We start from the raw sequence: 54,672 nt of genomic DNA, 5'->3' as shown, positions 1-54,672 counted from the left end.
GCACGATCAGCAGTGCCAGCGGGGTCGGGATACCCCACCCGACGCTGAGCTGCCAGTAGAAGAACGCACCGAGCATCGCCTGCGCGCCGTGAGCGAAGTTGAAGATGCCGGAGGTGTTGTAGGTGAGCACCAGCCCGGATGCTGCGATCGCGTACACGGACCCGAGCACCAGGCCCAGGATCGTGAACGTCACGAATGTGTCCATGTGAAGAACCCTCTGTCTTGAGAGATGCGGCGGTGCCGCAGTGGTGCGCTCCCGGAGTCCTGGGACTCCGCAACCGCACCACTGCGGCGGGCCGCGTTACGCCTTGGGCTTGATCACGTTCGGGTTCATGTACTTCGACGAGATGCGGTCGGGGCCGAGGGCCGTTCCCCAGGTCCCCGGGTCCGTCTTGATCAGGTACTTGTCGTTGCACTCGAACTCGCCGGCGGTGGACGGGAACGCCTGGGTGAACTTGTCACCCTTCAGCGAGACCATCAGGCCGCACTTGGCCGGAATGTTTGCACCGGGATCGGTGACCGCGTGCAGTCCGCCTGCGTCCCACTTGTGGATCTTGGAGAGCTCGTCGACCATGCACTGACGGGTCAGGTCCGATCCGCATTCCTTCGCCGCGGTCGCCCACAGCAGGAACGAAGAGGTGGACTGCATGCCCAGCAGCGCGGTCTTACCGCCCTTGGCGGAGACCAGATCCTGGTACTTCTTGACCGCCGGCACCTTGTCGGCGTTCTCCAGCATCTGGAAGGTCATGTCTGCGTTCAGGTTGTCGAGGACGCCGCTGTCCTTGTTGAACTGCTGCGCGGCGTTTCCGTACCAGGTGGCCTCACCGAAGATGATCGGGTCGATGCCGACCTGCTGGACGGCCTTGAAGAAGTTGAACTCGGCCGGCACCGGCGAACGCGAGGTCCACAGACCCTTGACGCCGCACTGCTTGTACTTCTCCGCGAACGGCACGTAGCTGGGTTCACCCTGGTAGTTGAGGGTGACGCCGCAGTCCTTGAGCTTGAACCCAGCGGCCTCCGCCATCGACCGGGTCTTGGCCAGCGACGTAACGATCGTCGGCATGGTGGAGCCGACCAGATCGAAGTCGTTCTTCAGGTCCGGGTGCATCTGCCCCATCTGGAACCAGGCCGCCGCGTTCGCGTAGTCCACAGGGAAGGGCACGCCCTGGTAGGTCATCGGGCCGTTCGCCGCATCGGGCGAGACGGTGAAACCGGGGACGGCGGCCAGGTTGCACGCGACCCGCGTCTGCTCGGCGGTCTGGTCCATCGCGAAGCCGTTCCCGACCATCATGAACTGGGACCCGCAGGCCTCCTGCATGACCGTGTTGGCGTTGGTCATCGCGGCGTCGTAGTCGGTGCCGACGACCTTGCGGCCGTTGATGCCGCCCTGCTGGTTACACCAGTCGATCATCGCGGAGACAGCGTCGGACATCTCCTTGTTCAGTCCGGGGCTCTGCGCGAAACCGCGGTCGTCGCCGTACCCGATCTTGATCTCGGTGTCGCTGACGCCCTGATCGGTGGAGCCCTTCGCGTCACCCTTGCCGCACGGCGAGTCCAGAGTGCCGAACTTCGCGTCCGAGGCCGAAGCCGAGGCGGAGCCACCCGATCCGCTGCCCGAGGACGGAACGCCGGCGTCGCCGCCGCGATCCGACGCGCAGGCCGAGACCAATGCTGCCGAGAGAGCGAGGGCCGCCACAAGCTTGGCGGTCTTCTTTGGTTTCACGTTCGGTGTCTCCATTTCTTCGTGCGGTCGAGAGACGTGTTCTGCGTCACTCGATGCGGGGAAACTAGTCAGCGCGGCCGAGTCCGCATTCGACATGTCCCGCTCAGTGAGACCTCGCGGTGACGGTCGCCACACCGATCTCAGCCTGTGACGATCCGCACCGGATCGGAGGGGGTAACGGACCTGCGCACCGGATATCGGGGCGAGCCCGGACGCTGACGCGCGGCATGTGCCGGAAAGCACGCCCGAACAGCGGGGACTGACTCGACTTTTACGCCGCCGTAACGGAAGATCAAGGCTTGTGAACGCGGAACTCATCGTTCTTCTCGTCGTGGTCGTCACAGCCCTCGGGTTCGACTTCACCAACGGCTTCCACGACACCGGCAACGCGATGGCAACGTCCATCGCGACCGGGGCTCTTCGACCGAAGGTCGCGGTGGCGCTGTCCGCAACGCTGAACCTGGTCGGCGCGTTCCTGTCAGTCGAGGTCGCCGCCACCGTCGCCAAGGGCGTGGTGAACCTCGGCACCGTCAGCGGTGAAGCCTTGCTGTTCATCGTGTTCGCCGGACTCGTCGGCGGCATCATCTGGAACCTGGCGACGTGGCTGTTCGGCATCCCGTCGAGTTCCTCGCACGCACTGTTCGGTGGGCTGATCGGCGCGGCCATCGCCGCGCTCGGCATGAACGGCGTCGAGTGGTCGGGCGTACTGAGCAAGGTGATCGTCCCCGCGGTCCTCGCGCCGGTGGTCGCCGGACTGGTCGCGGCCAGCGGCACCTGGCTGATCTACCGCATCACCTCCGGGGTGCGTGAGGACACGAAGGAGTCCGGGTTCCGGCTCGGCCAGATCGGTTCCGCCTCCCTGGTCTCGCTCGCCCACGGCACCAACGACGCCCAGAAGACGATGGGCGTGATCTTCCTGGCGCTCGTCGCGCACGGCACCATCACGGCGGACTCGGAGATGCCGTTCTGGGTCAAGCTCAGCTGCGCGGTCGCCATCGCACTCGGCACCTACCTCGGCGGGTGGCGGGTGATCCGCACGCTCGGCAAGGGGCTGGTCGAGATCGCAGCCCCGCAGGGCATGGCCGCCGAGGCCTCCTCGGCCGCGATCATCCTCACCTCGAGCCACCTCGGCCTGCCGCTGTCGACCACCCACGTCGCGACCGGCTCGATCATGGGCACCGGGCTCGGCCGTCGCGGCGCCGAGGTGCGCTGGGGTGTGGCCGGACGGATGGCGGTCGCCTGGCTGATCACCCTGCCGTCGGCGGCGCTCGTCGGGGCGATCTGCTGGGGCATCGCCCACCTGATCGGCGGACTACCCGGCGTGCTGGTGGTGTTCGCGATCCTGCTGGTCCTGGCCGGCCTGATGTACGTCCGCTCGCGGCGTCAACCGATCGATCCGAGCAACGTCAACGCCGACTGGGCCGGTGGGCTCGAGCCCGCCGACGTCGCCGCCGAGATCCCCGCTCCCCCCGCCGCCCCGGCCCCCGCTCCCGCACCGGCCCCGGCCGCGGCGCGGGTCGAGCGGTCCAGCAACGTGAAGGCCTGAGTATGGATCTGCTGACGAAAACACTCGATTCGCTGTGGCAGGTGGTCCTGGTCGGCCTCCTCCTCGGCGCCGGACTTCCCGCCCTGTTCGCCTTCGGACTGCGACTGCTCGGGTCGGGCACGACCGCGACCACCGAGGCGGGCAGCGCAACCACCACCCGCAGTCCGCTCGCCGTGGCCGGAGCGGTGACCTGCTTCGCCGTCGTGGTGATCGCCATCGTGACCGGCATCCTGTTCATCATGTCGGACTTCCTCGGCAACACTTTCGGCATCGAACTGTTCTAACGTTCGAACCGTTCCACCCGTCGAACTGTTCTGACATCGGCCCCGGAGTCGAGAGGCAACGTTTGTGACCAGCGCCAAACCGTCGTTTCCACTGTCGGTCATCAAGTGGCTGCGCGCCGGCTACCCCCAGGGCGTCCCACCCAAGGACCGGATCCCGCTCGTCGCCCTGCTGCACCGGAAGCTGAGCGCCGAGCAGATCAAGGACGTCGCCGTTGCGCTCGCCGAGGCCCGCGGCGAGGGCCAGGACCCCGTGATCACCCGGAACGAGATCGGCGAGCTGATCGAGCAGACGACCCGCAGTGCGCCGTCGGACGGCGACATCGCGCGGGTGGCCTCGGTGCTCGCCGCCGCCGGCTGGCCGCTCGCGGACCCGTCCCCGCTGGTCGACCCCGAACCGCCGACCGATTCCGACCCGGCGAAGTAGAAGGGACAGCACCCGTGGCCCTTCCTCCGCTTCTCACCTCGATACTCGGCTGGTTGCGCGCCGGGTATCCCAACGGTGTGCCCGAACAGGACTACATTCCGCTGATCGCGCTGCTGCGACGCCGGCTCTCCGACGACGAGGTCCGCACCGTCACCGATGCACTGATGAACCAGGCCTCCTCGCACATCGACAGGATCGACATCGGCGTGCTGATCACCAAGGTGACCGACGAGATGCCGCTCGAGTCCGACGTGGAACGGGTCCGGGCTCACCTCGCGGCGGGTGGTTGGCCGCTCGACGATCCGACGAACCCGACGTAGCGTCACCCGCCCCCTCGACACTGATACCCCCGCCGCCGCAGCTGTGCCGGGGGTATCAGTGTCAGCGGGGAGCGGGTCACATCGAGAGGATGCGCAGCACCAGCGCGGCGACTGCGATCAGGCCGAGCATCGCCGGCGGCGCGATCGCGTGGTCACCCGCCCGCAGGTGCGCGGCGACGGCGCTGACGAAGTACAGGATCAGGCCGATCGCCGCCGCGATACCGATCGCCGGGATCGCGAGTCCGACGAGCAGTCCGAGCGCACCGGCCAACTTGACCACGCCGAGGCGCGGGATCCATGCCTCGGGGACGCCGAGTCCGGTCAGACCCTCGACCAGTTTCTGGTTGCGCGTGATGTCGGCGTAGGCGGAACCGCTGACCGCGAGGGCCAGGATCACGGCGACGACGGCGTAGGCAATGAACATGTCTTGACTCCAATGATATGTGCGAAACAATCGTTGAAAGCTATCAACGATTCTTTCACTTCCACAATTCTTCCGCTGATACGGTGGTGGGATGCGAGCAGTACCTGACCCCGGCGCCCCCACCGACCGCCTCGGGTTCCTGCTCGCCCTGCGCGGCGAGGCCACCAGCGCCCGGATCCGCGGCGCCCTCGCAGTCGCCGGCTTGTCCCCGCGCCACGCCCTGACGTTGCTGCATCTCGGCTCCGGACCGATGAGTCAGCGTGGGCTCGCCGACACCCTCGAGGTCGACCCCAGCCAGCTCGTCGCGATCCTCAACGATCTCGAGCGCGACGGACAACTCGAACGCCGGCGCGATCCGGCCGACCGGCGCCGCCACATCGTGGAACTCACCGAGTCCGGCACGGCGACGCTCCGGGCGATGGACACGGCGCTCGACGAGGCGGAACGTGAACTGTTCTCCGCCCTCTCCGGGCCCGACCGGGCCGCGCTGCGCAACCTGCTCGAGCGGGTCTCGGCCACCGACCGTCGCGAGTGCACGGAGGACTGAGGCGGTGCCCGGCCTACTGCAGACCCTGCCCGTCCCGTCCGGTCCGGCGGCCGCCGAGGCTCTCCCGATGCTCGATCGCGCACTGTCCGGCGGTGGCGAGGCCCTGCTGCCCGTGCCCGCGGGCGACGGCCGCGAGATCGCCCGACTGACCGACGCGCTGCGCCCCGGCGAACCGATCGACGACTCGATCGCACTGGTCGTCGCGACGTCCGGAACCACCGGAATCCCCAAGGGCGCCATGCTCACCGCTGCCGCGCTGCGAGCCAGCGGCGAGGCCACCCACGCCCGGGTCGGCGGACCCGGATCGTGGCTGTTGGCGCTGCCGCCGCATCACATCGCCGGGCTGCAGGTCCTGCTGCGCGGCCTCCTCGCGGGCACCGAACCGGTAATCGTCGACGTGGCACGGGGTTTCGATCCAGCCGCACTGCCCGCGGCGGTCGCGACGATGACCGGACCGCGGCGGTACACCTCGCTGGTGCCAACCCAGCTGGTCAAGGCCCTCGACCATCCCGGTGCGACCGCGGCGCTCGCCGAACTCGACGCCGTCCTGCTCGGCGGGGCCGCCACGCCCGCACCGGTGCTCGCCCGCGCCGTCGCCGCGGGCATCACGGTGGTGCGCACCTACGGGATGAGTGAAACGTGCGGCGGCTGCGTGTACGACGGCGTGCCCCTGGACGGGGTGCGGGTGCGGATCGCGGAGGACGCCAGGGTGCTGCTCGGCGGTCCGGTGCTGGCCTCGGGATACCGCAGGCTCCCCGACCATCCTGCGTTCGCGGAGCCTGGCTGGTTCCGCACCGACGACTCCGGCACCGTGACCGACGGGGTGCTGCGCGTCCTGGGCCGGCTCGACGAGGCGATCTCCACCGGCGGGCTGACCGTGGTCCCGCAGGTGGTCGAGGCTGCGCTGGCCGGTCATCCCGCGGTCGCGGAGTGCGCGGTGGTCGGACTACCGGACCCCCGGTTGGGCCAGAGGGTGGTCGTGGCGGTGGTGCCCACGCCGGGCGCCACGCCGACACTTGCCGAACTGCGCGCACACGTCGAGGCCACCCTCGACCCGACCGCGGCACCGCGCGAGCTGCACCTGCTCGACGCGCTGCCGGTGCGCGGGCCCGGCAAGGTGGACCGCCGAGCACTGGCCGCGAGGTTGTCCGCGCCCCGATGACCAAGGGCTGAGCGGGAACTGACGGTTCGCCGTCGATCCTGGGACGAGCCGCGGGTTCCCGTTCGATCTGTCAGCGGGGCCCGATACCGCGCAGCACCGTGGTCACCAGCGCGCCGACCTGCTCGTCGCCCGGTTCCTCGGGCAGGGGCTGCTCACCGCGCAGCAGGCCGCGCAGGACGAGGTCGTGCCACGCACCGCTGATCATCGCCACCGCGGCGTCGACGTCGGCGCCGCGGTCCACCCTCCCGAGCTCGCGCTCGCCGCGCAGGTAGTCGGCAAGGACCACCCGCAACGACGGCACGTCGCCTTCGCCGGATGCATACGCGGACAACACCTTCGGCTGAGCCAGCGCCCCGGCGAAGGCGGGCAGGATCGCGCGGTGCAGGGCGAAGCCGCGACGCACCAGCGTCCGCAGGTTCTCCGCGACGACGCCGGCTCCGGCCGTGGGCACCGCACCCACGAGGCCCGCCTCGACCGCGCGCACGTGCGCGCCGAGTCCGAGCGCGAGGAGCTCCTCCTTGTTCGCGAAGTGGTTGTAGAGCACCCCGTCCGCGACCTCGGCCTCCCGGGCGATGTCGCGGACCGTCACGCCGGCGGTGCCGCGCCGCGCGATCAATCGCTCGGCGGCCGCGATCAGGTGTTCGCGCAGGCTCGCGTCGCCGGGTACGGCGGCCGCTCTTCTCGGTGACATCGCGGTCAATCGTAGGCTGCGCCTCGGGCTGCCTACGTCGGAGTCAGGGCCGCACCGCCTGCACCAGCCAGGCGGTGCCGCGCAGCCGGACCGCGTCGTCACGCTCGAACGGCCGCAGCGCAGCGGTGAGCGCGCGGCGCAGCCGGTCGGTCGCGGCGGCGTCGGCCTCGCGCAGCGCGAACCGGACCGGCCCCCAGTTGCCGAGGAACTCGGCGGCGTCGACGGCGTCGCGACCCCACACCTGCTCGGCCGACGCCGGGGTCACCCGCACGGAGTCGAACCCGGCCGCGGCGAGCACCTCCTCGATACGCGCGGGGTCGGCCAGCGAGGTCGGTCCGGTGTGCGACTCGTCCGGCCGCCAGGGCAGGAGGTCCGCAACCGCGCCGAGCACGGTGCCGAGGTCGTCGCGCAGGCCGCGCATGCTCAGGAAAGCGATCCGGCCGCCCGGCCGCAGCGCACGTCGGATGTTCGCGAACGCGGCGACCGGATCGGCGAAGAACATGATGCCGAACCGGCTGAGGGCGACGTCGAACTCGGCGTCGACGAAGGGGTACACCTGCGCATCCCCGCGGACGAACGAGACGTTCCCGATCCCCTCCGCCTGCGCGGTTGCGCGCGCCCGCGCCAGCATCGGCTCCGACAGGTCCAGACCGGTCGTGTGACCGCCCGCCGCAGCCCGGGCGGCGAGCCGGGCGGTCTGCCCGTTTCCGCAGCCGACATCGAGGACGCGGTCGCGCTCCCCGGGCGCGGCCGCGGCCAGCAAGGCGTCGTTGAAACCGATGTTGACCTGGTCGTACCGGTCCTGATTGGCGGCCCAGTGGTCACCCTCGTAGCCATTCCAGGCCTCGGCCTGTGCGGTGTTGACGATCGCGTCCATCGAACCCTCCTCATTATGAATGACCATTCATGAACACATGTTCATAATGTGGCTCGCCTCTCGCCCTGTCAACAGCGCGCATGCACGGCGCAAGGGGCATGCAAGTGGCGGGCCGCAAGGTGGTGACAACACCGATCCGAGAGGACACACACATGAACCTCACCGCTCCCCCCGCCATCGAGGCGGTCGGGCTGGTCAAGCGCTTCGGCGACAGCGTCGCCGTCGACGGCGTCAGCCTCACCGTCCCGACCGGCACCGTCTACGGCGTCCTCGGCCCCAACGGCGCCGGCAAGACCACCACCGTCCGGATGCTCGCCACCCTGCTGCGGCCGGACGCCGGGCAGGCCCGGATCTTCGGCCACGACGTGGTCCGCGAGTCGACGGCCGTGCGGTCGCTGGTCGGGGTCACCGGCCAGTACGCCTCCGTCGACGAGGACCTGTCCGCCACCGAGAACCTGGTGATCTTCTCCAGGCTGCTCGGACTCTCCCGCACCGAAGCCAAGCGCAAGGCCACCGAACTGCTCGAGGAGTTCGACCTCGTGGAGGCCGCGAGCAAGCCGCTGAAGAACTTCTCCGGCGGCATGCGCAGGCGCCTCGACCTCGCTGCCAGCCTGATCTCGCACCCGCCGCTGCTGTTCCTCGACGAACCGACGACCGGACTCGACCCGCGTACCCGCGCCCAGATGTGGGAGACCATCCGCAGGCTCGTCGCGGAGGGCTCCACGGTGCTGCTCACCACCCAGTACCTCGACGAGGCCGACCAACTCGCCGACCGGATCGCGGTCATCGACCGCGGCAAGGTCATCGCCGACGGCACCGCCGACGAACTGAAGGCCTCCGTCGGGGTGTCCTCACTGCAACTCAAACTCGTCGACAAGACGCGGGTCGACCAGACCCGGTCGCTGCTCGTCGAGTCGCTCGGCGTCGAGGTCGCGATCACGCCGGAGGCGGGCCGGCTCACCGCTCCGATGACCGATCCGTCGGTCACGCCCGAACTGCTGATCCGGTTGCGCGAGCACGGGATCGACGTGGACGAGATCACCGTCAGCAAGCCGAGTCTCGACGAGGTCTTCCTCACCATCACCGGCCACGGAGCCGACGAATCCGATTCCACCGCAGCCGAATCCGACACCGAACGGAGCGTGGCATGACCACCACCACCCTCGCACCCGAGACCAGGGCCGCACACCCCAGCTCGCCGCCCTTCATGCGCTCGATCAGCCTGAGCCAGTCCGTCTCGAACTCGCTGACCATGGCGTACCGCGGACTGCTCAAGCTCAAGTACAACCCCGAGCAACTGTTCGACGTGGTGATCCAGCCGCTGATCTTCACGGTGATGTTCACCTACATCTTCGGCGGCGCGGTCTCCGGCGACGTCAAGTCGTACCTGCCTATCATCATCCCCGGCATTCTCGTGCAGACCGTCGTCACCGCCTCCATCGTCACGGGCACCCAGTTGCGGGAGGACATGGACAAGGGCGTGTTCGACCGCTTCAGATCCCTTCCCATCGCACGCATCTCACCGCTCGCGGGGGCGCTGCTGTCCGACGTGGTTCGCTACGCCATCGCCACCACCATCACCTTCGCGATGGGCATGGCGATCGGTTACCGCCCGCAGGGCGGCGTGGTCGGCATCGTCGCGGCCGGCCTGCTGGTGATGGTGTGCGCCTTCGCGATCAGCTGGATCTTCGCGTTGATGGGTGTGCTGATGAACAAGGCCTCTGCGGTACAGGGCATCTCGATGCTGGTCCTGTTCCCGCTCACCTTCATGTCCAACGCCTTCGTCCCCGCCGACACCATGCCCGGCTGGATGCAGGCCTTCGTCAAGGTCAACCCGGTCTCGCACCTGGTGACCGCGGTCCGTGAACTCGTCAACGACGGTCACTTCGGCATCCACGTGGTGTGGTCACTGCTCGGCGCCGCCGTCATCATCGCCGTGATGGCGCCGCTGACTGTCCGCGCCTACATGCGCGAGGCGTAGTCGCGGCTGCGCCGCCCGTGCGCGCGTTTCACCCCGGTTGGGGTGAAACGCGCGCACAGTGGCGTCAGCCACCACCGGTCCCGTCAGCCTCGCACGCGTCAGCGTGAGTGGAGCGCGGCGAAAATCTCGTCGCGCGCCACGCGTCGGGGCATCCGCGCGACCGAGGCGAGTGCGGCCTCCACCCGCTCCGCGCCGAGCGCCGCTTCCGCCGCATCCAGGTGCCGCGACCACTGCATCGACGGAAAATCCTGGCGGGCAGCCACTCTGGTCGCCAGCACCACCAGCCGCAACCCGCCGTCCGGGTCCCGGCCGGTCGCAATGTCGAAGCTGCCCACCGCGCACGCGACGCCGCCGGTCTGCGGCAGGTCCGCATAACCGTCGGCTCCGAGTCGCAACACGGCGGTCCGCACGAACGCATCCACCCGGTCGACGATCCCGCCGATGCGACCGGCGAGCACGTGCGCCGCCACCGCAGCTGCCGCCAGGATCAAGCCGAACGGATCGGGGTTGTCCCCTGCGTTCTCCCACCCGAGGAGCTCGACGGCATGGTTGTAGCCGCGCAGGCCCGCCTCGACGTCCCCGACCGCCAGTGCCACCTCGGCCGCGGCCGCGGCGAGGGCGGCGGTGCTCTGGTTGGCATCGCCGATCCCGAAGCTCACGCGCTCACCCCCGACGGTCAGCGCCACCTCGTCGGCCGCCGATCCACCCGCGTCCAGTTCCCGCCGGGCCTCGTCCACCCGTCCCGCACCGACCAGGGCAGCCCCGATGTAGCTGCGCAGGGTCGTGCTCTCCTCGTAGGCGTGCAGATCCCACAGCAGTTCGGCTGCGCGCCGGTAGTACCCGACCGCCTCGTCGTAGCGCGCGGACTGTCCGGCCAGGCTGCCGAGATGCTGCAGCACCATCGCCAGACCCCAGACGTCCCCGGTCGCCTCCGCGAGGGCCAGCGCCTGTCTGCCGTCCGACCCCGAACCGTACAAATCGCCGCTGTTCTCCCGCAGATTCGCCCGCGCCATGTACGCGGCGCTACGCGCACCCGGATCGGGCGACCGGACGCCGCGAGCGAGCGTGCGGGCCAGCCCCTTACCCGAAACCGGCATGACCATCAATGACGCAGCCATGCGCAACGTCTGATCGATGTCGGTGTGCGACGCCAAGATCGCCCGCAGCCGGATCCGCATCACCGCCAGCGCCCTGCTGACCCCGGCGAACGCGGTGTGCCCACAGATCACCAGGTACGTCAGCGTCAGGAAGTTCCCGGGCAGTTCGGGTCCGAACCGACGGGGGTCGACCTCGAGCATTCGCGGTGCGAAGGCGATGACCTCGGAGTGTGCACCGCGGATCGTCCAGGTGGTACCCAGCACCGGGAACACGGTCAGCGCCGCGCGCCCCTCGCCCGTGGAGAGCGCGTGGCGCAGCACCGCCAGCAGGTTGTCGTGCTCGGCCTCGACCCGCAGCGACGTCGCGACCTGATCGCCGCTCAGGAAGTCGCGCACGGCATCTCGGCAGAACGCCTCGGCCCAGGCGAGGGTGCGAGCGCCCACCTCGTCGGCCTCCCCGGCCGCCGCCAACTGCTCCTCGCCGAACTCCCGGACCGTCTCGAGCATGTGGTAGCGCAGACCGGGCGAGTCCGACCCCTCCACGACGGCCAGCAACGACTGGTTCACCAGCCCGTCGAGCGCGGCGTCGATGTCGGTGACCTGACCCCACTGCGCCACCTCGGCGGCCGCGGCGAGCGTGAAACCTGCTGGGAAACGGCACAATCGACGCAAGGCGGCCTGCTGCGCCGGCTCGAGCAGGTTCCAGCTCCACTCGATCACGGCGCGCAGTGTGCGGTGCCGCTCCGGTGAGGTGCGGTCACCCGACCGCAACAACGAGAACCGGTCGGTCAGTCTGGCGTTGATCTCCTGGACGCTCATCGTGCGCACCCGCGCGGCCGCCAGCTCGATGGCCAGTGGCAGTCCGTCGAGTGTCCGGCACAGCCGGGCGACCTCACCCGGGTCGAGTTGGGCCGCCGGACGGACCGCCAGCGCGCGGGTCCGGAACAGCTCGGTCGCGGGTGAACCCGCCTCGTCGATCACCAACGGCGGCAACGGGTACACCGCCTCCGCGGTGATCGCCATCGGGGCGCGACTGGTGGCCAGCACGGTCAGGTTCTCGCTCGCCGCCACCAGGTCGGCCACCACCTCCGCGACGTCGTCGACCAGGTGCTCGCAGTTGTCCAGGATCAGCAACGAGCGCCGGGCCGACAGCGCCTCACGCAGGCGATCGCGCGCGTCGTGCAGCCGCGCCCGAGTCAACCCGGACCCCGGTGTCAGCTCCGCTTCGCTGAGGCCGAGGGTGCCGCTGATCGCCGCCACCACGTCGCCGCCACTGCGGAGCGACGCCAGCTCCACGAGGACGACCGGGATACGTTCGGCGACACGGGAACCGAGCGCATGGGCGACCCTCGTCTTGCCGGTTCCACCCGGACCCAGGACGGTGACCGCCCGGCTGGTCGTCAACAGCTCCTCGATCGCGTCGAGGTCGCCGTCCCGGCCGAGCAGCGCGTTCGGCGCCGCCCGCAGGCCCAGCGCCGACGGCAGTGGCCTGGTCCCGGGGCGGTCTGGCCCCGCGGCGCCGTGATCGAGTTGTCCGGGAACGGGATTCACGACGGTCGCCGCGTCCGACCGGGGCGCACCTCCCGTCAGCACCGCGGCATTGAGCTCCACCAGCCGCGGCGACGGGTCGGTGCCGAGCCGGTCCGCCAGTCGCGCTCGCAGTCCCGCGAACACCTCGAGCGCCTCGTTGGACCGGCCGAGCCCGTGCAGCACGACCATCAGCTGCCCGTGCGACTGCTCGTCGAGCGGCGCCCGTTCGACCGAAGACCGGGCCAGCGGCAATGCCAGGCGCAGTTCGCCGGCGGCCACCAGCGCGGCGAGCTCGACCGCGTCCAGCCCGGCCAGACGTGCCGACGCCTCGTCCGCCAACTCTCGCGCGGGCTCGCCGGGTGGCAGGTCCGCGCCGGGTTCGCCGCGCCACAGCGCGCGCGCCTGCTGGGCTTTCACGACCGCGCCCCGATGGTCCCCCTCGGCGTGCAGCTGCGCGGCCTGCTGCTCGAGCATCCGGGCGAATGTGAGGTCGACCTGGCCCCGACCGAGATCGAGACGGTAGCCGGCCGGACCCATCTCGATCGTGCCCTCGGGCAACGCCGCCCGCAGCCGGGAGATCTGCGTGTGCAGGGCGTTGAGTGGCGAGCGCGGCGGATTCTCGCCCCACACGTCCTCGATCAGTGCCTGGGCGCTGCGGGAGCCACCGGGCCTGCGGGCGAGGGCGACCAGCAGGCTGCGCGCCCGCGCGCCCGGCAACGGCACCAGCACGCCCTCGCGGCGCGTCGAGACCTCGCCCAGCAGGGCGACCTCGATCGGCGGTCCCGCGGGCGCAGTCGCTGCGGAGACACTCGTGACTGGATGCACCGGCGACAATGCTAGTGCCTCGCGGCGACTCGATTCCGTACTGGTGAAAGGATCGCCCCATGGCTTCTGTCTCCGAATGGATCGAGGGTGCCCGTCCGCGCACCCTGCCGAACGCGATCGCCCCCGTGCTGGTCGGTACCGGCGCGGCCGCCTCGATCGGCGGCGCGGTGTGGTGGAAGGCAGTACTCGCACTGGTCGTCTCGATGTCGTTGATCATCGGGGTGAACTTCGCCAACGACTACTCGGACGGTATCCGCGGTACCGACGACGAGCGGGTCGGCCCGCTGCGCCTGGTCGGATCGAAGCTGGCCTCGCCGGCCGCGGTCAAGACCGCCGCGTTCACCTGCTTCGGTCTGGCCGCGGTGGTCGGGGTGGTGCTCGCGCTCACCTCTGCGTGGTGGCTGATCCTCGTCGGCGCGGTGTGCATCGCGGGCGCCTGGTACTACACCGGCGGCAGGAACCCTTACGGCTACAGCGGTTTCGGTGAGGTCGCGGTGTTCGTGTTCTTCGGGCTGGTCGCGGTGTGCGGCACCCAGTTCGTGCAGGCCGAGCGGGTGGACTGGGTGGGCGTGGTCGCCGCGATCGCCGTCGGTTCCTTCTCGAGCGCGGTCCTCGTCGCGAACAACCTGCGGGACATCCCGACGGACGCCGAGTCCGGCAAGAACACCCTGGCGGTGCGGCTCGGCGACGCGGGCACCCGGACCCTGCACCTGGTCCTGCTGGTGGCGCCGTTCGTGGTGACACTGATCCTTGTCGCCCGCACGCCGTGGGCGCTGGCCGGACTGGTGGCAGTTCCGTTGGCGGTCAAGGCCAATGCGCCGGTGCGGTCCGGCGGGAAGGGACTGGCCCTGATTCCTGCGCTCGCCGGCACCGGTGCCGCCATGCTGGTGTGGGGCGTCGCGACCGGGCTCGGCCTCGGACTGGGCTGAGCCGACCCGCTTCCCGGGTGGGTCAGTTCTTCGAGGACGGCACCACTGCGCTGAGCACGAAGTTCACCAGCGAGATGATCAGCGCGCCCCAGACCGCGGTCCAGAAGCCGTCGACCGAGATGCCGAATTCGGTCGAGTCCGTGATCCACGAGGTCAGCAGCAGCATCAGCGCGTTGATCACCAGCGTGAACAGCCCGAGGGTGAGGATCAGCAGCGGCAGCGACAACAGCTGCACGAACGGCTTGATGAAGGCGTTCACCACGGTGAACACCAGCGCGATGAACAGGACAACCAGGATGTCGTAGCCGGTGCCCTTGTCGGAACTGGCGATCTCGATGCCGTTCACCCAGGCGGCGGCCAGCCAGATCGCGATCGCGTTGATCACCAGACGTACCAGAAAGCTCATGGGTGCATGCTGGCACATCGGCTGCGACGACGCGCCGCACTACGCCTGCCGGACGGCCTGAATCAGTCGGGGACCGGCCACACCCGGTGCCTCCGCCGCCTCGATCCGGCCTGCCTCGACCAGCAGTTCGCGCGGGTAGGACACCTCGACCCGCCAGCCGTGCGCAGCCAGTCGGTCGACGACGTCGACGGGCCCCGGGCGCTTCCACAGGCCACGGATGTCGGCGAACGGATCGGTCGCGGTCGGCGCGACGGTAACCTCCCCCTCGATCCGCAACGCGGTGACGGCCACCCGCGACCCGGGCGCCGAGGCCGCGGTGACCGCGCCCAGCAGTCGCTCCACCTGGTCCGCCTCCAGATAGGCGAGCAGTCCCTCCGCGATCCACAATGTCGGAGTGGTCGGGTCGAATCCGGCCTCGGCGAGCGCGGGGACCCACTCGTCACGAAGGTCGACGACGACCGTCCGTCTGCGGCAGGTGGGCTCGGCACCCACCGCGCACAGTGCGGACTCCTTGAACGAGAACACATCCGAGCGGTCGACCTCGAACAGCGCGAGGGTCGCCGGCCACCCCAACCGGAAGCCGCGGGTGTCGAGGCCTGCGCCGAGGACGACGACCTGTCCGATGCCGTCGCGCACGGCAGTCGAAGCGACGGCGTCGAGGAACAACGTGCGCGCGACGATCCAGTGGTACATCGCGACGACAGCCCGGACTGCGTCGGGGTCCATCGTGGTGCGGTCGCGCGTGTCCGTGGTTCCCGCCGCGTCGAGGAAGACTGCTGCGAGTGGGTCCGCGAACAGTCGGTCGGGACGCGCGGTCTCGGCCGCGCGGGCCCTGGCCACCGCCAGTGCGGTGCCGCCGACCCCCTCGGGCGCGCTCATGGCTTCCACTCGACCAACCCTAGTGACGGCGCGCTAGAAAGGAGGGATGATCCGCGTCGCCACCCCTGCCGACCTACCCCGACTGGCGGGGATCGAGGTCGCGGCCGGCGCGATGTTCGCCACGCTGGGTATGGCGCTCGTCGCCGACGACGACCCGTTCACCGTCGAGGAACTCGCGCAGTACCAACGCGCCGGCCGGGCCTGGGTCGCCGTCGACGCGGGCGATGCGCCGGTCGGGTACGCACTGGCGCTCGAGGTGGACGGGGGCGCGCATCTCGAGCAGGTGTCGGTGCACCCCGACTTCGCCGGCCGGCGACTCGGCGCCGCGCTGGTCGAGGAGGTGTCCGCGTGGGCCGCCGACCGCGGTCTGCCCTGGCTGACCCTGACGACGTTCGCCGCCGTGCCGTGGAACGCACCGTACTACGAGCGGCTCGGATTCGAGATCCTGCCGGACGCCGACCTGGGCCGCGGGTTGGTCGCGATCCGGGCGGACGAGGCAGCGCACGGACTCGACACGTGGCCCCGCGTGACGATGCGGCGACGCACCGGGGCCTGAGCCCTTCCACCGGTGACGACTGCGGGTCGACAATGGGATGGCCCGGATTCCTGTCCGGGCGCACGCCAATCGGGGGCGAAGGAGATCGTCATGAGCGTCGTCGTGATAGCCCGATTCCCGGTCGCCGATGTGGCCGCGGCCAAGCAGTCGCTCGCCGACAACGGTGCCCTGCTCGAGGAGATCACCACCGAGGCACTGGCCTCGGGTGCCCACCATCACCGGTTCGCCGAGGGCGGCGGGGATCTGCTGGCTATCGACGAATGGGAGAGCGCCGAGGCGTTCCGGGGTTTCTTCACCGACAACGCGAAGATCGCCAAGATCACCGAGGCCTCCGGGGTCCAGGGTCCTCCTGTGGTCGAGTTCTTCGCGACGGTCGAGGCGGCAGGCACCTTCTGACCGGGCGTCGTCAGGCAGCCCGGTCCAGCAGGGCGACGACCCGGCGACGCAGCTCCGCGGTCGTCAGATGCTCCTCGATCAGACCGCACGCCACGCCGTCACCACCGCGAACGAGGCCGAGCACCAAGTGCTCGGCCGAGATTCCGGTGTCCTTGCGCGCCAGCGCTTCCCGCAGGCCCAGCTCGATCACCTTCTTGGCCTCCGGCGCGAACGGAGTGTGCCCGATCCTGCGACCGAGCCACCCGCGCCGCTCGTCGGCGCCGAGGTCGGGGCGGTCGAGCGCGTCCTCCCCGAAGCTCGCCTCGAGGCTCTCGCGCACCGCGTCGAGGTCGATGCCGATGGACCGGAGCGCCTCCGCGTCCTCGGCCCCGAGTGCCTGACCGCCGCGCAGTTCCGTCAGTCGGGCCCGGACCGCCTCGGCGGTCAGACCCGCTTCGTCGAGGAGCGCGCCCAGCTCGGTGGCGTGCGCGGCGACGAGCACGCCGAGCAACAGGTGCTCCGGTCCGATTCGCGGCGCCCGCAGTGCTCTCGCCTCGTCTTGCGCGACGACGACGGTCGCGCGTGCCTCGGTGGTGAACCGTTCGAACATCGCGACTACCGCCCTCTCCGGTTGTGTTTCTGGTGGACTGCCTGCCGACTCACCTCGAGCGCGTCCGCAATGGCCTGCCAGGACCAACCCTGGTCGCGGGCACTGCGGACCTGAATGGCCTCGAGCCTCTCGAGCAGCCTGCGGAGCGCGAGTACGGCCCGCAGTCCGACCGAGGGGTCGGGACTACCTGCGGCTGCCGCAAGATTCGTCGCTTCGGTCATGATGTCAACGTAGATTGACGACGGGCGGGCGTCAAGGGACGTTGACATACAGGTGCGGCCCGCCCAGATCACTGGACGGGCCGCACTCTGCGAAGGTGTGGAGCTGCGCGGTACTACTTCTTGGCCGGCGGGGCGTTGAGCAGGGTGATGAACTGCTGTGCGTTGGCGGCGGCGCCACCGAGACCGCCGATGGCAGTGCCGGCGAGCGAGGCACCGGAGCCCAGCAGCAGCGCGCCACCGATGCAACCCGCGATCGGGCCGGCACCGAACAGCATCGCGGCCGGAGCGGACACGACGCCCGCCGCGACGGCACCGAGCAGGCAGCCGCCGACCAGGCCGGTCGCGGCACCCATGAAGCCGCCGACGGCGCCGGTCAGGGTGATCGGGTCCTTGACCGCCGCGACCGCGGCGGGCATGTCGATGTCCTTGACCGGCAGGGCGACCGGGGTCGCGGCAGCCGGGGCGGTGTCGGCGGTCAGGGTGGCGGTGTGGCCGTCGATCTGCGCGGCGATCGGATGCGCGACACCGTCGTACGCGATCGACAGCGGCACCGACTCGACCGTGGCGCCGCTGGCATCACGGACGACGAGATGGTTGTCCTCGTTGCTCAGGGATCCGCCCGGGGTGTCGACGATCACCTTGTCGCCACTGCGGGTGACATTCCACCCGACGCCAGGCGAGGCGGCGGGCGCGGGATCCGCGTACGCGGTGCCGGCAACGACACCCATGGACGCGATGGTCATGGCCGCGACGGCCACCATTTTGGTCATCTTCATGGTCGGTGAGATTCCTTTTTCGCCATTCCACAGCCCCGGAGGTGCTGCGGGTGTGCCGGTCGTAGCCAGCCGGTGACGCCCCCGTCGGTTGACGGGGACGAACGCGCTGAAGTGCTGTCGCGACGATGGGACTGCAAGCGCGGGTTGGAGACGTGCACGACCGTAAGGAGGAAATGCTTCCCCACGATTGACGAAAGGTGACCGCCGAGTAGCGAGAGATGTACAGACACTTACAAATTGCTCACCCGAAACTAAACTCGAAGGAAAGAAACACGAAATCTTCTCGTGACAAATCCCGGTTGCAACACTGCGGCTACGCCACTGCCAGCTATTTTCCCAACCCGCTACCGTTTCGCAAATTTGCAACCGCATGCGAGAAATAGGACGAGTGGCGCATATCCTACAAAACCGACTTGGGTCGGATGTGTGCGACGACGGCACGAATGGCGCCGTCCGAGATCTCGAATGTCTCGGCGATCTGGACCGTCATCAGCCGCGTCCGCCCGATCCCCGCGTCGAGCAGGTACCGGGTGGACACGACGTCGCCCGATTCCGACATCTCCAGGTCACGGATGCCCTGGATGACGCGGTACTGCGGCCCCCGCCGCAGGTCGCGGGTCATCTGCGGGCCCGAGAAGCCGGTCTTGAGTCCGGCCTCGACCCGGGTCGCATCGGGCGCGAAACGCACCGCGGAGGGATCGTGCGAGATCAGGGCATCGATGTACGCCCGCGCGAGCGCCTCCCCCGCGCTGTCGGGTCGGGTCGGGTCGGCCGAGACGGCGGCACCAGCGGTGGGGCGCGCACCGCCACGCAGCGTCGTCACCACAGCCGCGGCGACGATTCCGAGGGCGGACAGGGCAAGGATTCGGCGGGCTCGCATGGCGGCAGCGTAGCCGAACGAGACTGCCGGTCTCGCGCGTTCGCCAGTCACCCGACGTCGACCCGCCCCACTCACGGTGGCCGAGCTGTGATCGGCATTCGACCACGCACGGCCGCCCCGCTGCGTCACCATCGAGGGTGGAGAGCGCCTCGCCACGCGGCCGCGACCCGCGGCGCCCGAGGATCTCCGGACCGAACGGACCCGGACATGCGAACCGTGACCACACTGACCCAGCTCGCCGCATCCACCGCCGTCGCCGCCCTGGTCGTGCTCACCCCGGCGCTGGTCGGCGCCGCCGCTCCCGCGCACGCGACGCCGTCGCAGGGTGTCACCACCGAGACCCTCGGCCAAGTCCCGCTCAGTGGGTCCGTGCTGCCCGAGCCGGCGGGCCACTCCGCGCTGCCCGCGCAGGTGACCGCGACGCTGCGGCGGATCGTCATCGCGCCGGGCGGCACGACCGGCTGGCACCACCACCTCGGCCACGTCGCGGGCGTCGTGGTCTCGGGCACGCTGACCCGGCAGCTCGACGACTGCTCGTGGCAGACCTCGCCGGCAGGCTCGATGGTCTCCGAGACGCCGGACAGCGACCACGTCGGACTCAACCTCGGCCCCGAACCGGTGGTGCTGGAGGTCCTGTACCTGCTGCCGGAGGGGGCCCCCTTCTCGACTGACGCTCCCGCGCATTGCTCTTAGCTTGACCTCGAGTGCACTTCAGGTTTTACCGTCGGAAAGGCACGCGAGGCGGGCATGTCCCACCCCCGCCGTAGCGTTGCACCGGTCAGAACCCGACACTGAGAGGCCCCACTCCTATGAGCATGGAATCGGTCGCCTGGTCCTCGATGCACCAGATGATGACCGCGCAGGACGAGAAGCGACCCTTTTCGCGAGCGACCTTGCGCCGGATCCTCGGCTTCGCGCAACCGCACCGGCGGCGTCTGATCCTGTTCCTCGTCGTCAGCGTCGCGACCGCTGCCCTGGCCGTGGCGACCCCGGTGCTGGCGGGCCGCGTCGTCGACGCGATCGTCCAGGGCTCGGACGCGAACGTCGTCGTGCGACTCGCCCTGCTGATCGCGGCGATCGCCGTCATGGAGGCGGCACTGGGGCTCTACAACCGATTCCTCTCGTCGAGCATCGGCGAGAGCCTGATCCTGGACCTGCGCACGGCCGTCTTCGACCACGTCCAGAAGATGCCGATCGCCTTCTTCACCCGCACCCGCACCGGCGCGCTGGTCAGCAGGCTCAACAACGACGTCATCGGCGCGCAGCGCGCATTCAGCAACACCCTCTCCGGGGTGGTCGCGAACGTGGTGACGCTGACCCTGACCCTCGTGGTGATGCTGGGCATCTCCTGGCAGATCACCGTGCTCTCTCTGGTGCTGCTGCCGGTGTTCGTCCTGCCCGCACGGCGGATCGGCCGCAAGATGGCCGGGCTTCAGCGCGAGGCAGCCAACCTGAACTCCTCGATGAGCACCCAGATGACCGAGCGTTTCTCGGCGCCGGGCGCCACCCTGGTCAAATTGTTCGGCCGGCCCGCCGACGAGTCCACCCAGTTCGAGGTCCGGGCCCTGCGGGTCCGCGACATCGGCGTCCGCACCGCGATGACTCAGTCCGCATTCGTGACGGCACTGACACTGGTCTCGGCGCTCGCGCTGGCGCTGGTGTACGGCCTCGGCGGCTGGTTCGCGCTGCGCGGCTCCCTGGAGGCCGGTTCGGTGGTGTCCCTCGCACTGCTACTCACCCGGCTGTACGCACCCCTGACCTCTCTGGCCAGCGCCCGCGTCGACGTGATGAGCGCGCTGGTCAGCTTCGAGCGGGTATTCGAGGTGCTCGACCTCGAGCCTCTGATCGCCGAGCCGGCGAACCCGCGACCGATGCCCGAGGGCCCCCTGTCGGTCGAGTTCGACAGGGTGCGCTTCGCCTACCCGTCCGCAGACAAGGTCTCCCTGGCCTCGCTCGAGGAGGTGTCGACCCTCGATTCGCGCGGCGGCGTCGAGGTACTGCACGAGGTCAGCTTTCGCGCCGAACCCGGGCAGATGATCGCCCTCGTCGGCTCGTCGGGCGCGGGCAAATCGACCATCGCACAACTGGTTCCGCGGCTCTACGACTCCGACAGCGGTTCGGTGCGACTCGGCGGGGTGGACGTGCGCGACCTCACCGCCGACTCGATCCGGCGGAGTGTCGGGATGGTCACCCAGGACGGGCACCTGTTCCACGAGTCGGTGCGCGCGAACCTCCTGCTTGCCCGCCCCACCGCGACCGAGGAGGAACTGTGGGACGTCCTCGGCCGGGCCCGCCTGACGGAACTGATCGACTCGCTGCCCGACGGACTGGACACGGTGGTCGGTGAACGCGGCTACCGGCTCTCCGGCGGCGAACGCCAGCGCCTGACCATCGCCCGGTTGCTGCTCGCCCACCCGCGGGTGGTGATCCTCGACGAGGCCACCGCACACCTGGACTCCACTTCCGAGGCGGCGGTCCAGGCTGCGCTCGGCGAGGCCCTGACCGGCCGCACCTCAGTGGTCATCGCGCACCGGCTGTCGACGATCCGCGCCGCCGACGCCATCCTGGTGGTCGAGGCGGGCCGGGTGGTCGAGCGCGGCACCCACACCGAACTGCTGGCGGCGGGCGGACGCTACGAGGAGCTCTACCGCACCCAGTTCGCGGACGCCGAGACGAAGGCCGTCGCGCGCTGACGGATCAGACCTGCCAGCGGCCGGTCGCGGCGAACTCGTCGAGCGCCGCGGTCGGCCCGGTCAGGTCGAGTCCCTCGCCGCGCACCCAGTCGTCATCGAAATAGGTTCCCGCGTACCGCTCGCCGCCGTCGCAGAGCAGGGTCACCACGCTGCCGCTGCTGCCGGCCGCGAGCATCTCCGCGATCACCCCGAACGCGCCCCACAGATTGGTCCCCGTGGAACCGCCGACCCGCCTGCCGAGCGCACCGCTGGCGTGCCGGGCCGCCGCGATGGAGCCGGCGTCCGGCACCGCGACCATCCGGTCCACGACCTGCCCGACGAACGAGGGCTCGATGCGGGGCCTGCCGATTCCCTCGATCCGTGACGGCATGCCGGTCGTGTAGTCCGCGGACCCGGTCTCGTACCCGCCGATGAACGCGGAGTTCTCCGGGTCCACCACGAGCAGTCGGGTGGCGTGCCTGCGATAACGGATGTAGCGACCGATGGTCGCGCTGGTGCCGCCGGTGCCCGCGCCGACCACCACCCAGTCCGGGACGGGGTGCTGCTCGAGCCGCATCTGCTGGAAGATCGACTCCGCGATGTTGTTGTTGCCACGCCAGTCGGTTGCCCGCTCGGCGTGGGTGAACTGGTCCATGTAGTGCCCGTTGCACTCGGCGGCCAGCCGGTTCGCCTCGGTGTAGATCTCCGACGGGCGGTCGATGAAGTGGCAGCGGCCGCCCTGCGCCTCGATCAGCGCGACCTTCGCCGGGCTGGTGCTGCGCGGCATCACGGCCACGAAGTCGAGGCCGAGCAGCTTCGCGAAGTACGCCTCGCTGACCGCGGTCGACCCGGACGAGGCCTCGATGACCGTCGTGTCCTGGGTGACCCATCCGTTGCAGATCGAGTACAGGAACAGTGAGCGCGCCAGCCGGTGCTTGAGGCTGCCGGTGATGTGTGTGGACTCGTCCTTGAGGTAGAGCTGGACGTTCCACTCGGTGGGCAGCGGGTACCGCAGCAGGTGGGTGTCCGCGCTGCGCTGCGCGTCCGCGTCGATCAGCCGGACCGCGTTGTCGACCCAGTCGCGCGGACGACTGTGGTCGACGGTCCGATCCGCGGGCGAACTCACTTGTCGCCGGTCGCGTCGCCCCGCAGCTTGGCTCGAAGGTCGTCGCGGTCCCGGCGGCGCTGCTCGTCGACCGCCGAGATCTGCATGTTGACCCGGGTGCGCAGCGACTTGAACAGCACCAGCGACAGGGGCAGCGCGATCACGACCGCGAAGATCAGCGCGACCAGCAGCGGGACGTCGACGTTGATCAGCTGACTGACACCCAGGATCAGCGCCGCGATCAGGACCACGAGGCCGAGTCGGGCCAGGGTGTACAGCGCCAGATCTCGTGCCAGCCTGCCCTTGGCAGACGGCGGCGCGGCGGCGTTGTCGGAAGAATCGGCGGCCCGGGATGAATCAGTCACCCTCCCAGGCTACCGACCCGCCGCCGCCCGCTCACCAGTGCCGGACTTATCCGTTTTGCGAATTACCTCCGCTTTACCGACATTAGACAGTTCGAGTACCCGGGGGTCCCGATGCCACCATGTGCGCAACATCCGTTTCGACTAGCTCCGGGAGGGTCCTCAATGAGCGTCCCCGCGTTTCAAGCCACCCAGGAATCACTGCTCACCCCCGGGCAGGTGGCAGCCCTGTTCCATGTCGACCCCAAGACGGTCACGCGATGGGCACACGCCGGACGTCTCGGATCCCTGCGCACCCCGGGCGGCCATCGCCGCTTCCGCGAGTCCGAGGTGATGGCGCTGCTGAGCTCGCTGACCACCGAGGCCACCGCCCGCTGAGCCGCGACTAGTCCCCACCCGGTTCGGGCGGGTTCTCGATGCCGTCGCGCTCGTCGCGCTCGGCCCACTCGAGCAGCGGCGCGAGGTCGAAGACTGCGTCGTCGATGCCCGCGTGCAGGTCGCCGAGCTCGGCGAACCGCGGTGTCATCGTCGCGATCGTGAAGTCCTTCGGCGTGGCGGTGTCCAGCTCGTCCCAGCGGATCGGCGCAGAGACCCTCGCCTCCGGCACCCCGCGTACCGAGTAGGCCGCGGCCATCGTGTGGTCGCGCGCGTTCTGGTTGTAGTCGACGAACAGGGCCGCCGGGTCCCGGTCGCGACGCCACCAGGTGGTGGTCGCCTCCCCCGGCACCCGCCGTTCGACCTCGCGTGCGAAGGCGAGCGCCGCCCGCCGGACGTCCGCGAACCCGTGGTCGGGCCGGATCCGGACGTACACGTGCAGGCCGCGACCGCCGGACGTCTTCGGCCAGCCCACCGCGCCGAGCTCGCCGAGGACCTCACGCACCACACCGGCCACCCGGAGCGCCCGATCCCACCCGCAGTCGGGCATCGGATCCAGGTCGATCCGCCATTCGTCCGGCTTCTCCACATCGGCGCGCCGTGAGTTCCACGGATGGAACTCGACCGTCGACATCTGCACCGCCCAGATCACGTCGGCGAGCTCGGTGACACACAGTTCGTCGGCGTCCCGGTTGTAGCGGGGGAAGTGCACCCGGACGGTCTGCAGCCACGGCGGTGCTCCGCGCGGCACCCGCTTCTGGTGCACCTTGTCCCCAGCCAACCCGTCGGGGAACCGGTGGAGCATGCACGGCCGCTCCCGCAGCGCGCGGACGACGCCGTCCCCGACGGCGAGGTAGTACTCGACGAGGTCGAGTTTCGTGGCGCCGATCGCGGGGAAGTACACGCGGTCGGGATGCGAGACGCGCACGACGCGGCCTCCGACGTCGATCTCGACGGCACTCCCGGCGGCGGCGGCCATGCGTCCGAACCTACCTCGGAAACTTCGGGCCCGCTGGGTGGGATCTCTGCCCCGCGACCGGCCCGTTTCGTGTAATACTGCAACACGTTCTACCCGTCTCGTGACGACTCGCCGAGTCGGGTCTTGCCCCTGCAGATGAGGACTTGATGAGCGACGCGACCCCCGCCGTCGAGGGCTGGTTCACCACCGGCCCGGAGCCGGCCCTGATCGGAAGCTCGTGCCGGTCCTGCGGCACGATCTCCTTCCCCCGGGAAACCACCTTCTGCAAGAACCCGGCCTGCTCCGGCGAGGAGTTCGACGACGTCGAGCTGTCCCGCCGCGGCACTGTCTGGTCGTACACCGACGCGCAGTACAAGCCGCCGGCGCCGTACATCCCCACCACCGACCCGTACGTCCCGTTCGCGCTGGCCGCGGTCGAACTCGCCGAGGGCCTCGTCGTTCTCGGTCAGGTCGCCGACGGCTTCGGCGTGGCGGACCTCAAGGTGGGCAACGAGGTGGAGCTGGTCGTCGAGACGCTCTACACCGACGAGACCGGCGAGCGCACCATCTGGCGCTGGAAGCCGGTCACCGCACAGAACGGGGCACAGGCATGAACAGCAACCACGACGTGGCGATCCTCGGCGTCGGCATGCACGCCTGGGGCAAATGGGGACAGCCGTTCGTCAGGTACGGCGTCGCGGCCGCCCGCGCCGCCCTCGCCGACTCCGGCGTGGACTGGCAGGACGTCGACTACATCGTCGGCGGGGAGACGGTCCGCAACGGCTACGGCGGCTACGTCGCCGGCGCCACCTTCGCCCAGGCCCTCGGCTGGAACGGCGCCCGCGTCGCCACCTCGTACGCGGCGTGCGCGACCGGCGCCCAGGCCCTCGACACCGCCCGCGCCCGGATTCTCGCCGGCCTCTCGGACGTCGCCCTGGTCGTCGGCGCCGACACCACGCCCAAGGGCTTCCTCGCCCCGAACGCCGGCGAGCGCTGGGACGACCCGGACTGGCTGCGGTTCCGCCTGATGGGCATGACCAACCCCGGCTACTTCGCGCTCAACGCCCGCCGCCGCATCGACCTGTACGGCGCGACCGTCGAGGACTTCGCCGCGGTGAAGGTCAAGAACGCCAAGCACGGTCTGAACAACCCGAACGCGCGGTACCGCAAGGAGGTCGCCGCCGCGGACGTGCTCGCGTCGCCGATGGTCGCCGACCCGCTGCACCTGCTCGACATCTGCGCCACCTCCGACGGCGGCGCGGCGATCATCCTGACCTCGATGGAGTACGCCCGCAAGAAGGGCATCGTGGATCCGGTCAAGATCAAGGCCATCTCGACCGTCACCCCGACTTTCCCGCAGACCGTCATGGACATGCCGAACTTCTCCACCGAGTCGGCCTCGGCCGTCCCGGCGCCGGAGCGCACGTTCAAAGAGTCCATCGGTTACGCGGCCTACGAGGAGGCCGGCATCTCGCCGGAGGACGTCGACGTCGCCGAGGTCTACGACCTGGCCACCTCGGTCGAGCTCGACTGGATGGAGGACCTCGCGCTGTGCAAGCGCGGCGAGGCCGAGCACCTGCTGCGCGCCGGGGACACCACCATCGGCGGCCGCATCCCGGTCAACCCGTCCGGTGGCCTCGCCTGCTTCGGCGAGGCCGTCCCGGCGCAGGCACTCGCGCAGGTCTGCGAGCTCACCTGGCAGCTCCGCGGCCAGGCCGAGGGCCGCCAGGTCGAGGGCGCCCGCATCGGCATCACCGCCAACCAGGGCCTGTTCGGCCACGGTTCGTCGGTGATCGTCTCGGTGTAGTACCCACTGGTTCCGCGAACGGGCGGTTGTCGGACCGTCGGCCGAGAGGCCGACCCGGCAACCGCCCGTTCGCGTACTGCCGTCACGGATTGTCGGGTGATCGTCATGGCCTGGTCGCCCGACTACCCTGAACTTCAAGGAGGTGCGTCGTGATCTACCTGTTGGCGCTCGTCGGACTGGTGACGCTGGCCGTGCTGCTGTGGAAGGCCTTCGGACCGGACACTCAGGCACCGCCGGCCGGCCGGGTCGTGGGTCCGGACGACGATCCGGAGTTCTTGTGGCACATGAATCGACGGAACCACCCCCGGTCCGGCGAGGGTCCGGACAGCGGACCGGGTGACCGCCAGGAGTGACGCACAGGCGGGCCGCAAACAGGCCGTTCGATCAGGCGGGCGGGTGCGCCAGCGCCTTGAACATGCGGTCGGTCATCTTGACCGCCTGATCGCCGCCGTCCGCGTTCTGCACGAACACCGCGAACGCCAGGTCACCGCGTGAGCCGTAGAACCAGCGGTCGTCGTCGTGCCCGCCGGTCGCGCCGATCAGGTCGCCGTAACCGGCCAGCAGGTTGGCGTTGCCACGCTGCACGGTGTCTCGCATGACGCCGCGCAGCTGGTCGACGACCGCCGGCGGCAGGTTCGGCGCGGTCTCGGTGGTCGTGGCGGGCTGGCCCGCGGCGATCACCGGGACGGTCGGGCCGCCGCGCGAGATCGCGGCGGCCACCAGCGCCATCCCGAACGGGCTGACCATCACGTCGTCGGGCTTCTTGTCCGAGGCCGCTCGCATCAGGTTGGGCCCGCCGCTGGGGAAGGTTGCGGTCTGCTGGTCGAGGCCGGGAATCTTGTAGCCGAGCGCGAGCCCGAGTTCCTTGGCCGCGTGCTCGACGTCGGTGTTCTGCGCGGCCGCGGCGGTGCGGACCAGGTCGAGCGCCGAGCCGGACGGGTACAGCCCGGTGAACGCGATCGGCCCCTGGTCGCTGGCCTGGTTGTTCTGCGCGACCGCGACCAGCGCACCGGTCGACGGCTGGATCGCGACGATCGCGGCGGGCGTCCCGACGCTGACCACAGCGTCCTCCGCCGCCAACTGCAGGTGCGGCTCCAGGGTCGCCCTGATGTCCGGCCCGGGCGGGCCCTGGTAGCCGGTCAGCGGCGTCCGGGTGCCGTCCGGGGCCACCGCGTTCACCGCCCAGCCTGCGGTCGCGTCGCGGTTCGCCTGCCAGACGTTGCGCATCGCGTCCACGACCGGGCTGGTGACCCGCCGGTCCACGGTGATGAGCTTGGGCTGGGCGTCGATCACCACCCCTTGGATGGCCCGCAGATCGTTCTCGAGGACCGCGAAGTCACCGTCGCGCAGGCTCACCGCGGTGACCTGCTTGCCGTGCGCCGCGGCGAGGTCCTGCTGCATCGACTCCGCGGTGATCAGCGGCGCGACCGGTTCGATGACCTTCGCGAGCCGGGTGGTCGTTCCCACCGGATCGGGCATGGTCGCCGGGTCGAGTTTCACCGCGTTGATGCGCTGTTCGGTCATCAGGGGCACGCCGGCGATGTCGAACACGGTCGGGGGTGCGGCATCGGTGCGGTCCAGTCGGAGGGTGCGACCGTTACCGATGCCGGGCGCGAGGGTCTGCGGATTCCAGGACACCCGCCAGCCGACCGACAGCTTGCGGACCCAGCCGTCGACGTTGTACTTCCAGGTGCGGTCCTTGCCGAGGTCCCAGGTCGCCGCGGCGTTGAACATCCCCGAGTCGGGACCGAGGCTGATCACCTGGTTGACGTCGAAGTCGACCTTCTCGGGCTCGAGCGCGTCGAACATCTGCTTCATCGACGCCTTCGCCGCACTCGGATACGACGTCAGGTCGGCCGCGGCGTCCACGTCGTGGGCGTTGAGCGCCCCGACGAACTGCGCGACCACCGAGTCGGGATCGTTCTTCGGTTTGTGCAGGACCCCCGAGACGACGCCGACCCCGAGCACCAGCGCCGTGCCCAGCGCGATTCCGTTCCAGACCCGAAGCGACCCACGAACCGTGCGCATGTATCGATCATCGGGTACGGGCGGCGACAATGTCGGGCGACCGGACTCCCGAAGTGGTCACAACTCCGCCACAGTTCCGTGACCTTCGGAGACCTTGGCTACGGTTCCGCAATCTGCGCGTGACCTGACCACCGGCAGCAACGGGAACGGTAACGATCCGGCCCGCGGTCGGGGCGCAGGAATCAGCTCAGGCCGGCGTAGGAATGCAGGCCCGAGACGACCATATTGATGATGAACAGATTGAACAGCATCGCAACGAAGCCTGCGATGTTGATCCACGCCGCGCGGGTGTTCCGCCATCCCGAGGTGGCGCGCGCGTGCAGGTAGGCGGCGTAGATGACCCACGCGATGAAGGACACCGTCTCCTTGGGGTCCCAACCCCAGAACCTGCCCCAGGCGGCCTCCGCCCAGATCGCACCGAGGATCACGCCCGCACCGAACAGCGGGAACGCGATGATCGTGGTCTTGTAGGCGAGCCGGTCGAGGGTCTGCGCGTCGGGCAGCCGGGAGGCGAGCTTGCCCCAGAAGCCGCCGCTCTCCTCGCCCTGCGGCTGCCGGATCCGGAGCAGGAACATCAGGCTGGCGACGCCGGAGACCAGGAAGATCCCACTGCCGGTGGCCACGATCGTGACGTGGATCGGCAGCCAGTACGACCGGAGCGCGGGCACCACGGGCGCGGCGTCGGCATAGAGCACGGTGGCCGCCAGGAACATCAGCGGAATGACCACGACCAGCACGTACACCCACAGCGACCGGTAGGTCTGGCTGCGCAGCGCGATCAGTCCGACCACCATCGCGGCGGCGGTCGCCATGGTGACGAACTCGTACATGTTGCCCAGCGGGAACCGCTCGGTGGCGAAGCCGCGCAACACGATCGCCGCGACCTGGAGCGCGACGCCGACGACCAGGATGGCCATCGCCATGTTGCCGAACCGCTCCGACCAGGGCTTGCGCGGCTGCTCGACCACTCGGCCCGGCACCGCGGCACTCGGGCCCGGGGCGGGGCCGCCCGCACCGACGAGTTCGCGCGCCTCGCGCTGGGCCACCGCGTCCGCGCGGGTGGTCGCGTACTGCGCGATCAGCAGCACGAAGGCCAGCACGTAGATCGCGAACGAGGACTCGAACGCCAGGTCGCTGTAGCGAGCCAGGGTTTCGTTGATCGGCATCGTGTGTCTCCTGCGCTCAGGCGCGGTTCTGCGGGGTCGACTGATCGGAACCGGAATCGAGTTCACCGATCAGGCGGCTGGAGAGCCGGTCGAACTCGTCGCCCCAACCGGCCTGGTCGGTGCGGGCGAGCCCACCCAGCTCTACTACGGTACGTCGTCGCTGCGGGTCCAATGTATCCGACACGGTGTCGACATCTTCCGGGGCGGGGTACACCCGCACCCAGATCCGCCGGCGCTTGATCACCAGCGACACCAGCAGTCCGGCCATCATCGTGAGCGCGAACACCAGCACCCACCCCTGCGCCGGGTCGTGCGAGACCTGCAGGTTCACGAACTCCTCGGCGCCGTCGAACCGGACCTGGGTGCCGTCCGCCAGCGTGGAACTCTCGCCCGGCCGCAGGTTGACGCGGTCCTGCTTGGTCAGCCGGCCCTGGTTCACCAGTTCCTTGCTCAGCGAGAAGATCGACTGCGGCAGCCCGGTGTCGAGTCCGGTGTCACCCTTGTAGATGTCGATCGCGACCGCCGGATCCCGCATCGCCGGGTAGCTCGACGAGAGCAGGTTGCCGTGCATCAGCGCGGTCGGCGCGAACAGCCCTTCGAGGGCGATCTGGTTCTTGCGGCGCTCCGCGGAGTCCGGGTACATCCCGCCCGGCGGGTCGAAACGCATGGCGCCGCTGGAGAGGAAGGTCGTCGCGTCGTCCGGCCGCCACTGCAGGGTCTCGGTGCGGGTCTCGCCGTTCGGGAAGGTCACGGTGAAGGTCGGTGCGAACCCGTGTCCCTGCAGGTAGACGCGGTCGCCCGCGACCCGCAGCGGATGGTTGACCTGCAGCTGGTCGCTGCGCCAGGTGTTCGACGCGATGTCGTCGCCGGACTGGTACTCGATGTTCGACGTGAACATCTGGGCCTGTCCGTTGTCCAGGTAGTCGGCCTTGAAGTCCTTGACCCGCACGCACAGCGGGGCCATGCCGGTGCCGTCCTCGACGTTGCCTGCGCGGAACGAGTCGAACACCGCGGGCGAGGTGGTGCAGATGCCCGGGCCGTCGTCCGCGATGACGATGACGTTGCCCTCGTAGCTGAACAGCTTGCCGATCGCGATCGCGGCGAGCAGGCCCACCAGCGACAAGTGGAACACCAGGTTGCCCGCCTCGCGCAGGTACCCCTTCTCTGCGGAGACCGTGATCTCGCCCGGCTTGCCCGCGCGCAGCTCGTCGCCGCTGCGGGTGACCGTCTTCCAGCCCCGCAGCCTCGAGCGGACGGCCTCGGCGACGGCCTCGGGCTCGGCGACGACCGTCGCATCGGCGTGATGAGGCAGTCGGGACAGGTTGCGCGGCGCGGCCACCGGCTTGGTGCGCAGTGCCTGGAAGTGCTCCCAGCAGCGCGGCGTGATGCAGCCGACCAGCGAGATGAACAGCAACACGTAGATGGCGGTGAACCAGAAGCTGCCGAACACGTCGAACAGTTCGAGCTTGTCCATCAGCGGTCCGAGCGTGGACCGGTTCGCGATGTACTCGTCGACCTTGCCCGCGTTCAGGCTCCGCTGCGGCAGCAGTGCACCGGGGATGGCCGCGAAGGCCAGCAGGAACAGCAGCACCAGCGCCGTCCGCATGGAGGTCAGTCCGCGCCAGGTGTTGCGTACCAGCGCCACCGCCCGGCCGCCGACGGACTGCCGCGGCGGCGGGGTCGGCGCGGCGGGGCCGTCGGTCACAGTTTGCTCTTCGTTGACCGTCATATCGGCAACGTCACCTCCGAGATGAACGCGTCACGAACCCATCCGACAAAGCTGTCCCACACGCCGGTGACCAGGGCCAGACCCACCGCCACCAGCATCACGCCACCGAAGACCTGAATCAGCCGGGCGTTGCGCCGCAGCCAGCCGACGCCCCTCAGTGCGCTCACCGACCCGAACGCCAGAATCACGAACGGCAGGCCGAGACCGAGGCAGTACGCCACGATCAGCGCCACCCCGCGCGCCGCGGTCGCGCCTTCGGTGCCCGCCGCGACCGAGAGCACCCCGGCCAGCGTCGGGCCGAGGCACGGTGTCCAGCCAAGGCCGAACACGGCGCCCAGCATCGGTGCCCCGATCAGACCCGACACCCGGCGCGGCTCGAACCGGACGTCCCGCTGCAGCGCGGGCACCAGGCCGATGAACACCAGACCCATCGCGATGGTGACGACGCCGCCGATGCGCTGGAACACCTCCCGGTTCACCGTCAACGCCGAGATCAGGCCGAACACCGACACCGTCGCGAGCACGAAGACCACGGTGAAGCCGAGCACGAACAGTCCCGCCGCGCCTGCGACCCGCACCCGCGCGGTCCTGGTTTCGGTGCGCACCGATGCCTCGGCCGCGGTGACCGCGGGGGCGTCGGCGCCGACGATGCCGGCCAGGTACGACAGGTAGCCGGGGACCAGCGGCACCACACACGGCGAGGCGAACGACACCAGTCCGGCGAGCAGGCAGGCACCGAGCGCGAGCAGCAGCGGTCCGGTCGCGGCGGTGTTCTGGAAGCTCTCGCCTATGCCGGCTGCGAGGGTTGCGGTACTCACTGTTCTCGCGCGACCCTCTCCACCACAGGCTGCAGGTCCTCGGCGAGCAGTGCCTTGAGGAACACCGCGGCCACCCGATGCTCCCGGTCGAGAACCAGGGTGGACGGGATGACGCTGGTCGGGAAGTTGCCGCCGAGGGCGGTCAGGGTACGCATCGACGGGTCGTAGATCGACGGGTAGCCGACCTTGTTGTTGACGATGAAGTCCTGGGCCTTCTGCTGCTGGTAGTCCTTGACGTTGATGCCGAGGAACGCCACGCCCTGATCCTTGGTGTTCTCGTACACCGTCTCCAGGGCGTCGGCCTCACCGCGGCAGGGCCCGCACCACTGGCCCCACAGGTTCACCACGACGACCTTGCCGGTGAAGTCGGCGAGCGAGGTGGTCTGGCCGTCGACCATGACGTCGGGTCCGGACAGCTCGCCGAGGGTGCCGCGCGAGCTCGGCGGGTCGTAGAAGATCTCCGTCTTGCCGCCCGGCGAGACGAAGTCGAAGGTGCCACCCTGCGCGACGGCGTCCGAACCGGTGCCGCAGGCGGCCACGAGCGCGACGGTCGCCAGGACCGCCGTCACCCCCGCCAGCGCACGAGGTACGGCCGCGAAACGCCTCATGCCCCGGTCACCCTCGGATCGGACGCGCCGGCGGGCTCCGAGTAGACGATGTCGACGAGGGTGTCGCCCTCGTACACCAGCGAGGTCAGCGAGGCGAGTCCGCACTGACGATGCCGCGGGTCGTGCCAGAGCCGCTCGCCCTGCAGGAACCGGCGCAGCGTCCACACGGGCAGCTGATGGCTCACGCAGACGGCCTCGTGCCCGACCGCCGCGACGCGGGCCGCATTGACGGCGGCGAGCATCCGGTGCGCGATCTGCAGGTACGGCTCGCCCCAGGACGGCGTGAACGGGTCACGCAGCTTCCACCAGTGCCGCGGCCTGCGCAGGGCCCCGTCACCGACCGAGACCTTGAGGCCCTCGAACTCGTTGCCCGCCTCGATCAGGTTGTCGTCGGTGGCCAGCGTCAGACCGTGCTCGGCCGCGATCGGTGTCGCGGTCTCCTGTGCCCGCTGCAGGGGCGAGGCGACGACGTGGGTGATGTCGTGGCCCGCGAGCACGGAGGCGACGGTGCGGGCTTGCGCCTGGCCGGCAACGGACAGCCGGTAGCCGGGGAGCCTGCCGTACAGGATCCCCTTCGGGTTGTGCACCTCGCCGTGCCGGAGAACGTGCACGATGGTGCGGGATTCGGCCGGGTCGGCGGGCGGCGTCTGCTGAGGGCTGGTCACGTGGTCTGCTCCGGGAGCTTCAGGGGCGGGAGGTCTCTGGGCGGGGTCGTGCTGATCTAACTGGTCGCGGCCGGCGCGGTCGCCGCGGCGGCTGCGCGCGCGGCATGCGGCAGCGCGTCGGCGATGCGGTCGAACGCCGCGTCGTCGAGGGCGGCCGAAACGAACCACGCCTCGTAGGCGCTCGGTGGCGCGTACACGCCACGAGTGAGCAGTGCATGGAAGAAGGCGGGGAACCGCCACGTCTCGCTGGCCTTCGCCGCCGCGTAGTCGGTGACGGGACGGTCGGCGAAGAACACGCTCACCATGGTGCCTGCAAATTGAACCTGGTGCTCGACGCCCGCCTCGGTGAGCGCGTCACCGAGCAGTGTGCCGAGAGTCGCGGCGTTGCGCTCGAGGGCGTCGTACACGCCCTGATCCGCGGCACGCAGGCTGGCGAGCCCGGCAGCGACGGCGACGGGGTTCCCGGACAGGGTTCCCGCCTGGTACACGGGACCGGCGGGCGCGAGGTACGACATCACGTCGGCGCGGCCACCGAACGCGGCCGCGGGCAGGCCACCGCTCATCACCTTGCCGAAGGTGGTCAGGTCGCCGGCGACGCCGTCGAGGCCGTACCAACCGGCGGAGCTGACCCGGAAACCGGTCATCACCTCGTCCATGATCAGCAGCGCGTCGTGCGCGGTGCACAGCCGGCGCAGGCCCTCGTTGAAACCGGGCAGCGGCGCGATCGCGCCCATGTTGCCCGCGGCGGCCTCGGTGATCACACAGGCGATCTGACCGGGGTTCGCGGCGAAGACCTGCGCGACGGCGTCGAGGTCGTTGTACGGCAGCACGATGGTGTCGGAGGACTGCGCACCGGTGACACCCGGCGAGGTGGGCAACCCGAAGGTCGCCAGACCCGAGCCCGCCTCGGCGAGCAGCGCGTCGACGTGGCCGTGGTAGCAGCCGGCGAACTTGACGATCTTGGTGCGGCCGGTGAAGCCGCGGGCGAGGCGCACGGCGCTCATCGTCGCCTCGGTGCCCGAGTTGACGAGGCGCACCGCGTCGACGGAACCGACTCGGTCGACGATCGTCTCGGCGAGCTCCACCTCGCCCTCGGTGGGCGCACCGAAGGACAGCCCGGAGGTGGCAGCCTCGCGCACCGCCTCGACCACCGCCGGGTGCGCGTGCCCGAGGATCATCGGACCCCACGAGCACACCAGGTCGACGTAGTCGTTGCCGTCGACGTCGGTGAGGGTGCAGCCGGACGCGCTGGCGATGAAGCGGGGGGTACCACCGACCGAGCCGAAGGCCCGAACCGGGGAGTTGACTCCGCCGGGGATGACCACGCTGGCACGTTCGAAGAGCTGGGCAGACTTCGCGGCAGGCTGCGCGGATGCGCCGGTGGATACAGTCACGGCCCCCAGTGTCCCAGTTCCCACGATCTTGACAACGACAGGGTGTAGGAGAGGTCGTGGCGGACCTGCGGGAACGACCGGTGACGGCCGACGATCGTGACCGATCTCATCCTGCTTCGGTCCTCGAACGACGGCCCGCCGGTCAGATGACGGGCGTCGGGTTGTCGATGATCAGGCCGTGGCAGACGCCGGTCGGCAGGCAGAACTCGTTGATGCGGACCATGCCGATCCGGACCCCGTCGACCAGCCGGTAGAACGAGTAGCTGCGGCCGTCGATGCTGTGTGCCCGCACGTCCGGCATGGTGGTGAGGTCCTTGTTCGTGTTCAGCAGGTCGTCCTGGTTGACGACCGGGTTGACCAGGAACTCGGTGTGCGAGCCGTCTGCCAGCGGGGTGAACCGCTCGGCTCCCGGGACCGCGGGGGCAGCGGTCGCGATGGCGGCCGAGGCGGCCAGCACAGCGACGGATCCGGCGGTGGCGGCGACGATGCGGGTGACGCGGGTGACTGTGCTCATAGTTCACAGATGAAACACGACCTGAGCATCATTTGCCAGGGCAACCAATACCGATCGGGTCACGGTGCCGCACGGCCGGTCCGGTTCGCGGGCGCACGGCGGACTCCTCACAGGTTCCCGCGCGCCGCCTGCTCCCGCTCGATGGATTCGAACAGGGCCCGGAAGTTGCCCTTGCCGAAGCCGAGCGAGCCGTGCCGCTCGATCAGTTCGAAGAACACCGTCGGTCGGTCGCCGAGCGGCTTGGTGAAGATCTGCAGCAGGTAGCCGTCCTCGTCGCGGTCGACGAGGATGCCGCGTGACTTGAGCCGGTCGACCGGCACCCGGACCCGGCCGATCCGGGCCCGCAGCTCCGGGTCGTCGTAGTAGGCGTCGGGGGTGTCGAGGAACTCCACCCCGGCCGCGCGCAGGGCGTCGACAGCGGCGAGGATGTCGTCGGTGGCCACGGCCAGGTGCTGGCATCCTGGTTCGCCGTAGAAGTCGAGGTACTCGTCGATCTGCGAGCGTTTGCGGCCGACGGCCGGCTCGTTGAGCGGGAACTTCACCCGGTGGTTGCCGTTCGCGACGACCTTGCTCATCAGCGCCGAGTACTCGGTGGCGATGTCGTCGCCGACGAACTCGGCCAGGTTCGTGAACCCCATGACCTCGTTGTAGTAGCGCACCCAGTCGTTCATCCGGCCCATCTCGACGTTACCGACGGCGTGGTCGAGCGCCTGGAACAGCGGACGTGGCCCGCCCACGACTTCGCGTGCCCGCGGGACGAACCCGGGCAGGTACACCCCGCGGTACCGGGACCGGTCGACGAGGGTGTGGCGGGTGCTGCCGTACGTCGCGAGCGCGGCGAGGCGGACGGTGCCGTGCTCGTCGCACTCGTCGTGCGGTTCGTCGAGGACGACGGCGCCGTGGGCGCGGGCGTGCGCGACGCACCGGTCGACGTCGAGCACCTCCAGCGCGAGGTCCACCACGCCGTCCCCGTGCCTGCGGTGGTGGTCGGCCAACGGGCTGGCGGGGTCGACGGCACCGGTGAGCACGAACCGGGCCGAGCCGGACTCGAGCACGAACGACTTGTGGTCGCGCTGACCGGTTTCCGGTCCGGCGTAGGCGACCAGGGACATTCCCCACGCGGTGGTGAAGTAGTGCGCACTCTGGGTGGCGTTGCCGCACACGAACACCACGGCGTCCATGCCGACGACGGGGAAGGGGTCGGCCGCGTCATCGTGGTCGACGAGCCCGACGAGCCGTCGCAACCGGCCGCGGCCGAGATGTGCGGCACGCTCGTGCGGGGTGAGCCGCGCGGTAGTCATGCCCTCACTGTCAACCCGCCCGACCGACTGCGCAATGACGCGGGTTGACGCTGGTCATTGTGTACAGAATGCTTGCCGTATCGGAAGTTTGACTGGACAGTATGACCAGTAGAACCGGGAGCGCAGCGATGAGCATCGACCGCCTGGACGCCGACCTGCTGGACCTGCTGCACGCCGAACCGCGGGTGGGGGTGCTCGAAGCCTCGCGCCGGCTCGGCGTGGCCCGCGGCACCGCGGCGGCCCGACTGTCCCGACTCGAACGGAGCGGGGTGATCGCCGACCTCGCCCCCACCCTCGACGCCGCGGCGCTGGGCTTCCCGGTGACCGCGTTCGCGACGCTCGAGATCGCGCAGGGTCAGGGGCACGGCGCGGTGGTCGAACACCTGACGGCGATCCCGGAGGTGCTCGAGGCGCACACCATCACCGGGGTAGGCGACGTGTTGATCCGTGTGGTCGCGCGCACCCACGCCGACCTGCAGCGGGTGATCAACGAGATCGTGGACGGCACCCACGTGCTCCGGTCCGCGACGACGATCGCGTTGGAATCGCCGATCCCGTTGCGGCACCAGCAGTTGGTGCGCGTGGCCGTCGAGTGAGACGCGTCAGTCGGTCTTGCGGTGCGGCACGAACTCGAGCGTGAGCAGCGCGAATGCGGCAATCGGCAGCATCCGGAAGCTCAGCAGTGCGTAGCGCCGGTCGCCGAGTGAGTGGAACTTCTTGAGGTAGCGGTACAGCGATTCGAGCGCCAAGAGCGGGTCACCGAGGTGGATGACGTTGAACATCACCTGCCGCAGCCACCCGCGGTCCTTCTCGTCGAACAGTTCGGGGAAGGCCGCGAAGGCGAGCGAGACGCGCTTGCCGCCGTGGTCGCGGGCGTAGTCGATCATCGCCACACTCAGCCGCTCGTCGATACCGTTGGGCGCGCCCTTGCGTCGCCAGGGGACGTCGAGGCTGATCTCGGTGCCGCGTCCGGCGACCGCGTAGCGCTGGAATCCCTGCACGACGCCGTCCTGGTCGCGGGCGAGGACGATGAGCATGCCCGGGTAGCGGCCGTCGAGGGCGTGGTCGAGGATCATCGAGAAGCCCCGCTCGGCCTGCCCGCCGTGCGTCTGGGATGCGATCTCGCGCAGCTGCGCGGCCAGTTCGTCGGGCAGGTTCGCCTCGGCGATCACCTCGGTGGTCAACCCGGCGTTGCGGGTGCGGCTGACGGCCTGGCGGAGATTGCGGAACCGCCTGCCGACCATGTCGAAGGAGCCGACCTCGACCACCACGTCACGGCCGATCGGCACCGCGCGCAGCGGCGGCCACACCGCTGCTTCCCACAGGTCGCGGCGGTGCTCGCTGGCGCCGAGTACCACGATCCGCCAGCCGCGGTCCCGGCAGAACTGCTGGAACTGCGCCACCAGCGCCGGATAGTGCGCCGGATCGCCGATCGGGTCGCCGCCGACCACCGCCACCCCGAGTCTGGTGTGGTATCCGATCACGGCCGACTGGTCCGCGGAGAAGAAGTAGCTCTTGAGCGAGTGCATCGCGAACGGGGCGAGCGGGTCGGCGACCGTACGGTCGACCAGCGCGTGCACGCTCGGTAGTCGTTCCGGCTGCGGTCGGCTCGACGTCGGCCACATCAGCACCAGCCCACTGAGCGCGAGCGTGGCCAGCGCGATCACGGGGTGTCCGGTCGCCTGGATCAACAGCGCGGCGAGCACCGTCCCGGCGGCGGTCGCGGTGTGGGCGGCGGTGACCGGCCGGCCCAGGTGCACCCCGCGGGCCACGAACAGCGCGGCGACGGCGAGCGCGAAGATCCAGAGGTGGTGGCCGTTGAAGTGTTTGGCGGTGCCGACCGCGAGCACGACGAGCACGATCGCCGGCAGCCCGACCGTCCCCGCGTAGTGCGCCAGGTTGTGACTCGGCCTCGCGTTCCGACTGCTGGTTCCGACGACATCGAATGCCGCTGCGCGATCTCGTGTCCCGGCCACTCGCCTCCCTCCCGAACTGCCGACGGTTACCCAGGTAACACCATCATGAGAAACGGCCATATGCCACAGAATATTTCCGGGCCGCCACTCAACCGGAGTCGTCCGGGCCGAGCCATTCCCCGCGAGTGCGGGGCAGCCCGCTCACCCCCCGCTCCCCCTGCCGGACCGCGAGCACCTGGTTGACGCCGATTCGGCCGCGCTCGAACGCGAGTGCGCTCGCCGTCAGGTACAGCAGCCAGGTGCGGGCCCGCGGCGACCCGACCAGGCGCACCGCCTCGTCCCACGACCGCTGCAGGTTCGCGACCCACTGCCGAAGGGTCAGCGCGTAGTGCTCGCGCAGTCCCTCACAGTCTCGGATCTCGAATCCCCCGTGTTCGAGGCCGTCGAGAACCCGGCTGAGCGGCAACAGTTCTCCGTCTGGGAAGATGTAGCGATCCGTGAAGGTCGGCGACGAATGCGCGGAGTCCTCCAGCGGCGCGACCGACGAGATCGCGTGGTTGAGCAGCCGTCCCCCCGGCCGCAGCAGGGCCATCATGTCGGCCGCGTAGGTGTTCAGCTGACTGTCGCCGACGTGCTCGGACATGCCGATGCTCGAGATCGCGTCGTACGGCCCGTCGTGGACGTCCCGGTAGTCCTGCAGCCGGATCTCGACCCGGTCCGCGACCCCCGCCTCCCCGACCCGGGCTCGAGCCAGGTCGACCTGCTCGTGGCTGATCGTCACCCCGACCACCGAGACCCCGTAGTGCCGCGCCGCGTGGATCGCCATCGACCCCCAGCCGCAGCCGACGTCGAGCAGTCGCATGCCGGGCCGCAGCCCCAGCTTTCGGCACACCAGGTCCAGCTTGTCGTACTGGGCGTCCTCGAGCGATCCGGCCTCCCCGCGCGCCCAGTAGGCGCACGAGTAGACCATCGACGGCCCGAGAATCAGCCGGTAGAAGTCGTTTCCGACGTCGTAGTGGTGTGAGACGACCGCGGCGTCACGTTCCTTGCTGTGCTTGGCCCCTCGCCGCCGGACCACCTCGAGTGCGGGCGGACGCGGCGGTGGCCCGAACGCGCCGAGCCGCAGGAAGGTCGTCGCCGAGCGTGCCATCGCGTGTCTGCCGAGGGCGCCCAGGTCCTTCCGCGCGACCTTCTCGATCACGTCGGGGCCGTCGAGCAGCGCGAACAGGTCACCCTCGACGTCGAGGTCGCCCGAGACGTAGGCGCGGGCCAGCCCGAGCTCGTTGGGTGACCAGAGAATTCGGCGTAGCGCGCGCCGACGTCGGAAGACCACGGCAACCGGCGCGGACGGCGGTCCGGCGGTCGAGCCGTCCCAGCAGCGGACCCGCACCGGCAGCGAGCTGCCGGCGACGGCCTCGAACACCGACAACACTTGGGGCGCGGCTGGTTTCATCGACCCACCTCCCACGGGCCGGACTGATTTTACCCGGACGGACCGACGGCCGCAGGCTGCGATGACGCATTCACGAACCTTCCCACCTATCACTTCCGCTGATGCCGCCCTATCATCCCGATTGAGACGCATCTGCGGATAACGAAACGGAGAGGCCACCATGTCGTCGATACGCGTGAAGGACGCCGCGGGCCTGCTCGGGGTCAGCGACGACACCGTGCGCCGCTGGATCGACAGCGGCGCACTGGCCGCTGACAAGGACGAGTCCGGCCGCAAGGTTATCGACGGCGTGGCGCTCGCCGAATTCGCCCGCACGCACGCCAGTCCCCCGCCCGATCCGCTCGGCACCGCCAGTTCCGCGCGCAACCGGTTCGTCGGCCTCGTCACCAAGGTCACCGAGGACAAGGTGATGGCCGAGGTACAGATGCAGTGCGGCCCGTTCACCGTCGTGTCCCTGATGAGCAGCGCGTCCGCGCGCGAACTCGGCCTCGTGCCCGGCAAGGTCGCCGTCGCCATGGTCAAGGCCACCACCGTCGTCGTCGAGACACCCGACTCACACCACACCGGAGGACCCGCGTGAAGCGCACTCTCGGAACTGCACTGGTCGCGCTCGCCGCGACCGCCCTCGTCGCGGGCTGCTCGAGCGGGCCCACCGAGGACGCGGGTACCACCACGACCGGGTCCGCGCCCGTCACCGGCGCGGTCACCGTCTTCGCGGCCGCCTCGCTGAATTCCACCTTCACCGAACTCGGCAAGCAGTTCGAAGCGGCACACCCCGGCACCTCCGTCAAGTTCAACTTCGCTGGATCCTCGGACCTGGTCGCCCAGCTCAACCAGGGCGCGCCCGGCGACGTGTTCGCGTCCGCCGACACCGCGAACATGACCAAGGCCACCGACGCCGGGCTCGTCGCGGGCACCCCGGTCGACTTCGCCACGAACACGCTCACCATCGTCACTCCGCCCGGAAACCCGGCGCACATCGCGACATTCGCGGACCTTGCGCGACCGGGCACCCAGGTCGTGGTGTGCGCGCCGCAGGTCCCGTGCGGCGCTGCGACGAAGAAGGTCGAGACGGCCACCGGCACCACCCTGAGTCCGGTCAGCGAGGAGTCCTCGGTGACCGACGTGCTCGGGAAGGTCACCTCGGGGCAGGCCGACGCGGGCCTGGTCTACGTCACCGACGCTGCGGGCGCCGGCGCCAAGGTCACCGCCGTCGCGTTCCCCGAGTCCGCGGGCGCGGTGAACACCTACCCCATCGCGGCCCTGAAGGGTGCCGAGAACTCCACCGCCGCACAGGAGTTCGTCGCCCTCGTCACCGGCGACGACGGACGGAAGGTCCTGTCCGCCGCGGGATTCGCGGCCCCGTGACCCCGCCGCGGCGCGGCTATGTGACCCGGGCGCGCCGCGGCGGGACGGTCCGGGTGGGACTACCCGCCTGGGCCTACCTGCCCGCCGCGGTCGGCGCCGCGTTCCTTCTCCTGCCGCTGATCGCGGTCCTCGTCGAGATCGACTGGGCGAACTTCCTGCCGCTGATCACCTCCGAATCCTCGCGTGTCGCACTGCTGCTCAGTCTGAAGACCGCGGCCGCAAGCACCGCGCTGTGCGTGCTGCTGGGCATCCCCCTCGCGCTGGTGCTGGCGCGCGGGGAGTTTCGTGGCCGGTCGGTACTGCGCGCACTCGTGCTGCTCCCCCTCGTGCTGCCGCCGGTCGTCGGAGGCATCGCGCTGCTGTACACCTTCGGCAGGCAGGGCCTGCTCGGCCATCAGCTCGAAGCCTTGGGCCTCCGAATCGCGTTCTCCACCACCGCAGTCGTGCTGGCACAGACCTTCGTGTCGCTGCCGTTCCTGGTGGTCAGCCTCGAGGGGGCACTTCGGGTGGCGGGCCGCGACTACGAGGCGGTGGCCGCGACGCTCGGCGCCCGCCCGACCACCGTGCTGCGCCGCGTGACGCTGCCGCTGGTGCTGCCGGGGCTGGTGTCCGGGGCGGTGCTCGCCTTCGCGCGCGCCCTCGGCGAGTTCGGCGCGACCATCACCTTCGCCGGTTCGCTGCAGGGCGTCACCCGCACGCTGCCGCTGGAGATCTACCTGCAACGCGAGACCGATCCCGATGCGGCGGTGGCACTCTCACTGCTGCTCATCGCGGTCGCCGCGCTGATCGTGGTTGCGACGCGTGGCCGCCGGATCGCGGGCGCGCTGTGAGCGGGGTGCGCGTGCGCGCCCGCCTCGACCGCCGCGGCGTCGAGTTCGACGTGGAACTCGCCGACGGTGAGGTGCTCGCGGTGCTCGGCCCGAACGGGGCCGGGAAGTCGACGCTGCTCGCCCTGATCGCCGGGCTCCTTCGCCCCGACCACGGCACCGTCAGCGTCGGCGACGAGGTGCTGACCGATACCGAGACGGGGGTGTTCGTCGCGCCGCACGCACGCGGAGTCGCACTGCTCAGCCAGCGCCCGTTGCTGTTTCCGCACCTGACCGCCGCCGCGAACGTCGCCTTCGCCCCCCGCAGCCGGGGTGCGAGCCGGTCGGCGGCACGGGAGTCCGCGGCGCAGTGGCTCCGCGAGGTCGACGCCGAGGACCTGGCCCGCCGACGACCCTCACAGCTCTCGGGTGGTCAGGCACAACGGATCGCGATCGCGCGCGCCCTGGCCGCGCAGCCGCGGGTCCTGCTGCTGGACGAACCGATGTCCGCGCTCGACGTGGCGGTCGCGCCCGCGCTGCGACGACTGCTGCGGCGCATCCTGCGCGAACAGCGACGCACCGCGGTGATCGTCACCCACGACCTGCTCGACGCGCTGGCGCTGGCGGACCGGGTGGTCGTGGTCGAGGCCGGCCGGGTAGTCGAGGCCGGGACCGTGCGCGAGGTGCTGACCTCCCCGCGCAGCGCGTTCGCGGCCCGGATCGCCGGGGTCAACCTGGTCGCGGGCCGGATCGGCGAGCCCGGGGTACTCGAAACATCCTGGGGTGCTGCCGTTTCCGGTATCGGCGAGGTCGAGTCGGGTGCACCCGCGGTCGCGCTGTTCCGGCCCGGTTCGGTCGCCGTACACCTCGAACCACCGCATGCCAGTCCCCGCAACGTCTTTCCGGTGACTATCGCCGAACTGGAGGTGCACGGTGCGGCGGTGCGGGTGCACAGCGAGCCGAACCCCGACGGCAGCGCGGGCCTGACCGCCGACGTCACCCCCGCGGCAGTCGCGGACCTCGACCTGCACCCGGGCGGCACCGTGTACTTCGTGGTCAAGACCCAGGAGGTCGAGGTGCTCGCGGCGCTGGCGGGGTCGGGCGCCTCACCACCCGACGAGGGTTAGCTGGTCCGGGGGCGCCTGCGATCCGTACAGGGTCGCCGGTCCCGGCCCGGGCGAGTCCCGCCGCCAGCGTCACCGGAAGCGGCGCAGCCGCAGGCTGTTCCCCACGACGAACACCGACGAGGCCGCCATCGCCGCGCCGGCGATCATCGGGTTGAGCAACCCCAGCGCCGCCAGCGGGATCGCCGCGACGTTGTAGGCGAACGCCCAGAACAGGTTGGCGCGGATGGTGCCGAGCGTCGCGCGGGACAGCCGGATCGCCTGCGGCACCGACAGCAGGTCGCCGCGCACCAGGGTCAGGTCGCTCGCCTCGATGGCCGCGTCCGTGCCGGTGCCCATCGCCAGGCCCACGTCCGCGGTGGCCAGCGCCGCCGCGTCGTTGACCCCGTCCCCCACCATCGCGACCGCGCGGCCCTCGCGTTGCAAGGATGCGATGTGCGCCGCCTTCTCGTCGGGCAGGACGCCGGCGATGACCCGGTCGATGCCGACCTGTCGGGCCACGTCCCGGGCGACCTCGGGGCGGTCCCCGGTCAGCAGCACCGGCGTCATGCCCAACGCGACGATCTGTGCCACCGCGTCCGCGCTGCTCGGCTTCACCGAGTCGGCCACGGTGATCGCGCCGCGCACCACCCCGTCCCAGGCCACCGCGACCGCGGTGCGCCCCGCGCCGAACACCTCGCGCAGTTCGGCGGGGACCGCGTCGTCCGGCTTGCCGACGCTCACCCGGACGCCGTCCACCGTCCCGACGACCCCGACACCTGCTCGGCTGCCGAACTCGGTCACCGGCAGCAGGTCCGTCCCACGTGCCGCCGAGATCGCCCGGGCCACCGGATGATCGGACGCGTGCTCGACCGCGGCGGCCAACGCCAGCACCCGGTCGGCGTCCTCGCCCGCTGCGGGTACCACCGCGTCCACGGTCATGGTTCCGGTGGTGACAGTGCCGGTCTTGTCGAGGACCACGGTGTCGATCCGCTTGGTCTGTTCGAGCACCTCGGGTCCGCGGATCAGGATGCCGAGCTGCGCGCCGCGACCGGTGCCCACCAGAAGCGCAGTGGGCGTGGCCAATCCGAGTGCGCACGGGCAGGCGACGATGAGCACGGCGACCGCGGCCGTGAAGGCTTCGGTGCTCGCGTGCCCGGTCACCAGCCAGCCGATCAGGGTGAGCGCCGCGATCACGAGGACGATCGGCACGAAGACCGCGGAGACCCGGTCCGCCAGACGCGCAATTGCCGCCTTGCCGTTCTGCGCCTGCGTCACGAGGGCGGCGATGTGCGCGAGTTGGGTGTCCGCGCCGACCTTCTCGGCTCGGACCACCAGGTGCCCGTCGGTGTCGACGGTGCCGCCGACCACCGCGTCGCCCGCGGTCACGTCGACCGGGACCGACTCTCCGGTGACGGCCGAGGTGTCCACCGCTGCCGCTCCGCTCAGCACCACACCGTCGGTGGCGATCTTCTCTCCCGGCCGGACCACGAATCGGTCGCCGACGCGCAGCGCCGCCAGCGGAACGCGTCGCTCGACATCTCCTTCGAGAACGGTCGCATCCTTCGCCCCGACGTCGAGGAGCGCTCGCAGCGCCGAACCGGCGCGGCGTTTGGCCCGTGACTCGGCGAACCGGCCGGCCAGCAGGAACACCGTCACCGCGGCCGCGGTCTCGAGGTAGATCTGACCGGACGGGTCGTGTGCGCCGAGCATCAGCGTGAACTCGTGCGTCATGCCGATCTGTCCGGCGGTACCGAACACCAACGCCCACACCGACCATCCGTAGGCGGCGAGCGTGCCGATGGAGACAAGGGTGTCCATCGTCGACGCACCGTGCCTGGCGTTGATCAGTGCCGCGCGGTGGAACGGGTACCCGCCCCAGAACACCACGAGGGTGGTCAGTGCGAGTGCCAGCCACTGCCAGTAGTCGAACTGCAGGGCGGGAACCATCGAGACCACGACCACCGGCAGCGCCGCGACGGCCGAGACCACAAGTCGGAGGCCGAGCGAATCATGTCGCGCCGCCTCGGAATCGGTCGACCCCACCTCGGGTTCCTCGGGAACTGGCGTGGCCGTGTAGCCGGCTGACTGCACTGCGGCGACCAGGTCCGCGGTGGACACCGTCGACGGGTAGCGCACGTGAGCGCGTTCGGTGGCGAAGTTGACGGTCGCGGTGACGCCGTCGATCTTGCCGAGTTTGCGTTCGATCCGGTTGGCGCAGGACGCGCAGGTCATCCCGCCGAGGTCGAGGTCGACGTCGGCGGTGCCGACATTGCGACTCTCGTCGGCGGTGCCGACATTGCGACTCTCGTCGGCGGTGCCGACATTTCGACGCATACCGGCGGTCATGACGCCAGCTCGTAGCCCGCCTCTTCGACGGCCGCCGCGACCGCGCCGGGGTCGAGTTCGGACTCGCTGGTCACCTCGACCCGGCCCGTGTCCAGGTCGACCGCGACGTCGGTGACGCCGGGGATCTCGCCGACCTCCTCACGGACCGAGGCCACGCAGTGCTGGCAGGTCATGCCGGTGACGGTGAATGTGCTCTTCATCCTTCGGACACCTCCTAGGAGCGGACGAGCCGGGCGATCGCGTCCGAGGCCTCTTTGACCTTGGCGTCCGCCTCGGGGCCACCCTTCTTCGCGGCTTCGACGACGCAGTGCGAGAGGTGCTCGTCGAGGAGTTTGAGTGAGACCGACTGCAGCGCACTGGTCACCGCCGACACCTGGGTGAGGATGTCGATGCAGTACCGGTCGCCGTCGACCATGCGTGAGATGCCGGCGACCTGTCCCTCGATGCGGCGCAGCCGCTTGAGGAGGTCGTCCTTCTCGGGGGAGTAACCGTTCATACCCGTAGGATACCCCCCATGGGTACTTTCCGCTAGGGTGTGCGCCTGCGCCGGATCACGTCGATCACCAGCAGACCGGCCACGACGATCAGCGCCGTCGCGGCGCCGATCCAGGTGCCCGAGTAGTGCGTGCCCGAGAACGCCGGCGCACCCTCCGCGAGAGGGGCGAAATCCGAGGTCTGCACGCCCTGGTGCCAGCACCATGCCGCCAGCACCACCGCAGCCACCGCAAGACACGCCTCCGCGACGCGCAGCACCCGAGTGTTCACCGACCGCTCCCCTCGCCATCGCCCTCGACCGTATCCTCGAGGATCGCACGCAGCCCGTCACCGTCGCGCGCCCACGCCCGGACCAGTTCGCCGCCGCGCAAGCGCAGGCCGATCGAGGTGCGGCGGCGCGGCACTCCCGACAGGTCGCCGAGCGCGCGCGCCGACTCCCAGGGCCGCAGGTCCTCCGCGAACGGGTCCGCCTCGGGCAGCACCTCGGCGATGTCCGCCAGCGCCACGGTCTCGGTGCCGCAGCGCAGCGCGGCGTCGGTGACCTCGACGCTCGCATGCCGGCGTGCCGCCACCACCTGCAGTGCCACCAGACCGGCCAGCAACACCGCGAACAGGGCCAGTCCGAGCAGATGCACCCCCGCACCGATGAACAGGTCGGCGACCAGCACCACCAGGCACAGCACCGGTCCGATCGCCACCACCCGCCAGCGCGCCCCGAACTCCTCGAAGACGGGCTCAGCCACGCGCGAACCAGCCGGTCGCGGACCGCAGGTACACCAGGACACTGGCAGCCAGCAGCACGATCGAGGCCATCAGCATCGGCGCCTGCCCGAGCCCGGTGAGCAGCAGCGCGCACTGGATCAGCGTGTAGACCACCGACAGCGCGACCACCGCCCGCCGGAACCGCGGGTCGCCCGCCCGCGTCGGTCCCGACATCAGCCCGACCCCGACACCGACCAGCAACGAGACCACACCGGAGCCGCGCAGCAACAGCACGAGCGCGTCGACGCTGTCCGGGTCGGCGCCCCGGTCGGCCAACGTCTCGCGCAGGGCCGAGCCGGACGTCGTCACGGCGAGCAGTCCGAACAGCACGAGCAGCGCCGCGCCCGCCAGCCACAGCCAGTACGCGATGTCGACCGGCCTCGGCCGGGTTGGCGTGTCGCTCACCGGCGCTACTGCTCCTTCACCGCGGGCAGGAAGTAGCGGTTGGAATCGGTACGGTGCATCAGCACCACCGCGCCGACCGACAGCACGGCCTGCAGGATGCTCGCGCCGCCGGAGACCATCGCGCCCGCACCGCCGCCCGCACCGAGCCCGAACAGGGTCGGCACCGCGAGGAACACCATCAGCACACCCGCCATGGTGACCAGCATCCTGGCCCAGTTCCGGCCGCGCCGCATCTTGAAGACGAACAACAGGTACAGCGCGGTGACCCCGAGGCCGATCAACGCCGACATCCCGAGTGCAACCAACATCAGCGCGTCCATGGTGGATGCACTGAAATCGAGCGTCGGGTCCTGCGCGCGCATGTCGCGCATCAACTGGTCCACGTAGGTCGCGCGGTCGCCGTACACGGTGGCCAGCGACGCGAACAGGTTGACCACCCCGAGTGCCGCCACGCCGCAGAGCAATTGGAAGGCGGTGAGCACGTCCACCGGCGGCTGCGCGGCGCTCTGCTCGACCGGATTCATCGGCGGCTGAGGTACGCCCGACCAGTGGTCGCCCGGACCGGGCGGCGGGGGCGCGGTCACAGCCTGCCCGCCACTTCGGCGGCCCAGTAGGTCAGCACGATGTCCGCACCCGCCCGCCGAATGCACAGCAGCGACTCGTCGATCGCGGCATCGCGGTCGATCCAGCCGTTCTGCGCGGCCGCCGTGATCATCGAGTACTCACCCGAGATCTGGTACGCGGCAACGGGAACGGTGGACATGTCCGCGGTCTCCCGCAGTACGTCGAGGTAGCTCATGGCAGGCTTGACCATCACCATGTCGGCGCCCTCCTCGAGATCGAGGTCCACCTCGCGCAGCGACTCGCGGCGGTTGGCCGGATCCTGCTGGTAGGTACGACGGTCGCCCTCGAGCGAGGATCCGACGGCCTCCCGGAACGGGCCGTAGAACGCCGAGGCGTACTTCGTCGCGTAGGCCAGGATCCCGGTGTCGAGGTGACCGGCATCGTCGAGACCCTCACGGATCGCGGCGACCTGGCCGTCCATCATGCCGCTCGGACCCAGCAGGTGCGCGCCCGACTCCGCCTGCGCCACAGCCATGTCCACGTACCGGGTGAGGGTGGCGTCGTTGTCGACGGTGCCGTCCGCGGCGAGCACGCCGCAGTGCCCGTGCGCGGTGAACTCGTCCAGGCAGGTGTCGGCCATGATCACGGTGTCGTCGCCGAGATCGGCGCGCAGTGCCCGCAGACCCCGGTTGAGAATGCCGTCCGGGTCGGTGGCGCCGGAACCGTCGGCGTCCTTGTCCTCCGGACGCGGGACTCCGAAGATCATCAGCCCGCCGACGCCGGCCTCGACGGCCTGGGTCGCCGCGGCGCGCAGCGAGTCGAGGGTGTGCTGGAAGACTCCGGGCATCGAGGTGATCTCACGCGGCACGTCGATACCGTCGGCCACGAACATCGGTAGCACCAGATGTCGTGGCTCGAGCGAGGTTTCGGCAACCAGACGGCGCAACGCCTTGGTGCTGCGCAGGCGGCGGGGCCGCTCGGCGGGGAACAAACAGGCCCTCCTTCGTCGGGCCTGTGAGTCCTTCCGGTCCGTGTGAGGGCCAGAAGGACTCACAGGCGCGTCAGCGCCTAGCGCCTACGAGACTTCTTGCGCGGCGGCGGCAGCGCGCCCTCGGCACGCAACCGGGCTGCGTGCTCGGCGAGCGCCTCCACCAGCGGTCCGACCTGCGCGGTCTCGGGCTGGACGTCGACCCGCAGGCCGAACTCGATCGCGGTCTCCGCGGTCTTCGGCCCGATGCACGCGACCAGCGTGCGCGCGTGCGGCTTGCCCGCGATGCCGACCAGGTTCCGGACGGTGGACGAGGAGGTGAAGCACACCGCGTCGAACCCGCCGGTCTTGATCATCTCGCGGGTCTCGGCCGGCGGCGGCGCCGCCCGCACGGTGCGGTACGCGGTGACGTCGTCGATCTCCCAGCCGCGCTGGCGCAGCCCCTCGGCGAGGGTCTCGGTGGCGATGTCCGCACGGGGCAGCAGCACCCGGTTGACCGGATCGAAAACGTCGTCGTACGGGGCGAATTCGGCGAGCAGACCCTCACTGGACTGCTCACCGGAGGGCACCAGCTCGGGATTGATACCGAAGCTGCGCACCTTGTCCGCGGTGGCCTGGCCGACACAGGCGATCTTCACGCCGGAGAATGCGCGGGCGTCCAGACCGAACTCCTCGAACTTCTCCCAGACCGCGCGCACCGCGTTGGTGGAGGTGAACACCACCCACTGGTAGCGCCCGTCGACGAGGCCCTTGACCGACCGCTCCATCTGCGCGGGACTGCGCGGCGGCTCGACGGCGATGGTCGGGACCTCGATGGGGATCGCGCCGTGGGTGACCAGCCGGTCGCTCATCTCGCCCGCCTGGTCCTTGGTGCGCGGCACCAGCACGGTCCAGCCGTACAGCGCCCGCGACTCCCACCAGGACATCTTGTTGCGGTGGCTGACAACCTTGCCGACCGTGACGACCAGCGAGCCGACCAGTTCCGAGCCCGCCTCGTTCAGCGTGGCGAGGGTGGCCTCGACGGTGCGCTGCTGGCGGGTGGTACCGCGGACGGTGATCGCGGCGGGGGTCTGCGGGGCGAGGCCGTGCTCGACGAGTGCACTGGCGGTCTCGGCCAGGTGGGCCGCGCTGGCGTGCAGCACCAGCGGTCCGGGCGCTGCGGCCAGTGCCGCCCAGTCGACCTCGCCGCGGACGTCCGCCTCGGTGTGACCCGAGCCGAGCGCCATCCCGGCGTAGCTCGGCACCGCGGACCCGGCGGGCAGGCCGGGCAGGATCTCGAACTGCACCTGGGTGCGGGCCACGGCGGTGACCTCGGCGATGACCGAGTCGGTGGTCAGCGGGTCACCCGAGACGAGACGGACCACGTCGTGGCCGTTGCGCGCCTCGTGCACGAGGGTCTTCGCGACCTCCGCCGGCTCACCGAGGGCGGGCCGGACCTCGTAGAGCGGGTGCTCGGGATCGACCTCGACGCCCGGCACCTCGAGCGCGGTGCCGACCAGTGCCGTGACGCCCTTGTCGACATCCGGGTCGGTGTACGCCAGGGTCGCGTTCGCGAGCACGTCCCGGGCCCGGACGGTGAGCAGCGCCGGATCGCCCGGGCCGGAGCCCACGAACAGGATCCGTCCGGGGGTGTTCTTACGGACTCGGCTCATCGGTTGTTCTCCAGTGCGTTCAGGTTTCCAGCAGTGCGGGGTCGTGCGGGGTCGGGAGTGATTGTGGGCCAGCGCGGTGGCAGCGCGCCCGGTTTCGAGCGGAGCGTGGGATCAGTCATCGGTCGACCCCTCTTCCGCCTCGGCTGCCGCCATCAGATCCCTCGCGCCCAGGTCGAGGAGCTCGCGGGCCACGGCCCGACCCAGTTCCTCGGCGTGGGCCGGAGATCCGACCGCCGACGCGCGGATCGAGTCCGACCCGTCGACCGCGGCGGCGCAGCCGCGCACCGACAACTCGTCGAAGACCCGACCGTCGTCGTCGATGGACTCGACGACCTCGGCGAGCGCCCCGACCGGTGCGGTGCAGCCGGCCTCGAGTTCGGCGAGCAGGGCCCGCTCGGCGACCACCGCGGCGCGCGCGGCCGGGTCGTCGAGCTCCGCGAGCACGGCGATCAGCGTCGGATCGTCGGCGCGGCACTCGACCGCCAGCGCGCCCTGCGACGGCGCCGGCAACATCTGCACCGGTTCGAGCGACTCGGTGATCGCGTCCAACCGGCCGATCCGCGACAGTCCGGCGCGGGCGACCACGATCGCGTCGAGCTCACCCGACGCGACCTTGCCGAGCCGGGTGTCGATGTTGCCGCGCAGCGGAGCGATCTCCAGGCCGAGACCGAGCGCACGCAACTGGGCGCGGCGGCGCGGCGCGGAGGTACCGATCCGCGAGCCGGGCGGCAGCTCCCCGAGCACCAGACCGTCGCGGGCGACCAGCGCGTCGCGCGGGTCCTCGCGAGGGGGCACCGCGGCGATCGCCAGCTCCGCCGGCTGTGCGGTGGGCAGGTCCTTGTACGAGTGGACGGCCACGTCCACCTCGCCGGCGAGCAGCGCCTCGCGCAACTCCGCGACGAAGACGCCGACACCGATCCGTTGCACCGGGCCCGCGGTGACGTCACCCTTGGTCGTGATGATCACCAGCTCCGCGGGATGGCCTGCGGCGATCAACGCGTCGCGGACCGTGCCGGCCTGGGTGGTGGCCAGCAGACTGCCACGGGTGCCGATGCGCAGGGTCTTCGGGACCGCCTGCGCGGCCGGCTGGGACGGGGCACTCATTCCTGCATCCCCTTCCACCAGTTCTGGGCGTTCTCGTTCTCGCGGGCGGCGGTGAAGTCGTCGGCGAGCTCGACCGCGCGGAGCTCCATCGGTGTGGCCACGGCCTCCGCCGATCCGGGTGCCAGCTCGAACAGCTCCCGCAGGGCCGCCGCGTAAGTGTCGCCACCCGGCGTGGAGGCGAGCTGCTTGATCCGCACGGTCGGGGCGTGCAGCAGCTTGTCGACGACGCGCCGCACCGTCCGGGCGACCTCGTCGCGCTGCGGATCGTCCAGCCCCGGCAGCCGGGTCCCGAGCCGCAGGAGTTCGGCCTCGACGACCTCGGCGGCACGTTGGCGCAGCGCTGTGACGGTCGGGGTGACCTCCGCGAGCCGCTGGCCCGCCAGGTAGGTCGCGAGCTCACCGGCGACGATCTCGCGCGCGGCATCCTCGTCGGAGGCCGCCGCGCCGGCGGCCGGGTCGGCCTGCATGGACGCCATGTCGAGCAGGCTCACCCCGGGCAGTCCGGCGACCGCGGGCTCGACGTCGCGGGGCAGTCCGAGGTCGCAGATGACCAGCGGTCGCTGCGCGGGAACCCGCTTCGCCAGCGCGAGGTGCGCGTCCGCGAGGGTCACCACCGCACCGACCGCACCGGTACAGGTGACCATCACGTCGGCCTCGGAAATGGCGGTCGTCAGATCGGACAACGCCACGGTGTCCGCGTCCACACCGGCGGCGCGGACCGTGTCTGCCAGGTGCTCGGCGCGCTCGCGGGTGCGGTTCGCGACCACGATCCGGCCGATGCCCGCCCGGGTCAGGTGCGCGACCGACAGTCCGCCCATCGACCCGGCGCCCACTACGAGTGCGGTGCGGCCCACGAGTCCGTCATGCCCGTTGCTCGTGCCGAGCAGTCCGGCGGCCCGGTCCAGCGCGACCGACACCACCGAGGCGCCGGCCCGGTCGATGCCGGTCTCGGAGTGGACGCGCTTGCCGACCCGCAGCGCCTGCTGGGCCAGCTCGTGCAGTACCCGGCCGGCGGCCTTCTGGCTGTCGGAGGTCGCGTAGGCAGTGCGGATCTGGCCGAGGATCTGCTGCTCGCCGATCACCATCGAGTCCAGCCCGCTGGCGACGGCGAACAGATGCTCGGCGGCCGCCTCGCTGTAGCGGACGTAGGCGTGCTTGGTGACCTCGCCGAGGTCGAGTCCGGAGTGTTCGGTGAGCAACTCCCCGACCGTGGCGAGCGCGCCGTGGAAGGCATCGACGACCGAGTAGATCTCCACCCGGTTGCAGGTCGAGACGATCATGACCTCGGAGATGTGCGGCGAGGCCAGCATCTTGTCGATCAGCTTCGGTCGATCCGTGTCGCCGACGGCGACCTTCTCGAGGATGGAGACGGGCGCACTTCGGTGCGAAATCCCGACCAGGAGAACACTCACGGTGCGATCACCGATCCATTCTTTGTCGAACCCAGAGCCGTCGAAGCCGAGCGTGCAGGGGCGGTACGAGCCGTGGTCGCGCGGGCAGCGCCGAGCCCGACAGCCGCGGCGGCCGCGCCGGGTTCGGACTCGGCGTTACGCGCACTGTGGAACGAGAGCACCTGCATCTCGACGGCGAGATCCACTCGACGGATCTCGACGTGCCTGGGTACATCAAGCGGCGAGGCCGCGAAGGTCAGGATGCAGCGCACCCCGGCATTGACGAGGTGATCGCACACCTCCTGCGCCGAGTCGTCGGGCGTCGCGACGACCCCGATGGTGGCGTGCAGTTCGCGGCAGGCGGACTCGAGGTCCGCGACGTCGCGCACGGTGAGCCCGTCGACGACGGAGCCGATCCGCGAGGGGTTCCGGTCGAACAGGCCGACCATGGTGAAGCCGCGCCTGCCGAAGCCGCCGTACCGGGCCAGCGCCTGGCCGAGGTTGCCGACGCCGACCAGCACCACCTGGTGGCCGCGGTCGAGTCCGAGCGCGGCCTCGATCCGGGCGCGCAGCTTGGTGACGTCGTAACCGACGCCGCGCACACCGTTCGGGCCGAGGAACGAGAGGTCCTTGCGCAGTTTCGCGGAGCCGACACCCGCCGCGGTCGCGAGTTCCTCACTGGAGACGATGAGGGTGCCGTCGTCGGCCATCACGCCGAGCACCCGGAGGTAGGCCGCGAGCCGGGTGACCGTCGCCTGCGGCAGGTCCCGCACGGTCGCGTCGGGACGCGAGGGATCCGGTCGCGACGGATCGGGGCGAGCGCCCCCGTCAGCCCCGGCAACGCCACGGGCGGAGAACCCATGCGGCTGGTGCTGTTCGGTCACGTTCGTGGCTCCTCGTCCGGCCATGCACACGACCGGTCTTCACGTTGATCCGGGGGACTGTTCACACCACGGTAACTGCTTGTGAAGCTCTGCACAAAGTCGCCGCAATTCCGGCAACACCCGCCGCGACCTGCGCGGCGACCGAATGTCGCGGCGCGCAGGTCGGCCTCAGATTGTCAAATCCGACCTCAGTCTCGCCTCGTCGACCTCCCAGTAACTGTGCTCACGGCCGTCGAGCAGCACCACCGGCAGCCGATCGCCGTACTCGGCCCGAAGCTCGGGATCCGTCACCGCCGCCGCGTCGACGTCGACGGATTCGAGCGGAATGCCGAATTCCTCACACAATGGGACCAACTGATCGTGGGCCGCCACGCAGGAGGAGCAGCCGTCTCGGGTCAGCAGGGTGATGGTGTGAGCGGGGTCGGTCATGGGTCCACTGTGCCATCACCCCACCCCGCCCCGACCGGGCCACCAGCCGAGACGGACATCACAGCCCAGCCCTCGCCCCGGCGATCCGGCCGGTGCACCCTCGAGACGGAAGATAGGGTTACGCACAATTGCCGACACGGGAGGTACGAGTGCCTGGGCTGACAGGGCCGACGGGTTCGGGACTGGGCGCGGGCTGGCTCGGTACGGGCGGTCGGCGACGCAATCGGAACCCACTGGGCCCCAGCGACGCACAGCTGCGCGCCAACTTGGCCGGCGAGGCCAGCGCCGACGCCGCGCTCGCGCTGCACGAGGCGGAGTCGGTGGCGGCCGAGGAGGGCGCCGGGATCGACGTCGAGTCCGCGGTCCCCCGTGACCTCACCGCCGCCGCGTTCTTCGACGTGGACAACACGATGGTCCAGGGCGCCTCGATCATCCACT

General features: G+C 70.3%; 62 protein-coding genes (2 of these 62 running past the window's edge). 23 read left to right on the top strand and 39 right to left on the bottom strand.

The window, feature by feature from the left end:
- Together FK531_RS12635 and FK531_RS12630 are read right to left on the bottom strand one after the other, a co-directional pair.
- Window positions 1–205, bottom strand: the 5' end (the start) of a protein-coding gene (locus FK531_RS12635; protein ID WP_142099823.1) for a branched-chain amino acid ABC transporter permease. 2,135 nt of this gene lie to the left of the window's left edge; only the first 205 of its 2,340 coding nucleotides appear in the window; its start codon is at window positions 203–205; the stop codon falls past the left edge of the window.
- A gap of 96 nt (window positions 206–301) precedes the next feature.
- Window positions 302–1,738, bottom strand: coding sequence for an ABC transporter substrate-binding protein (locus FK531_RS12630; protein ID WP_142099821.1), 1,437 nt, complete (start codon window positions 1,736–1,738; stop codon window positions 302–304).
- A gap of 286 nt (window positions 1,739–2,024) precedes the next feature.
- Between FK531_RS12630 and FK531_RS12625 the strand changes: the two genes are divergently transcribed.
- The 4 genes from FK531_RS12625 to FK531_RS12610 all read left to right on the top strand — a co-directional run bounded on the left by FK531_RS12625 (window position 2,025) and on the right by FK531_RS12610 (window position 4,297).
- Window positions 2,025–3,269: an inorganic phosphate transporter gene (locus FK531_RS12625; protein WP_142099820.1), complete on the top strand. Its 1,245-nt coding sequence runs from the start codon at window positions 2,025–2,027 to the stop codon at window positions 3,267–3,269.
- Between the two features lie 2 nt (window positions 3,270–3,271).
- Window positions 3,272–3,553 (top strand): hypothetical protein, encoded by a 282-nt coding sequence (locus FK531_RS12620; protein WP_142099818.1) that lies wholly within the window; start codon window positions 3,272–3,274, stop codon window positions 3,551–3,553.
- A gap of 64 nt (window positions 3,554–3,617) precedes the next feature.
- On the top strand, window positions 3,618–3,977 hold the full coding sequence (locus tag FK531_RS12615; protein ID WP_142099816.1) for a DUF3349 domain-containing protein: 360 nt from the start codon (window positions 3,618–3,620) through the stop codon (window positions 3,975–3,977).
- 14 nt (window positions 3,978–3,991) lie between these two features.
- Entirely contained in the window at window positions 3,992–4,297 is a 306-nt protein-coding gene (locus tag FK531_RS12610) for a DUF3349 domain-containing protein (protein WP_142099814.1), read from the top strand.
- A gap of 76 nt (window positions 4,298–4,373) precedes the next feature.
- On the opposite strand, the gene FK531_RS12605 is transcribed toward FK531_RS12610, so the two are convergent.
- The gene (locus FK531_RS12605) at window positions 4,374–4,721 is read right to left on the bottom strand and encodes a DoxX family protein (protein ID WP_142099812.1); all 348 of its coding nucleotides are present in this window, start codon (window positions 4,719–4,721) and stop codon (window positions 4,374–4,376) included.
- Between the two features lie 91 nt (window positions 4,722–4,812).
- Here FK531_RS12605 and FK531_RS12600 point away from each other — a divergent pair, with 91 nt between their 5' ends.
- Window positions 4,813–5,268, top strand: coding sequence for a MarR family winged helix-turn-helix transcriptional regulator (locus FK531_RS12600; RefSeq protein WP_142099810.1), 456 nt, complete (start codon window positions 4,813–4,815; stop codon window positions 5,266–5,268).
- A gap of 67 nt (window positions 5,269–5,335) precedes the next feature.
- Window positions 5,336–6,430: an o-succinylbenzoate--CoA ligase gene (gene menE, locus FK531_RS12595; protein WP_220126950.1), complete on the top strand. Its 1,095-nt coding sequence runs from the start codon at window positions 5,336–5,338 to the stop codon at window positions 6,428–6,430.
- Between the two features lie 70 nt (window positions 6,431–6,500).
- On the opposite strand, the gene FK531_RS12590 is transcribed toward menE, so the two are convergent.
- Together FK531_RS12590 and FK531_RS12585 are read right to left on the bottom strand one after the other, a co-directional pair.
- Window positions 6,501–7,121, bottom strand: a complete 621-nt coding sequence (locus FK531_RS12590; protein ID WP_142099806.1) for a TetR/AcrR family transcriptional regulator — start codon at window positions 7,119–7,121, stop codon at window positions 6,501–6,503.
- A gap of 43 nt (window positions 7,122–7,164) precedes the next feature.
- The gene (locus FK531_RS12585) at window positions 7,165–7,998 is read right to left on the bottom strand and encodes a class I SAM-dependent methyltransferase (protein ID WP_142099804.1); all 834 of its coding nucleotides are present in this window, start codon (window positions 7,996–7,998) and stop codon (window positions 7,165–7,167) included.
- Window positions 7,999–8,150: 152 nt separating this feature from the next.
- Between FK531_RS12585 and FK531_RS12580 the strand changes: the two genes are divergently transcribed.
- Together FK531_RS12580 and FK531_RS12575 are read left to right on the top strand one after the other, a co-directional pair.
- Window positions 8,151–9,149, top strand: coding sequence for an ATP-binding cassette domain-containing protein (locus FK531_RS12580; RefSeq protein WP_142099802.1), 999 nt, complete (start codon window positions 8,151–8,153; stop codon window positions 9,147–9,149).
- Between the two features lie 56 nt (window positions 9,150–9,205).
- Window positions 9,206–9,979 (top strand): ABC transporter permease, encoded by a 774-nt coding sequence (locus FK531_RS12575; RefSeq protein ID WP_246098145.1) that lies wholly within the window; start codon window positions 9,206–9,208, stop codon window positions 9,977–9,979.
- 98 nt (window positions 9,980–10,077) lie between these two features.
- On the opposite strand, the gene FK531_RS12570 is transcribed toward FK531_RS12575, so the two are convergent.
- Entirely contained in the window at window positions 10,078–13,431 is a 3,354-nt protein-coding gene (locus FK531_RS12570) for an AfsR/SARP family transcriptional regulator (protein ID WP_246098129.1), read from the bottom strand.
- Window positions 13,432–13,490: 59 nt separating this feature from the next.
- Here FK531_RS12570 and FK531_RS12565 point away from each other — a divergent pair, with 59 nt between their 5' ends.
- A complete protein-coding gene (locus tag FK531_RS12565) occupies window positions 13,491–14,360 on the top strand; it encodes a 1,4-dihydroxy-2-naphthoate polyprenyltransferase (RefSeq protein ID WP_142099798.1) in 870 nt (289 codons plus the stop codon).
- A gap of 22 nt (window positions 14,361–14,382) precedes the next feature.
- Here the strand turns inward: FK531_RS12565 and FK531_RS12560 are convergent, their stop codons facing one another.
- Together FK531_RS12560 and FK531_RS12555 are read right to left on the bottom strand one after the other, a co-directional pair.
- On the bottom strand, window positions 14,383–14,766 hold the full coding sequence (locus FK531_RS12560) for a phage holin family protein (protein WP_142099796.1): 384 nt from the start codon (window positions 14,764–14,766) through the stop codon (window positions 14,383–14,385).
- 39 nt (window positions 14,767–14,805) lie between these two features.
- On the bottom strand, window positions 14,806–15,645 hold the full coding sequence (locus FK531_RS12555; RefSeq protein WP_142099794.1) for an SAM-dependent methyltransferase: 840 nt from the start codon (window positions 15,643–15,645) through the stop codon (window positions 14,806–14,808).
- Between the two features lie 46 nt (window positions 15,646–15,691).
- Here FK531_RS12555 and FK531_RS12550 point away from each other — a divergent pair, with 46 nt between their 5' ends.
- Window positions 15,692–16,201 (top strand): GNAT family N-acetyltransferase, encoded by a 510-nt coding sequence (locus FK531_RS12550; protein ID WP_142099792.1) that lies wholly within the window; start codon window positions 15,692–15,694, stop codon window positions 16,199–16,201.
- A 90-nt stretch (window positions 16,202–16,291) separates the two neighbouring features.
- Entirely contained in the window at window positions 16,292–16,597 is a 306-nt protein-coding gene (locus FK531_RS12545) for a hypothetical protein (protein ID WP_142099790.1), read from the top strand.
- A gap of 10 nt (window positions 16,598–16,607) precedes the next feature.
- Here the strand turns inward: FK531_RS12545 and FK531_RS12540 are convergent, their stop codons facing one another.
- The 4 genes from FK531_RS12540 to FK531_RS12525 all read right to left on the bottom strand — a co-directional run bounded on the left by FK531_RS12540 (window position 16,608) and on the right by FK531_RS12525 (window position 19,063).
- Window positions 16,608–17,186 carry a Clp protease N-terminal domain-containing protein gene (locus tag FK531_RS12540; RefSeq protein ID WP_142099788.1) on the bottom strand — a complete coding sequence of 193 codons (579 nt, stop codon included), beginning with the start codon at window positions 17,184–17,186 and terminating at the stop codon, window positions 16,608–16,610.
- Window positions 17,187–17,191: 5 nt separating this feature from the next.
- Entirely contained in the window at window positions 17,192–17,407 is a 216-nt protein-coding gene (locus FK531_RS12535) for an HTH domain-containing protein (protein ID WP_142099786.1), read from the bottom strand.
- 113 nt (window positions 17,408–17,520) lie between these two features.
- Window positions 17,521–18,183, bottom strand: a complete 663-nt coding sequence (locus FK531_RS12530) for a DUF8020 domain-containing protein (RefSeq protein WP_142099784.1) — start codon at window positions 18,181–18,183, stop codon at window positions 17,521–17,523.
- Window positions 18,184–18,583: 400 nt separating this feature from the next.
- A complete protein-coding gene (locus FK531_RS12525) occupies window positions 18,584–19,063 on the bottom strand; it encodes a DUF8021 domain-containing protein (RefSeq protein ID WP_246098128.1) in 480 nt (159 codons plus the stop codon).
- Between the two features lie 207 nt (window positions 19,064–19,270).
- Here FK531_RS12525 and FK531_RS12520 point away from each other — a divergent pair, with 207 nt between their 5' ends.
- Both FK531_RS12520 and FK531_RS12515 read left to right on the top strand, forming a co-directional pair.
- Complete coding sequence (locus FK531_RS12520) at window positions 19,271–19,756, top strand: cupin domain-containing protein (RefSeq protein WP_246098127.1); 486 nt, start codon at window positions 19,271–19,273, stop codon at window positions 19,754–19,756.
- A 116-nt stretch (window positions 19,757–19,872) separates the two neighbouring features.
- Complete coding sequence (locus FK531_RS12515) at window positions 19,873–21,756, top strand: ABC transporter ATP-binding protein (RefSeq protein ID WP_142099783.1); 1,884 nt, start codon at window positions 19,873–19,875, stop codon at window positions 21,754–21,756.
- A 4-nt stretch (window positions 21,757–21,760) separates the two neighbouring features.
- Here FK531_RS12515 and cds1 read toward each other — a convergent pair whose 3' ends face one another.
- Window positions 21,761–22,861 (bottom strand): L-cysteine desulfhydrase Cds1, encoded by a 1,101-nt coding sequence (gene cds1, locus FK531_RS12510; RefSeq protein WP_142099781.1) that lies wholly within the window; start codon window positions 22,859–22,861, stop codon window positions 21,761–21,763.
- Complete coding sequence (locus FK531_RS12505; protein WP_142099779.1) at window positions 22,858–23,205, bottom strand: DUF4229 domain-containing protein; 348 nt, start codon at window positions 23,203–23,205, stop codon at window positions 22,858–22,860. The genes cds1 and FK531_RS12505 overlap by 4 nt, the downstream gene beginning before the upstream one ends.
- Before the next feature lie 162 nt (window positions 23,206–23,367).
- Here FK531_RS12505 and FK531_RS12500 point away from each other — a divergent pair, with 162 nt between their 5' ends.
- The gene (locus FK531_RS12500) at window positions 23,368–23,580 is read left to right on the top strand and encodes a BldC family transcriptional regulator (RefSeq protein ID WP_142099777.1); all 213 of its coding nucleotides are present in this window, start codon (window positions 23,368–23,370) and stop codon (window positions 23,578–23,580) included.
- 7 nt (window positions 23,581–23,587) lie between these two features.
- Here FK531_RS12500 and ligD read toward each other — a convergent pair whose 3' ends face one another.
- Complete coding sequence (gene ligD / locus FK531_RS12495) at window positions 23,588–24,556, bottom strand: non-homologous end-joining DNA ligase (RefSeq protein ID WP_142099775.1); 969 nt, start codon at window positions 24,554–24,556, stop codon at window positions 23,588–23,590.
- A 146-nt stretch (window positions 24,557–24,702) separates the two neighbouring features.
- Here ligD and FK531_RS12490 point away from each other — a divergent pair, with 146 nt between their 5' ends.
- The 3 genes from FK531_RS12490 to FK531_RS12480 all read left to right on the top strand — a co-directional run bounded on the left by FK531_RS12490 (window position 24,703) and on the right by FK531_RS12480 (window position 26,695).
- The gene (locus FK531_RS12490) at window positions 24,703–25,149 is read left to right on the top strand and encodes a Zn-ribbon domain-containing OB-fold protein (protein WP_142099773.1); all 447 of its coding nucleotides are present in this window, start codon (window positions 24,703–24,705) and stop codon (window positions 25,147–25,149) included.
- Window positions 25,146–26,342 carry a lipid-transfer protein gene (locus FK531_RS12485; protein ID WP_142099771.1) on the top strand — a complete coding sequence of 399 codons (1,197 nt, stop codon included), beginning with the start codon at window positions 25,146–25,148 and terminating at the stop codon, window positions 26,340–26,342. The genes FK531_RS12490 and FK531_RS12485 overlap by 4 nt, the downstream gene beginning before the upstream one ends.
- Before the next feature lie 149 nt (window positions 26,343–26,491).
- Window positions 26,492–26,695, top strand: coding sequence for a hypothetical protein (locus FK531_RS12480; RefSeq protein ID WP_142099769.1), 204 nt, complete (start codon window positions 26,492–26,494; stop codon window positions 26,693–26,695).
- Window positions 26,696–26,726: 31 nt separating this feature from the next.
- Here FK531_RS12480 and FK531_RS12475 read toward each other — a convergent pair whose 3' ends face one another.
- The 9 genes from FK531_RS12475 to hppD form a co-directional block, all read right to left on the bottom strand.
- Window positions 26,727–28,370 carry an NTF2-like N-terminal transpeptidase domain-containing protein gene (locus tag FK531_RS12475; RefSeq protein ID WP_142099767.1) on the bottom strand — a complete coding sequence of 548 codons (1,644 nt, stop codon included), beginning with the start codon at window positions 28,368–28,370 and terminating at the stop codon, window positions 26,727–26,729.
- A 182-nt stretch (window positions 28,371–28,552) separates the two neighbouring features.
- Window positions 28,553–29,536, bottom strand: a complete 984-nt coding sequence (ccsB, locus tag FK531_RS12470) for a c-type cytochrome biogenesis protein CcsB (RefSeq protein ID WP_142099765.1) — start codon at window positions 29,534–29,536, stop codon at window positions 28,553–28,555.
- Between the two features lie 16 nt (window positions 29,537–29,552).
- Window positions 29,553–31,265, bottom strand: a complete 1,713-nt coding sequence (gene resB, locus FK531_RS12465) for a cytochrome c biogenesis protein ResB (RefSeq protein WP_142099763.1) — start codon at window positions 31,263–31,265, stop codon at window positions 29,553–29,555.
- Window positions 31,262–32,083 (bottom strand): cytochrome c biogenesis CcdA family protein, encoded by an 822-nt coding sequence (locus FK531_RS12460; RefSeq protein ID WP_142099761.1) that lies wholly within the window; start codon window positions 32,081–32,083, stop codon window positions 31,262–31,264. Before FK531_RS12460 ends, resB begins: the two co-directional genes overlap by 4 nt.
- Window positions 32,080–32,691 (bottom strand): TlpA disulfide reductase family protein, encoded by a 612-nt coding sequence (locus FK531_RS12455; protein WP_142099759.1) that lies wholly within the window; start codon window positions 32,689–32,691, stop codon window positions 32,080–32,082. The genes FK531_RS12460 and FK531_RS12455 overlap by 4 nt, the downstream gene beginning before the upstream one ends.
- Window positions 32,688–33,356 carry a histidine phosphatase family protein gene (locus FK531_RS12450; RefSeq protein ID WP_142099757.1) on the bottom strand — a complete coding sequence of 223 codons (669 nt, stop codon included), beginning with the start codon at window positions 33,354–33,356 and terminating at the stop codon, window positions 32,688–32,690. Before FK531_RS12450 ends, FK531_RS12455 begins: the two co-directional genes overlap by 4 nt.
- 56 nt (window positions 33,357–33,412) lie before the next feature.
- Window positions 33,413–34,750: a glutamate-1-semialdehyde 2,1-aminomutase gene (hemL, locus tag FK531_RS12445; RefSeq protein WP_142099755.1), complete on the bottom strand. Its 1,338-nt coding sequence runs from the start codon at window positions 34,748–34,750 to the stop codon at window positions 33,413–33,415.
- Window positions 34,751–34,892: 142 nt separating this feature from the next.
- Entirely contained in the window at window positions 34,893–35,264 is a 372-nt protein-coding gene (locus FK531_RS12440; protein ID WP_142099753.1) for a hypothetical protein, read from the bottom strand.
- A 107-nt stretch (window positions 35,265–35,371) separates the two neighbouring features.
- Window positions 35,372–36,565: a 4-hydroxyphenylpyruvate dioxygenase gene (gene hppD, locus FK531_RS12435; RefSeq protein WP_142099751.1), complete on the bottom strand. Its 1,194-nt coding sequence runs from the start codon at window positions 36,563–36,565 to the stop codon at window positions 35,372–35,374.
- A gap of 128 nt (window positions 36,566–36,693) precedes the next feature.
- Between hppD and FK531_RS12430 the strand changes: the two genes are divergently transcribed.
- Window positions 36,694–37,161: an Lrp/AsnC family transcriptional regulator gene (locus tag FK531_RS12430; RefSeq protein ID WP_142099749.1), complete on the top strand. Its 468-nt coding sequence runs from the start codon at window positions 36,694–36,696 to the stop codon at window positions 37,159–37,161.
- A 6-nt stretch (window positions 37,162–37,167) separates the two neighbouring features.
- On the opposite strand, the gene FK531_RS12425 is transcribed toward FK531_RS12430, so the two are convergent.
- Window positions 37,168–38,541 (bottom strand): bifunctional lysylphosphatidylglycerol flippase/synthetase MprF, encoded by a 1,374-nt coding sequence (locus FK531_RS12425; RefSeq protein WP_246098126.1) that lies wholly within the window; start codon window positions 38,539–38,541, stop codon window positions 37,168–37,170.
- Between the two features lie 88 nt (window positions 38,542–38,629).
- Window positions 38,630–39,934 carry an SAM-dependent methyltransferase gene (locus tag FK531_RS12420; protein ID WP_142099745.1) on the bottom strand — a complete coding sequence of 435 codons (1,305 nt, stop codon included), beginning with the start codon at window positions 39,932–39,934 and terminating at the stop codon, window positions 38,630–38,632.
- Window positions 39,935–40,094: 160 nt separating this feature from the next.
- On the opposite strand from FK531_RS12420, the gene FK531_RS12415 reads away from it, so the two are divergent.
- Genes FK531_RS12415 through FK531_RS12400 form a run of 4 tightly spaced genes read left to right on the top strand, consistent with a single transcriptional unit; the run spans window position 40,095 to window position 43,235 of the window.
- The gene (locus FK531_RS12415; protein WP_142099744.1) at window positions 40,095–40,514 is read left to right on the top strand and encodes a TOBE domain-containing protein; all 420 of its coding nucleotides are present in this window, start codon (window positions 40,095–40,097) and stop codon (window positions 40,512–40,514) included.
- The gene (gene modA / locus FK531_RS12410) at window positions 40,511–41,302 is read left to right on the top strand and encodes a molybdate ABC transporter substrate-binding protein (RefSeq protein ID WP_142099742.1); all 792 of its coding nucleotides are present in this window, start codon (window positions 40,511–40,513) and stop codon (window positions 41,300–41,302) included. Before FK531_RS12415 ends, modA begins: the two co-directional genes overlap by 4 nt.
- 20 nt (window positions 41,303–41,322) lie before the next feature.
- The gene (locus FK531_RS12405) at window positions 41,323–42,132 is read left to right on the top strand and encodes an ABC transporter permease (protein ID WP_142100237.1); all 810 of its coding nucleotides are present in this window, start codon (window positions 41,323–41,325) and stop codon (window positions 42,130–42,132) included.
- Window positions 42,129–43,235: a sulfate/molybdate ABC transporter ATP-binding protein gene (locus FK531_RS12400; RefSeq protein ID WP_142099740.1), complete on the top strand. Its 1,107-nt coding sequence runs from the start codon at window positions 42,129–42,131 to the stop codon at window positions 43,233–43,235. The genes FK531_RS12405 and FK531_RS12400 overlap by 4 nt, the downstream gene beginning before the upstream one ends.
- A gap of 69 nt (window positions 43,236–43,304) precedes the next feature.
- Here FK531_RS12400 and FK531_RS12395 read toward each other — a convergent pair whose 3' ends face one another.
- The 13 genes from FK531_RS12395 to FK531_RS12335 form a co-directional block, all read right to left on the bottom strand.
- Window positions 43,305–45,446: a heavy metal translocating P-type ATPase gene (locus FK531_RS12395; protein WP_246098144.1), complete on the bottom strand. Its 2,142-nt coding sequence runs from the start codon at window positions 45,444–45,446 to the stop codon at window positions 43,305–43,307.
- A gap of 110 nt (window positions 45,447–45,556) precedes the next feature.
- Window positions 45,557–45,760, bottom strand: coding sequence for a heavy-metal-associated domain-containing protein (locus FK531_RS12390; RefSeq protein WP_142099738.1), 204 nt, complete (start codon window positions 45,758–45,760; stop codon window positions 45,557–45,559).
- Window positions 45,761–45,774: 14 nt separating this feature from the next.
- Window positions 45,775–46,056: a metal-sensitive transcriptional regulator gene (locus FK531_RS12385; protein WP_142099736.1), complete on the bottom strand. Its 282-nt coding sequence runs from the start codon at window positions 46,054–46,056 to the stop codon at window positions 45,775–45,777.
- A gap of 32 nt (window positions 46,057–46,088) precedes the next feature.
- Window positions 46,089–46,325, bottom strand: coding sequence for a hypothetical protein (locus FK531_RS12380; RefSeq protein ID WP_142099734.1), 237 nt, complete (start codon window positions 46,323–46,325; stop codon window positions 46,089–46,091).
- Window positions 46,322–46,798, bottom strand: a complete 477-nt coding sequence (gene mce1N / locus FK531_RS12375; protein ID WP_142099732.1) for a transport-regulating membrane protein Mce1N — start codon at window positions 46,796–46,798, stop codon at window positions 46,322–46,324. Before mce1N ends, FK531_RS12380 begins: the two co-directional genes overlap by 4 nt.
- Complete coding sequence (locus FK531_RS12370) at window positions 46,791–47,222, bottom strand: hypothetical protein (RefSeq protein WP_142099730.1); 432 nt, start codon at window positions 47,220–47,222, stop codon at window positions 46,791–46,793. The genes mce1N and FK531_RS12370 overlap by 8 nt, the downstream gene beginning before the upstream one ends.
- Window positions 47,223–47,227: 5 nt before the next feature.
- Window positions 47,228–47,806, bottom strand: a complete 579-nt coding sequence (locus tag FK531_RS12365) for a hypothetical protein (protein ID WP_246098125.1) — start codon at window positions 47,804–47,806, stop codon at window positions 47,228–47,230.
- On the bottom strand, window positions 47,803–48,777 hold the full coding sequence (hemB, locus tag FK531_RS12360) for a porphobilinogen synthase (RefSeq protein WP_142099728.1): 975 nt from the start codon (window positions 48,775–48,777) through the stop codon (window positions 47,803–47,805). The genes FK531_RS12365 and hemB overlap by 4 nt, the downstream gene beginning before the upstream one ends.
- A gap of 77 nt (window positions 48,778–48,854) precedes the next feature.
- The gene (locus tag FK531_RS12355; protein WP_142099726.1) at window positions 48,855–50,426 is read right to left on the bottom strand and encodes a bifunctional uroporphyrinogen-III C-methyltransferase/uroporphyrinogen-III synthase; all 1,572 of its coding nucleotides are present in this window, start codon (window positions 50,424–50,426) and stop codon (window positions 48,855–48,857) included.
- 111 nt (window positions 50,427–50,537) lie between these two features.
- A complete protein-coding gene (gene hemC / locus FK531_RS12350; RefSeq protein WP_142099724.1) occupies window positions 50,538–51,530 on the bottom strand; it encodes a hydroxymethylbilane synthase in 993 nt (330 codons plus the stop codon).
- On the bottom strand, window positions 51,527–52,942 hold the full coding sequence (locus tag FK531_RS12345) for a glutamyl-tRNA reductase (RefSeq protein WP_142099722.1): 1,416 nt from the start codon (window positions 52,940–52,942) through the stop codon (window positions 51,527–51,529). Before FK531_RS12345 ends, hemC begins: the two co-directional genes overlap by 4 nt.
- On the bottom strand, window positions 52,939–53,829 hold the full coding sequence (locus FK531_RS12340; RefSeq protein WP_142099720.1) for a redox-sensing transcriptional repressor Rex: 891 nt from the start codon (window positions 53,827–53,829) through the stop codon (window positions 52,939–52,941). The genes FK531_RS12345 and FK531_RS12340 overlap by 4 nt, the downstream gene beginning before the upstream one ends.
- Before the next feature lie 144 nt (window positions 53,830–53,973).
- Window positions 53,974–54,234, bottom strand: coding sequence for a glutaredoxin family protein (locus FK531_RS12335; protein WP_142099718.1), 261 nt, complete (start codon window positions 54,232–54,234; stop codon window positions 53,974–53,976).
- 149 nt (window positions 54,235–54,383) lie between these two features.
- Between FK531_RS12335 and FK531_RS12330 the strand changes: the two genes are divergently transcribed.
- A protein-coding gene (locus FK531_RS12330; RefSeq protein ID WP_142099716.1) for an HAD family hydrolase crosses the window boundary here: on the top strand, window positions 54,384–54,672 show its beginning. 698 nt of this gene lie beyond the right edge of the window; only the first 289 of its 987 coding nucleotides appear in the window; it begins with the start codon at window positions 54,384–54,386; its stop codon lies off the right edge, out of view.

The sequence above is a fragment of the Rhodococcus spelaei genome (assembly GCF_006704125.1).
In the GTDB taxonomy this organism is placed as follows: Bacteria; Actinomycetota; Actinomycetes; order Mycobacteriales; family Mycobacteriaceae; genus Rhodococcus_G; species Rhodococcus_G spelaei.
Note: the sequence above shows the minus strand (reverse complement) of the source record. Positions and strands in the feature narration are given on the sequence as shown.

Bases quoted from the DNA above. Each gene is read 5' to 3' on its own strand.
- FK531_RS12525 (WP_246098128.1), bottom strand. From the start codon at position 19,063: ATGCGAGCCCGCCGAATCCTTGCCCTGTCCGCCCTCGGAATCGTCGCC.
- FK531_RS12340 (WP_142099720.1), bottom strand. From the start codon at position 53,829: ATGGCCGGACGAGGAGCCACGAACGTGACCGAACAGCACCAGCCGCAT.
- FK531_RS12415 (WP_142099744.1), top strand. From the start codon at position 40,095: ATGTCGTCGATACGCGTGAAGGACGCCGCGGGCCTGCTCGGGGTCAGC.
- FK531_RS12455 (WP_142099759.1), bottom strand. From the start codon at position 32,691: ATGAGGCGTTTCGCGGCCGTACCTCGTGCGCTGGCGGGGGTGACGGCG.
- hppD (WP_142099751.1), bottom strand. From the start codon at position 36,565: ATGACTACCGCGCGGCTCACCCCGCACGAGCGTGCCGCACATCTCGGC.
- FK531_RS12535 (WP_142099786.1), bottom strand. From the start codon at position 17,407: ATGACCGAAGCGACGAATCTTGCGGCAGCCGCAGGTAGTCCCGACCCC.
- FK531_RS12490 (WP_142099773.1), top strand. From the start codon at position 24,703: ATGAGCGACGCGACCCCCGCCGTCGAGGGCTGGTTCACCACCGGCCCG.
- hemC (WP_142099724.1), bottom strand. From the start codon at position 51,530: ATGAGTGCCCCGTCCCAGCCGGCCGCGCAGGCGGTCCCGAAGACCCTG.
- FK531_RS12440 (WP_142099753.1), bottom strand. From the start codon at position 35,264: ATGAGCACAGTCACCCGCGTCACCCGCATCGTCGCCGCCACCGCCGGA.
- FK531_RS12580 (WP_142099802.1), top strand. From the start codon at position 8,151: ATGAACCTCACCGCTCCCCCCGCCATCGAGGCGGTCGGGCTGGTCAAG.
- FK531_RS12430 (WP_142099749.1), top strand. From the start codon at position 36,694: ATGAGCATCGACCGCCTGGACGCCGACCTGCTGGACCTGCTGCACGCC.
- FK531_RS12605 (WP_142099812.1), bottom strand. From the start codon at position 4,721: ATGTTCATTGCCTACGCCGTCGTCGCCGTGATCCTGGCCCTCGCGGTC.
- FK531_RS12585 (WP_142099804.1), bottom strand. From the start codon at position 7,998: ATGGACGCGATCGTCAACACCGCACAGGCCGAGGCCTGGAATGGCTAC.
- FK531_RS12560 (WP_142099796.1), bottom strand. From the start codon at position 14,766: ATGAGCTTTCTGGTACGTCTGGTGATCAACGCGATCGCGATCTGGCTG.
- FK531_RS12565 (WP_142099798.1), top strand. From the start codon at position 13,491: ATGGCTTCTGTCTCCGAATGGATCGAGGGTGCCCGTCCGCGCACCCTG.
- FK531_RS12630 (WP_142099821.1), bottom strand. From the start codon at position 1,738: ATGGAGACACCGAACGTGAAACCAAAGAAGACCGCCAAGCTTGTGGCG.
- FK531_RS12385 (WP_142099736.1), bottom strand. From the start codon at position 46,056: ATGAACGGTTACTCCCCCGAGAAGGACGACCTCCTCAAGCGGCTGCGC.
- ligD (WP_142099775.1), bottom strand. From the start codon at position 24,556: ATGGCCGCCGCCGCCGGGAGTGCCGTCGAGATCGACGTCGGAGGCCGC.
- FK531_RS12550 (WP_142099792.1), top strand. From the start codon at position 15,692: ATGATCCGCGTCGCCACCCCTGCCGACCTACCCCGACTGGCGGGGATC.
- FK531_RS12515 (WP_142099783.1), top strand. From the start codon at position 19,873: ATGAGCATGGAATCGGTCGCCTGGTCCTCGATGCACCAGATGATGACC.
- FK531_RS12355 (WP_142099726.1), bottom strand. From the start codon at position 50,426: ATGAGCCGAGTCCGTAAGAACACCCCCGGACGGATCCTGTTCGTGGGC.
- FK531_RS12475 (WP_142099767.1), bottom strand. From the start codon at position 28,370: ATGCGCACGGTTCGTGGGTCGCTTCGGGTCTGGAACGGAATCGCGCTG.
- FK531_RS12395 (WP_246098144.1), bottom strand. From the start codon at position 45,446: ATGACCTGCGCGTCCTGCGCCAACCGGATCGAACGCAAACTCGGCAAG.
- FK531_RS12520 (WP_246098127.1), top strand. From the start codon at position 19,271: ATGCGAACCGTGACCACACTGACCCAGCTCGCCGCATCCACCGCCGTC.
- FK531_RS12590 (WP_142099806.1), bottom strand. From the start codon at position 7,121: ATGTCACCGAGAAGAGCGGCCGCCGTACCCGGCGACGCGAGCCTGCGC.
- resB (WP_142099763.1), bottom strand. From the start codon at position 31,265: ATGACGGTCAACGAAGAGCAAACTGTGACCGACGGCCCCGCCGCGCCG.
- FK531_RS12545 (WP_142099790.1), top strand. From the start codon at position 16,292: ATGAGCGTCGTCGTGATAGCCCGATTCCCGGTCGCCGATGTGGCCGCG.
- FK531_RS12575 (WP_246098145.1), top strand. From the start codon at position 9,206: ATGCGCTCGATCAGCCTGAGCCAGTCCGTCTCGAACTCGCTGACCATG.
- FK531_RS12420 (WP_142099745.1), bottom strand. From the start codon at position 39,934: ATGAAACCAGCCGCGCCCCAAGTGTTGTCGGTGTTCGAGGCCGTCGCC.
- ccsB (WP_142099765.1), bottom strand. From the start codon at position 29,536: ATGCCGATCAACGAAACCCTGGCTCGCTACAGCGACCTGGCGTTCGAG.
- FK531_RS12600 (WP_142099810.1), top strand. From the start codon at position 4,813: ATGCGAGCAGTACCTGACCCCGGCGCCCCCACCGACCGCCTCGGGTTC.
- FK531_RS12620 (WP_142099818.1), top strand. From the start codon at position 3,272: ATGGATCTGCTGACGAAAACACTCGATTCGCTGTGGCAGGTGGTCCTG.
- FK531_RS12555 (WP_142099794.1), bottom strand. From the start codon at position 15,645: ATGAGCGCGCCCGAGGGGGTCGGCGGCACCGCACTGGCGGTGGCCAGG.
- FK531_RS12485 (WP_142099771.1), top strand. From the start codon at position 25,146: ATGAACAGCAACCACGACGTGGCGATCCTCGGCGTCGGCATGCACGCC.
- FK531_RS12530 (WP_142099784.1), bottom strand. From the start codon at position 18,183: ATGAAGATGACCAAAATGGTGGCCGTCGCGGCCATGACCATCGCGTCC.
- FK531_RS12335 (WP_142099718.1), bottom strand. From the start codon at position 54,234: ATGACCGACCCCGCTCACACCATCACCCTGCTGACCCGAGACGGCTGC.
- menE (WP_220126950.1), top strand. From the start codon at position 5,336: ATGCTCGATCGCGCACTGTCCGGCGGTGGCGAGGCCCTGCTGCCCGTG.
- FK531_RS12540 (WP_142099788.1), bottom strand. From the start codon at position 17,186: ATGTTCGAACGGTTCACCACCGAGGCACGCGCGACCGTCGTCGTCGCG.
- FK531_RS12500 (WP_142099777.1), top strand. From the start codon at position 23,368: ATGAGCGTCCCCGCGTTTCAAGCCACCCAGGAATCACTGCTCACCCCC.
- FK531_RS12390 (WP_142099738.1), bottom strand. From the start codon at position 45,760: ATGAAGAGCACATTCACCGTCACCGGCATGACCTGCCAGCACTGCGTG.